The sequence below is a fragment of the Mycobacterium uberis genome (genome assembly GCF_003408705.1).
Taxonomy (GTDB): Bacteria; Actinomycetota; Actinomycetes; order Mycobacteriales; family Mycobacteriaceae; genus Mycobacterium; species Mycobacterium uberis.
This window is the reverse complement of sequence record NZ_QAYL01000014.1, coordinates 1-57671: the sequence shown is the minus strand read 5'-3', so window position 1 is coordinate 57671 and position 57671 is coordinate 1. Positions and strand designations below refer to the sequence as shown.

Genomic DNA, 57671 nt, shown 5'->3' with positions numbered 1-57671 from the left:
GTGGCACAAGTACCGTTCCACGGCATCCTCGGCGTCGATGACACGGCCGATCGCCGCGCCAGCCGGGCGCAACCCGGGCCCACCGGCAACTAGGTCTTCGATCTGGTCCTCGGTGTCGTTGTCCAATTTGTGGCCACCCGGTCCAAAAATCTTGATGCCGTTGTAGGGCATCGGGTTGTGGGACGCCGAGATCATAACCCCGAAGTTGGCGTCGTAGGCGCCGGTCAGATACGCCACTGCAGGTGTCGGGAGCACTCCGACCCGCAGTACGTCAATACCCTCACTGGTCAGGCCGGCGATAACAGCAGCCTCGAGCATCTCGCCACTGGCTCGCGGGTCGCGACCAATCACGGCAATCCGCCGCCCCGGTTCGCCCGAACTGGCCAAGCGTCGTACCGCCGCCGCGCCTAGCGCCAGTGCCAGCTCAGGGGTCAACTCACGATTGGCCACTCCACGAACACCGTCGGTGCCGAATAGTCGACCCATGCGGACAAACCTCTCACAGTTAACGGCTCTGAAGCTCTACGTACTCATGTCTTTCTGGCCGAAACCGTGTACGCTCAGCCGTCAACACGCCGGCAACGGCAAACAACGATGCACAGTTGCAACCGAACTTGGGGTCTTCCGCTAGCGGAGGACTCCAAGTCGCGGCCAGGAAAGTACTCACCAATCAGCGCTTGCTGTACTGCGGCGCCTTACGAGCCTTCTTCAAGCCGTACTTCTTGCGCTCGGTGGCGCGTGAATCACGGGTGAGGAAACCGGCTTTCTTCAAGGTGGGCCGGTCCTCCGGTGACGCCATAATCAACGCCCGGGCGATGCCCAAGCGCAACGCCCCGGCCTGACCCGATGGGCCACCGCCGTGCAGGAGAGCGAAGATGTCGAAGCTCACTGTCCGCTCGACGGTCACCAACGGCGCCTTTATGAGCTGCTGGTGCACCTTGTTCGGGAAGTAGTCCTCCAGGCTGCGACCGTTGAGATCGAACTTGCCAGTGCCAGGCACCAGCCGCACCCGCACGACAGCCTCTTTGCGGCGGCCGACAGTCTGGATGGGTCGCTCAAACACGAACGATTCACTGTGCTTGGCAGCTGAAGTCTCCATCGCAATCTCCGCGGCTTTACTAGGCTCGGTCACTGCGCCACCTGCTTAATCTCGAATGGGACCGGTTGTTGAGCGGCATGCGGATGCTCTGGCCCGGCATAGACGCGAAGCTTTCGCTGGACCTGGCGGCTGAGCTTGTTCTTGGGCAACATGCCGACGATAGCTTTCTCTACGACACGGTCGGGGTGCTTTTGCATCAACTCACCAATGGGGCGTTTGCGCAAGCCACCGGGATACCCTGAGTGGAAGTAAGCCATCTTATGCTGCAGTTTGTCGCCGCTGATGGCGACCTTGTCAGCATTGATAATGATGACGAAGTCACCGCCATCGACATTGGGAGCGAACGTAGGTTTATGCTTGCCACGCAACAGGTTGGCCGCTACAACAGCAAGGCGGCCAAGCACCACGTCCGTGGCATCGATAATATACCACGACCGCGTGCTGTCACCCGCCTTGGGCGCGTATGTAGACACAGCGCTTACCCCTCTCGTTTCAGGTTTAACCCGGTTCCTAGATCCCGGTATGACCCGGGTGCCGATCCGACGGCCCTGGTTGGTCCAACGCGGGGTTGGTCTCGGCGACCGACATTGACCTGAGATCCCCGTGTACCCGCACGCCAAGGGCGGAGTTTACCGACGTGCATCCCCGCAGGTCAAAATGACTGCGTGGCCCCGACGGCTCTGTCTCTGTCGAGACCACACAGATCTGTTGGGCGTAGCTACCTTACCCAGACGCCGACAGCCCGACGGTCAATGTTGGCCATATCATCGGCGCCGTCGCGTACTGCATTAGCCAAGTCAGCCAGGATCTCATTGAGCTTGAGCGCGGTGGCCGCCTGATGCCACTTGAGCCGCTCAACCTGGCAAGTAGCCGCCGCTGCATGAGTCCACCATCGCCGCAACGGGCGCGATTTGTGGTCTCAAGTGTTCCAGCACGGCGGTGAAGCGGGCCGACGTGTGTGGATTTTCCGGCGAATGGCGTATTCATGTCGCCGAAACTATTCGGACCACACCGGATCCACGGGCGATCCCCTCCCAATCATAAGGTTTCCGCAGGCTACGGCAATGTGGCGGGCATGGCTCCACACAGCCTCATTATACCGAATGGTTTATAGCGATGGTGCACAAGACACGCTAAAACCGCAGCGAATCGGTGTTCCAGCGATCCTCCACATCGCTGAAGCGTACGACCACAAATCCACCCTACACCGACGACATACTGCTCATCCGACCAAATATAAAATTTACAGCATTACCCGGATTTCTTCACTTCGGCTGTCTGTTGTGACTGCAGCTAAGCACATAGAATCAAAATCTATGCTCAATGTGTTCGCACTCACCTAATTACCTTCCGGTCGCTATGTTGATACTAAAATATGACCACGTCGACACCCAATTCGTTTCCATCCGATTTCACGGTTTGGCTTATCTCACCGCGTAAGCGGACTGCACCGCCTGGTCACGCCCCTCGGACAGGTCGTCCTGTTCTCTGTGCCGGCTCTATGGTATCTGATGTTGATCCGGACTGCTCCATAAAGCAATAGCAATAGAGTCTGACGATAGCGACCGCAGTAACACCGGCGATGGAGGAATCGCGATATCCACCATCGCGAACGTCGCTGGCAACTCGTTAGTCATATCTAACCTACCACCGTGGAACGGCGATAATCAGCACAACAACCGGAGGCACCTCGCCTCTGAACAACAGGATACCCAAAGATCGGAAACGGGTTACGGTGCCGTCAATCCGAGTTCGAAAAGGGCACTGTTATCCGCATCCGATCCAGAGCCTGTACTGCATCTCAGGTCAGTACGACACCGCCGTCATCGACTATGACTCTGCCTGCCGTGGCGCCCGTAGTGACGCTGATATCAACGATCGTCGCTATCTTGGAGGAGCGCAACCCGAGAAGTCCAGCGGTCTGATGGCTATGCGGGCTATGCGCTACCAGCCGTCTCAACGTGGCGCCTCTGTTGCGGCTGCATCGACGACGTTGACGGAGAACGGTATCCGAGGTAACGCGGATTCTGGTGTTGAACCAATCCTGCTCGGATGACGCATCATCTTCTCCCAAATCCGTTCCGGCCGCGTTGGACCTCACGGTAGGTTGCAAACCAACGTTGCTGCGTCATCCATCCACAGCCGCAATGTTTGTTCCAGTCTGGTTACGGGTAAAATTTCGGCGTGTATGATCGTCATATACAGTGCTGGATCGGCTTGGGCATCACCCGCTCTAGTCGCTACTGCCATATCGTCCATCACCCGGCGCACGGTCCCGGTGGCCTGCGTAGACGACTGCCCAGCCGCCGAGTGCGGTCTTTGCCTGCGGTATTAGGCATCGGCCAGGTCGACGAAATATTCGTCGACTCGCTGCGCGAGCAAACCAGTTATGAACATCCGGGTGTACGCGGTGAACTATGCCGCCAGCCGCTTGTAACTGCATACCGATAACGGCACCAACGACATAATTTAACACGTCAAATCCATGGTGTCATCATGCCTCAATACCCGGTTTGGTGCCGGACGGCTATTCATTAGAGTGCAGATATGATCGACTTTGTCAGCAGGGTTCCGATTGGCGGCATCAACTGGGGAAGGACTTTACCAGCCCAATACGCTGACAAAGTGGCGACGGTCGCCGTTTTCGGCAATGTGGCCGACCGTGCTGACAGATCGCTGCCGAGGCGATCGACTTATGTAATCCCAACGACCCGATGTGCCATGCCAGTCCGGGCAACGAGTTGGCACGGACACACCGAGGGCTACGTCCCCGTGTACACACCACCCAGGCAGCGGCTTTTGTTGAGTCCAGGTTGCTGGCCGAATACGGCCATCCAAGTGCCCGGTGTGGGCCGCAGCTGCTAATGCCTAGTCCCTCCGGAAAACCGAAGCGATGCAGGTGCACCGACCAGCCAGGCCGCAAGTTTCGTCGCCCATAAGATCTAGCTCGACGAGCGCAGGTCCCGGGTAATCAGCGCCCGCGCAGCCAGTTCATCGTCGGGTGGATAGTCGACACGGATCAATGTCAATCCGTGCGGCGGCGCTGCCACGAAGTCGCTGGACCGGCTTGCCGCGGTGAGCAATTCACCGCACCAGCCGGTGGTCCGCCGGTGGTCGCCAACAGCCAGCAACGCTCCTACCAGTGACCTTACCATCGACCAGCAAAATGCATCAGCGGTGACATGCGCGGTGATCAAGTAACCATCCCGCGACCAGTCCAACCGCTGCAGTTCACGTATGGCGGTGGCGCCGTCGCGATGACGGCAGAACGCCGCAAAGTCATGCAACCCCAGCAAATCTCGCGATGCAGCTGACATTGCAGCCAGGTCCAGGTCACGCGGCCAGGCAGTTACGTAGCGCGCCTGGTGTGGTTGCACACCGTACGGCGCTGTCGACAGTCGATACCGGTAGTGACGCCGCAAAGCTGAGAACCTGGCATCGAAACCTACTGGTGTACGGGAGATATCGAGGACTCGTACATCAGCGGGCAGGAACCGACCTAGGCGCCGTAGCAGCGGCAGGAATTCCGGATCACCGGCGCGTGGTGAACGTGGATAGACCTTCGACAAGGCGGCGCAGGAAATATCGACGTGGGCCACCTGCCCGGTGGCATGTACACCGGCGTCGGTACGCCCAGCGGCGCGCAGCCGCACCGGCGTGCGGAAAATAGTCGTCAACGCTTCATCAAGTACGCCAGCGACCGTGCGCTGTCCAGTCTGGACCGCCCAGCCTGCGAAATCGGTTCCTTCGTAGGCAATGTCGAGCCTAAGACGGACATCCTCACTAATTTTCGGCGACCTCGTTAGGCTCACTGGCGGGGCCCTCCTCGGTCGACGCCGCTTCAGTCACCTCCGTCTGGTCCAGCTTCTCTTGGGCCTGCGTGGTTTTGGCCGAAGTGACGGCCATCCGACGGGCCCGGCCAGCCTCGGATGTTACTGTCTTCTCCCGCACCAGTTCGATCACAGCCATCGGAGCGTTGTCCCCCTTGCGCGCCTCGATTTTGATGATACGAGTGTACCCGCCCTCGCGGTCGGCGAAAAAAGGCCCAATCTCCGCGAACAAGGCGTGCACCACGTCTTTATCGCGAATCTTCTTCAGGACCTCTCGACGGTTGTGCAGCGTGCCCTTTTTCGCATGCGTGATCAGTTTCTCCGCGTACGGTCGCAGCGCCCGAGCCTTCGACTCTGTCGTCTTGATCCGGCCATGCTCGAACAGCGACGTGGCCAGGTTAGCCAGAAGGGCCTTCTGGTGCGAAGACGATCCGCCGAGGCGAGAGCCCTTGGTGGGTTTGGGCATTGCTGGCGCTCCTGTCTAGATACGAAAGGCTTTAGAGCTGTTCGGTCTCGGCGTAATCCTGGTCGTCGTAGGCGCCGTCGGTGGACCAGGTACCGGTGGTAACGTCGTATCCGGCAACCTCGGATGGGTCAAAACTCGCCGGGCTGTCCTTGAGCGACAAACCAAGCTGGTGCAGTTTGACCTTAACCTCGTCGATAGATTTCTGCCCAAAGTTGCGGATATCGAGCAGGTCGGACTCGGTGCGGCTCACCAACTCACCAACGGTATGCACACCTTCGCGTTTGAGACAGTTGTAGGACCGTACAGTGAGATCCAGGTCGTCAATCGGCAGCGCGAACGACGCGATGTGGTCAGCCTCAGCCGGTGACGGCCCGATCTCAATTCCTTCGGCCTCGACATTGAGCTCACGCGCCAGACCGAACAATTCGACCAGCGTCTTACCCGCCGACGCCAACGCATCACGGGGGGTGATCGAACTCTTGGTCTCCACATCGAGGATCAGCTTGTCGAAGTCGGTCCGCTGCTCGACCCGGGTGGCATCCACCTTGTATGTTACCTTCAGCACAGGTGAATAGATGGAATCGACTGGAATGCGGCCAATTTCGGCGCCCGAAGCCCGATTGTGCACCGCCGGCACGTAGCCACGGCCACGTTCGACTACGAGCTCCACTTCGAGCTTACCTTTGTCGTTCAGCGTCGCGATGCGCATATCAGGATTGTGCACAGTGACGCTGGCCGGCGGCACAATGTCACCGGCAGTGACCTCACCCGGCCCCTGCTTACGCAGATACATCATGACCGGTTCGTCCTCCTCCGAGGACACCACCAAACCCTTGAGGTTCAAGATGATCTCAGTAACGTCCTCTTTGACCCCCGGCACCGTGGTGAACTCGTGCAAAACGCCGTCAATACGAATGCTCGTGACAGCCACGCCGGGAATCGACGACAGCAGCGTACGCCGCAGAGAGTTGCCCAAAGTGTAACCGAATCCCGGCTCCAACGGTTCGATTACGAACTGGGACCGGTTATCAGTAAGAATGTCCTCGGACAGTGTGGGTCGCTGTGAGATCAGCATCGGTGTTACTTCTCCTTCTCGGCACCCACTATTTGATGCCGCTAGGTTTCATACCGGTGCGAATGCGGCGGTATGAAGTCTGCATTTTACTTCGAGTAGTACTCGACAATCAGCTGCTCAGTGAGCGGCACATCGATCTGCGCACGCTCAGGTAATTGGTGAATCAGGACACGCTGACATTCGCCGACGACCTGGAGCCAACTCGGGATCGGTCGGTCACCCGCCGTCTCCCGCGCGATCTGGAACGGCACCGTGTTGAACGACTTACCCCGCACATCGATTATGTCGTATTGTGAGACCCGGTAGCTGGGGACGTTGACATGCATACCATTGACACTGAAGTGCCCGTGGTTGACCAGCTGACGAGCCATCCGGCGGGTACGTGCCAGCCCAGCGCGATAGATCACGTTGTCGAGCCGGCTTTCCAGGATCTTCAGCAGTTCCTCACCCGTCTTACCGGGCTGCCGCACAGCCTCTTCGTAGTAGCGACGGAACTGCTTTTCCATGACGCCGTAGGTGAAGCGAGCCTTCTGTTTCTCCTGTAGCTGCAGGAGGTATTCACTTTCCTTGATCCGCGCACGGCCATGTTGGCCAGGCGGGTAGGGACGCTTCTCGAACGCCTGGTCGCCGCCGACGAGGTCGATGCGAAACCGGCGTGATTTGCGAGTGATGGGTCCAGTGTAACGAGCCATGATTATCTCCTAGACCCTTCTACGCTTGGGCGGACGGCAGCCATTGTGCGGCTGGGGAGTGACGTCGGCAATCGCGCCGACCTCCAGACCAGCGGCCTGGAGCGACCGGATCGCGGTCTCCCGACCCGAACCCGGGCCCTTCACGAAGACATCAACCTTGCGCACTCCGTGCTCCTGAGCTTTGCGTGCAGCGTTCTCGGCGGCCAACTGCGCAGCGAACGGGGTTGATTTCCGTGAGCCCTTGAAACCAACATGGCCCGATGACGCCCAAGCAATGACGTTGCCCTGCGGGTCAGTGATGGTCACGATTGTGTTGTTGAAGGTGCTCTTGATATGCGCTGCACCGTGCGGGATGTTCTTCTTTTCCCGCTTACGGGTCTTCTGTCCCTTCTTAGGACTCGCCCCGCTTACCTTCTTCGGTGACATGGGTTATCTGGCTTTCTTCTTGCCTGCGATGGTGCGCTTAGGGCCTTTGCGGGTCCGCGCATTGGTCTTGGTCCGCTGGCCGCGCACCGGCAGGCCGTGGCGGTGCCGCAGACCTTGATAGCAGCCGATCTCCATCTTGCGGCGGATGTCGGCCTGCACTTCGCGACGCAAGTCACCTTCCACCTTGAAGTTGGCTTCGATGTAGTCGCGCAGATGAGTCAGCTGGTCATCGGTGAGATCCCTGGTCCGTAGGTTCCGGTCAATGCCGGCGGCCTCCAAGATTTCGTTGGAGCGGGTGCGGCCAATGCCATAGATGTAGGTCAGGGCGACCTCCATCCGCTTGTCGCGCGGCAAGTCGACGCCGACTAGTCGAGCCATGGGTGGCGTTTCCTCATTTATCTATCTCAAGCGGAGGTTTGGTCCCAGTCCGTTCCCTGCGCCCAAAATTTAAAGACTTTGGGTGCGGGCCCCGGCCTCCGTCCGGGCATGGCTGAGCGGCCCATCTGATTGATACCAGCCGCGCAATGGCATTGGGAGGTCTGCATTCAGTTGCTTGCGCCAGAGCTACCCTTGCCGCTGCTTATGACGTGGATCCGCGCAGATCACCATGACCCGCCCGTGCCGACGGATCACCCGGCACTTGTCACACATGGGCTTTACGCTCGGGTTCACCTTCACCGCAGTCTCGATCCTGTTCTCTGGTCTGGGCGTTCTCGTTACTTGTACCGGTACACAATGCGTCCCCGAGACAGATCATAGGGCGACAACTCCACCACTACCCGGTCCTCGGGCAGGATGCGGATGTAATGCTGCCGCATCTTGCCACTGATGTGGGCGAGGACCTTGTGACCGTTCTCCAGCTCAATACGAAACATCGCATTGGGCAGGGGTTCGACCACGCGACCCTCGACCTCGATGGCGCCGTCCCTCTTGGCCATTACTTACCGGCTGTCCTTGTCTTCCCGCTCGTTCCACTCTAAGTGCCCGGACCGGCGCAGCATTCACACCAACTTCAAACGCGGGCCGGTAGCAGGAAAATTCCAGGACTGAACACGCAAAAAGCAGGGGCAATGAAGCACCGTTGCCCTACTTTACTCCATCATTCGGCTTCACCAAAATTGCCGCTGAATGCATGACACCAGGCGAGTTAATCTTGAAGTTCAAGTATAGCACGCCACCAGTTTGGTGACACCATGACCGACTCTGAGACCAATGCGCATGCCAGTGCGAAAGCCGAGAAGCCCCATCTAGGCCGGTTCGGATCGTTTGGACGCGGGGTGGTAATACCCAAGAATATCGAGTCGTTAGGCTGCGGAGCCGTCTGAGTAGTATGACTCACCGCCCGCCGAGCTGGCTTGGGTCGAACCAATCCTCGAGGCAACGACCACGCTGCAAGTGGTCACTGACATTATCAACATTTACCTGGGTCGACACCCGCCAAGCCAGTGGCCGAGTAGTTTCATCGGATTGATTAAGGCCTACCTGGATCGTTACTCCCGCGGTATCGGTGTCGGCCATCCATAGGCGACTCACGAATACTGCAGTGCGGCGGTAGCATGCCGGGACAAATGCAACGACTTTTGCGTGCCCGCCAAAGACCGGGTGGTCACGGCGTTGGGTCCTCGTGCTTCACGGCGCAAACGCAGCGCCAAGATGCACCCGTAACCTCACCAAGCCAGAACCACCGCATAAGCCGGTAAACTCGTCGGCCGGCGTTCGTGACGCCTGAACACTAAAGTGGTACTGACCACCAACCAAACCCACGCGGTGGGTCGTAAGGCGCTTGACATGTAGGTCCCTGGCTATCTACCACAAAAATCTGAAAGCGGCTAGGCCTTTCCGACAAAGAAGTCACCCGGTCGGACAACGATCAGGTGACCGGCGCTGATCATATCCCGGTTCAAATCCTCACCACGGATGACAACACTGGCCGGGTCGCTTGAACCGATTCGTGACCGGACCTTGACTTGGCTAGGGCTCCGCTAGGGTTTGACCATGCGACTATTAGTCACAGGCGGCGCCGGCTTCATCGGTGCCAACTTTGTGCACAACGCGGTATGCGAGCATCCTGACGACACAGTCACAGTGCTCGACGCCCTGACCTACGCGGGCAGACGTGAGTCGCTGGCCAACGTCGACCATGCCATCAGGCTGGTACAGGGCGATATCGCCGACACTGAGCTGGTTTCCCAGCTGGTCGCCGAGTCCGATGTGGTCGTGCATTTTGCCGCCGAAACCCATGTGGACAATGCGCTCGACGACCCAGAGCCTTTCCTGCATACCAATGTCATCGGGACGTTCACCATCTTGGAGGCAGTGCGGTGCCATAGCGTGCGACTACACCACGTCTCGACCGACGAAGTCTACGGCGACCTGGAACTCGACAAATCGACGAGGTTCACCGAGTCAACGCCCTACAGCCCGTCGAGTCCATACTCAGCGACCAAAGCCGCCGGCGACATGTTGGTCCGGGCCTGGGTGCGTTCCTACGGCGTGCGTGCAACGATCTCCAACTGTTCCAACAACTACGGCCCATACCAGCACGTCGAGAAATTCATCCCGCGCCAAATCACTAATGTGCTCACCGGCCGCCGGCCCAAGTTGTACGGCACCGGCGCTAACGTCCGCGACTGGATCCACGTCGACGACCACAACAGCGCCGTCTGGCGCATCCTTGAGAAAGGCCAGATCGGCTGCACCTACCTTATCGGTACCGAGGGCGAGCGTAGCAACCTGACCGTACTGCGCACGCTGCTGCAGATGATGGGAAAAGACCCCAACGATTTCGACCACGTCACCGACCGCGTCGGCCACGATTTGCGGTACGCAATCGACCCGACCCCGCTGTATGACCAATTGTGCTGGGCTCCAAAGCACACCGACTTTGACGAAGGATTGCGCGCCACCATTGACTGGTATCGCGACAACGAATCATGGTGGCGACCGTTGAAGGACGCTGCAGAAGCGCGCTACGAAGAACGAGGTCAGTGACATGGACGTCCGCGAACTGGACATTCCGGGTGCCTGGGAGATCACTCCTATCATTCATGGCGATTCCCGCGGAATGTTCTTTGAATGGCTCACAGACCGTGAGTTCAGTGGATTCGCCGGTCACCGCTTAGACGTCCGGCAAGCCAACTGCTCAGTATCCTCGGCCGGTGTGCTGCGTGGCCTGCATTTCGCGCAAGTGCCACCGAGCCAGGCCAAGTATGTGACCTGCGTGTCCGGTTCGGTTTTTGATGTTGTCGCCGATATTCGTTTGGGTTCACCAACATTCGGCCATTGGACCTCCGTTATGCTAAACGGCTCCAACCGGAAGACCATCTACATCTCCGAGGGTCTAGCACATGGATTCCTTGCATTGCAAGATAATTCGACAGTGATGTACCTATGCTCCGCGGAATACAACCCAACGCGCGAGCACACCGTCTGCGCTACAGATCCGACCCTGGCAATCGATTGGCCGGTGGTCCACGGCGTTGACCCGCATTTATCCGAGCGCGATGCCACGGCCCCCAACCTTGACGACGTATGCACATCTGGCCTACTACCGACCTGGGAAGAGACGCAGAGATTTATCGTCGAGCTCGGCCGCAAACAGCGGACGCAGCCATCGCGAATTACCACTGAAAAAGAAGAATCCTGGTGAGGCCTGGGTTGTTAGTCGCCGTTGGCAGCGTCACGATCATTGTCGGCGTGGCGGGCTGCGGTGGGGGCACCCAGAATCCCGCCCCATCGTCAAGTGCTACCACAGCGTCGAGCGTCACAACAGGACCCAGCCCTACCGCTGTGTCGAGCAGCACTCCCGCCACAACAACTGGAGAAACAAAGGTCACCATCGGCAGCCAGCTACAAAACATCAGTGGTCCAGTCGTGTGCTCGACGATAAACGGCAAATTCTCTATCGCGATCGGCGACATGATCACTGGCGTCATTGTTGGTTTAGAACCGGACGCATCGGTAGTCCACAACGCCGGCCTCGGCGCCATCGACGGTGTGGTCATGGCCTTCGCCGAGGGCATCCCCGGCGAAAACGCCAGTGCCACCAAGAACGGCAACACATACCAAATCACCGGGACAGCCAGTGGTTTGGACAACGCCGGTCAGCAGATCCATAAGCCTTTCGAAATCGAAGCTACCTGCCGCTAACACCACCACTGAGCAAATCCGCCCGGCGCGAAGGCGACTCCCGGTACACTTCGAAGAACCTCCTCGGATCAAACCCGCAAAATGCCCGAACGGTTCGGCCGTGGCAACCGACGCCTCATGTGGGTCCACCTCACGAACAGTGGCGCAAGTCGTACGTTGAGCTGATTATACCACCGGCCAACACAGCAGTAGAAGGCGACTATTTTGCACTAGGCAGTGATGTATTCATCTTCTTGATACATCCGGTACGACGTATGACGGATATCGTGATATTAGGATTGCGACAACACCTCGACCGCTACACCACCAAGTTATCTTCACAGTAATTATCCGTTTCGGAAGCATGCCGCTGACCGCTATCATGAATTTTAGCAGCAGAAACTACTCTTCCGAGGGTTTTGACGCCGATTTGTGCTATTTCCGCACCGTGTTAGAACATATTGGACTAAGTACGGTATCGACCACCGTAACGATTGTTCCCTGACTATGCCACCACGTCATCGATACCAGCGACATCAGTGCGACGATGCGTTCCCGTACCCTGATTGGCTCACTAATATCGAAAAAGTACTGGAATAGCCCAAGTTTCAGTATCGATTCGGTGATTCGTGTGGTCGACACAACCACCAGCATGACTGCTCGTTCGCCTTATCAGCACCGCAAACATCACCACCACTGTGTGCGACACTGAGATTTCTGAGTATATCCACCTCCTTCGTAGGCACTGGGATACACACCCAAGATGCTATCGCTACGTCGAAACAACAGTTTGCTGGGCAAGAGTTCTACACATCAAACTCGTATAGGGAAGTCTGGCTTAGACTCAACGTTGGATTGCCCAAACCCATTGACGGGAGCTGCGATATCACACGCTGTTGTTATCGGAGCAGGACCGGTTGGAGCACTGTCGACACTGCTACCAGCCAAGAGTGACATCGACGTTACCCTCGTGTAGGGTAGTGACAATGTGGTTCACCGCATTCCCGCCGCCCACCCCTGATCCGTCCACGTTGGGTCTCCTTCGAACGCTCGCCATCAAGCTAGCTTCCAACCCCGAGGACGTCGCCGTAACCTCGGTACAGTAGTGCTATATACCGCGGAGACATTCGCGCAAAGCTTAATTTCCGGTTCCTCACCAGCTTCACTAAAATCATCTTTTCCTAATTCATCTCGATCAACAGACCCTATCTGATACCGGAGGCCCAGCTAATTGGGGCCGAGGCCGCGATCGAACTTCGTACCAGGATAGCAGCGATCGACCCCAACCCGACCCGACGTCACCACCTCAACGAATGATGTCGAACTCCAAATCCCTGCAAGCTACATGCTAATTGGGTGCGCTGTATCGCAGTGTGAATAACTTAGACACACAAGCAATCCATGCTCAACTACGTGATTCCGTGTAGCGCACTCGGGGTTCACGTATTACAAGACAACGACCTTCGTCGCTTTACTGCGTATCTGGGTGACGTCGCATCGCTTATCAGTAACTACTATGTAACATAGTAGTTACTGATCAACACTTCTCTCCTAGACACCCACTGCACTATCTGCCCAACGAAACATCTAAATATCGAATCCTACAGGTAGGAATGCGATTAATGTCTAGTTGCATAAAACTATCGTTGCCGGGCATTGATATGACTGGTACCAGCATCTGTCATCAACCCTGGTACCGAAGTGGTTTATCTACACGTTGCCACACCGCACATATTCAACCGATATCCCGTACACACACGTATATATACGGTGTAATCGCACTCCGCTTTAATCAGGCCTTCACCGACAACGACGGCGTAAGCCGAGCATGAGGGATACAACGCCTGGGTGATAGCCGCAGACCGAAACCCGATCCTATTCACAACACCCAGCATGACAACCATCCCATTCCTGAGCCTTGGCATAACCACATCCAATTACTTTACTCGATTTGTTATTAATTGGAATAGTCTCCGACCTGCGTAAGCTACTAAACGAGAATGCACGATGTTCCCGAGCCGACAATCTGCTAACAAGTTACGAACTAATACTGAACAGAATTACTGCGACCACGTTAGCCATAAACGACAACACGGAACAGTTTCTAAATGAGTTCACCGTCATGACCATGTATACATTTTCTGGGGGTGCTCCAGTCTTCATATCTGCGACAGGATTTGCCGTCGAAACTGTTTGGCAATACCTAATTCGCAAAGTTTTCAACTTGCCACTACTGGACCTTCTTAGGTTGCTATTGAAGTCGACCGAAACCAAGGTGTGGTTCCGCGCGGCGCACTGCACCGCGCAACCATACACTGGATATTAGTTCGCACGTCCCGATACGGAAGTCTTGGCGCATATCGATTTGGTATTTACCTCGAATCACATCGAACTAAGGGACCCCGCATGAGTAGTTCGTCCACCCATGGGAAAGCACGGTCAGTGGCAGCCAATCCGTATCGGCCTCTTCGGCTGCTGCGTACGCCGGCCCTGCGTCGCCTCACCGCCGAGGTGCATCTGACTTCGACCGCGCTTATCCAGCCAATCTTTGTTTGGGATGACACCGACCACCCGCACGAGGTCCGAATCAAGGTCGGAGATGTTACAGCATCCAGTGGGATTTTCCGTGCAAGCCGCTGTCACCGCAGCAGCCGCCGGAGTTGACTGCGTCATTTTCCTTGACATTCTGCCGATCAAGGACGAAATTGGCATGAAAGCTCTCTGATCCCGAGGGGATCAGAGAGCGAGTGCCCAAAACCATGATACGTGAGGTGAGCGATAACTTAATGGTGCTATACGACTCTCATTGCACACAGTTATGTGACATGTACAATTAGGTTAAATCCACGCAGACTACCGTAGTCGAACGTAAAAACTGCATATAAAAAATCCCGTTTGCAATCAAACCAAAAAACAATGAAGTTCGCAGCGTTGAATGTTCTCTTCGAAATTCCAGAACCTCAATCGAGTGTCGCGATCTAAAGCGCAAAATCTTTTGTGTAACTGTAGTTTAAATTCACAAAATACCTCATCGAACGCATTGCTGATCGTGTACCATCGAGAACACCTGATGTTAATAAACACCTGATATTTTCATCGAAACAGGGAACCCAAGAAAATTCCTGTCTCGGCGACGACATCGGCGACCGATTCACTCAGCCGCGACAGCTTAATAATTTGTCGCCGAAAAAATTCTCCGGAGTCTGCGACCTGATAATCGCTTTGCTCAAATCTAACAACGAATTCGCCTTGTCGGGCCGATACCATCGTAGCGAATGTCAATGCCGTGGTTCACACTACAACAGTCGTCGCCGCTGTTGCATCAATGTTGGTAGCCGACCCCTCAAGCTGGAGCACACGTCCCGCGACGACCAGATGGACCTCGTCGCAGACAGCCGCCACGCGCTGGTTGATCGCGCAGAGTAGATCGCGAAACAGCACACCCGAACGATGGGCAGACACCATCCCAAGGCAGAACTGATTCGTCACCACGATCACATCGAGCAGTCCGATCAACACCCCACACCGTCCGTCGAGTTGTGCCTGCACCGCAGCGTGGACATCAGCGATCAGAATATCCCACAACACGATCCATGAAAGCAGTCAACCAACTACCCAGACAGTCAACCATGATAGGACACCGCTATTCAGGCAAAACCGGTGCGAAATAAACGTTTTCCACCGTCATCTAGGTCGTTAAGCGACGAGCTCGGTGCAACGTGACGAGGAAGTCCCAGTCGGAATCACTACGGTCGGCGAGGCGGCCAGGAACCGACGCGGACAACGTCTACAGTATTAGCCGGCGTGTGTGTACTTTTTTGAGCGGACACCGCCAGTAACCAAAATCCGCACTGCGTTATGGTAAACAGCACATTCTCTTGCACCGGCTTCTCAAGACGCTCCGGGCGGGAAAGAGAAGCAAAGCTTGCAGGCAACCGTACCTAGCCAGGTTCAGCAACGCATAGACGTCAAGATATCCGGTCGACTAGATCGCCGAGCAAGTCGAAGCGGCGCTCACGTGCGGCTGGAAAACACGCGCCCCACCCAGCGAGCCCAAGTGTCTCGTGCAGGAAAGCCACGCACAGCACGTCACCTTCCAACAAACCGTGCCAACACCCATCCGTTACGCGCGCCGCCCAGGAACTTCTCGGCGGCGTCACCGCGGGTAATTCTGCCGTGGTGAATTTCGTACCCCAAAGCAGGAACTCCTAATCCCTGACCTCGCGGCCACCTCAGCCACCGACCCTTCGATTCTATTCGATTCTAAAATCACCTCACCCAGCATCTGCAATCCACTGAACTTGCCCACCGCAGCCTGCACCAGCACCGTACGATCAAGGCCTCGCACCCGAAGCCACGCCAAATCGACGACCGTTACACGGGTTCCTGACAGCACGATCCGGTCGGCACCACCCAGTGCGCAGGAGTTAAAGGCGAACACGGTATCCCAGTCAGATCCGAATCAGATTCGAACCCCAGCGCATCCACGTCGGTGAAGTTGCTGATCCGGGAAAGTCCGCACGACGGCCAACCAGCAGGCCCCAGCACGCCGGCACGCCAAATCAAGGACATCCTATGCGTCCAGCCAAAGATCAGGATGCCGCAGCAAGGTGCCGTACACGCTTTGCACGGTGCGCCTTTCCAGGTCACCCAGACCTGACCACCAGCAGGTCGAGGTCGCCACGGAACTTAATTGACCACAAATCCCAGAACCAACATCTGGTCCTCGACAGACAGCACCGCGACGGTGCTCAGAAACGTAGCGAACACCCCGCCGCGGTCGATGCCCCCAACAACACACTGGTAGGAAACCCGCATGACAGGCAAGCCCTATATTGACATAATCACCAGCGCGCAAGTTGATTTCAGCTAGGCTGTCGACTCCCTCCCTCCGGGATAATAACGCCGTAGCGGGCCGCAAGATCGTCAACGGTCTGGTTTACCGCCTCAACGAGAGCCTGCCGCCCCTCCAGTCGTCAGTTCGACGACGCCACCTCACCCCACAGGACCTGCCCATCAACACCACGTTGCTATAGTGGTCACTGTCCGGCTTGAGCAAGACCGGATTCATGGCCGGCTCGGTCGTCACTCTGGCCATGAGTGCCTACACCCATTGCGCCCGAACGCTTTCCACGCACACGCTGTCCAGGTCAACGCAGACCATCGAGTTTTTGGACATGTTCTGCACCTTATAAGGCGCCACCCGCACGCCACGTCGGGCCAATTCGCGGCACAGCCTCGCGGTCACTACGCTCTTACCAGTGGCACTCACCGTACCGGCCATCAGCAGACCCGACATCAGCCGTGTCTTAACGAGACGTTGGGTCAGTATCCCAGGTTCCCGGCAACATAGGCACACGTGGGCTGTCGTCGAACGTGTCGCTAGGCATCGTTACTAATCCTACGGCTGGTCCGAGACCTGCCTTGTGGACGGTCCCGACTAACCCCAGGGTTGCTACTCCTTGATCCGACGCCATCGCCGTGGCGGAGTGCAAATCCATGTATCCGTAACCACGGTCGAGCTGTATGGACTTCGCCCGGCGCCGCCGTGATTGCACTTGTTCCTGGGGTGTCGCCGCGACCGCTGGAGCCTCGGTGCCCTCGGGTACCGGCGCCTGCTGTCGGGCATTGGTGCCCACCGGCTTCCTAACGGTCGACTGCAGGCCACCCACCAGGTACCCGAAGCTGTCCATGTCTGCACCAGTCACCGGCGGTGGTGCGGTGGCCGGCGGAGGTAGTGGGCCAGGTGTGACGACCGGCGCGGCCACGGGAGCTGGCGCCGGGGTCGGAGTCGGGGTCGGGACTACAGTGGGCGCCGGAGGCAGGACGGTCGGAGCTACCGCTGCGATGGGCGGGGCGACCGGTAGCACGGGTGGTACCACGCCAACCAAGCCCACCAACCCCGACACGCCCGCAAAGCTGCCCACTACACCCGCGGTGGCAACTGCCAATGAGGCAGCCAACAGCGGAAACACGGCCAAGATCAGCGCAAAAGACTGTTCAATCAGAGTCTTAACCAACGCGATGGTATCAGTGATGATGGTGCCAATGGCTTCAATGGTGGTGAACAGCAGGGTAAAACCTATAGTCACGGGATTACCCGAAGCGAACGCTGCTACAAGATCGGCTCCGATAAAAGCGAAGGTCTGCGACAGATAGCCGATGTATGAAACTATGTCCATCGGGGTGCCGAGGGCAAACGCGATGTTGAATGGACTGAGGAAGCTCAGCGGATTACCGAGTGAGGGTAGCCAAGGATCAAATCCGGAGAACATCGCTTGGAAGAACGGATTGTTGGTCAGCGAGGTGACTAGCGGCTGAACCGCATTATTGTAGAGGTCGGTGTAGCCGATCCGCTGCAACCATTGCAACCATTGTTGAACCTGGGGAGGCTGGCTGGGAACTACCGGCGACGGCTGGTCGGAACCGGTCTGTAGCGCGTCGATTCCCATGATCTGTGGAGCGGCAACGATCTCCGGTGCGAAGTTCACCACCACCGTCGAGACCTCCTGATAGGTGCCCATCACGGTGGCAGCCTCGATCCACATCCGCACGTATTCGGCTTCGTTATGCGCGATCGGGATGGTGTTACTGCCGAAGAAATTCGTGGCCACCAACACTGTGTGAGCAGTGCGGTTGGCGGTAAGCTCAGCCAAGGTTGGCATTAACGCCTGAGCAGCGGTGTAGGCGGTGGCCGCCATTTCGTGTTGGATAGCTCGCGTGACGCTGTCTGCGCTGGCTTGCCTCAGCCACCTCAGGTACGGCAGATAGGCGATCGCGTACGCCTCAGCGGTCGCACCACCCCAAGCGCCAACCCGGACTACCACCAACAATGCGACCAGCTCGTCGGCCGTCTCAGTATACACAATGCTTAACGAGCGCCACGCTTCGGCCGCTACTAGCAGCGGACCGGGCCCCGGACCGCTGCTGAGCTGCGCCGAGTGCGCCTCCGGAGGTAATGCCATCCAAATCGGCGTGCTCATTGCAAGCCAATCGTGATCAGGTCTGAGTCAACGCTCTTGGTGGCGACCGAGCCGCCGGATGATAGTTGCATCATATTTGGAGAGGCAGCTCTCTCGGGGTGTAGCACCCCGGATTGGCGGGATGTGATGACAGAAGTCGCCTGGCTCTCGGATCGTCGCTCGCCTCGCCTTCCAGCCGATGGCCTACGAAGGCCGCTCTCCAATCACAGCGGTGGCACCATGCCGAATGTACACCGGCTTCCTGTACCCTCATCGCCTTTACGAGCAATAGCGTCGCATATCAACAACGGCACTGAGGCAATCCGCTCAGCACGCACAGTCTAGTACACTAGGACGCCACAAACACGATGGAGTGCAATTGATCCGGGTGTCCTATCTCCTTGGTGGCCCTGACCGTAATAACTAGCCTGACACTCGCTCTGGCTGCTATCACTCGTTTGGCGTTTAGCCCGCCTAGACACCAGCGTCGCGCCAGATGCCGGCTGCATAATTGACTTCTCCCTAGATAAGTTGACAGTCACCAACGCCGCGAATTTCGCCATCAGTTACCAAATCCTGACGGTCGAACACCCGTATCCGGATGGTACGCCCGAGTCTTCTGTGTCTGGTGGCGCTGTAGTGCTCCGGTCCCGGAGCTAACACGCGACCTGGCGCGTACGCAATAGATCACGGTACCGGTCACAAGTCTGTATTCGACGTCAATGCCAGCCATTTGGGTACGATCGCCGAGCTAGCGCAGAGCGACGTGCTTGCCGGTGTCACCAATACCCCACAACATCGTCAGCTCACTGACTAACCAATGCGTAACCGTCGGGAAAATTACCGAGTACGCGCCGGATCAGCAGGTCAACACTGCGTGACGCCAGTGTCGACGTGGTCGCCGACGCTGAATGGCTAGAGGCCACACCGTTAGACCACGCGGAATTGAGTGCAGATGTTCGCCACGTTGACCGGCACCAAGAAGAAAGCCGCCGAACTCCACTAAACAACTGCGGGACAACTACCACACGATGGCCAACAAAACCACCAAAGTACAGCCCACCCAAGTGTTGCCCAGAACCCGTAACAAGGCACCTGGCCAGTGCCGGCGGACGAGTAGCTATGCCAGCCGGCTGCTCGTCGACGCTGGTAGCCGACAACCGCTACGGTAAGCTGGCTGCGGTGTGCAAGGGCCAAGTCTGATCAGCGACCAAGGCAATCGGCACCGGCGGCGGTAATGGATTATTGGGAGCACGGTGTGGCGTGCCCTGATCTGTTGCTCGGAGATCTGGTGGCCATCCTGCATCCCGAATTCGCCGCCAACCACCACAGTTCGAGTTCTACCGGCAGATGCTCCGCCGGTGATCACGACCGCACCGGCGACAGCCATGCCACTCCAGCTGAGCCGGGCAACAGCGGTGCTGACGCTGTTGGCGACAATTGTGGTGCTACTGATGACCATGCACTTGGGCCGGCGCAGGTAACGCTGCCCGACACGATCCGGGTTCTAGTCGGCGCGCAACCGTCCGACCCAGACTGACAGGTCATCGTGGCCAGCTTGTGCCTGCCGCAGGTGTTGACCGCAATCACTGCCAGAAGCACCCTCGGGATGGCGAAGCTACAAACCCAGACGTTGTTCCGCAACCCCCTGGCGGACCCATATTATGCTAGACGTGTGTTCCGGGCATGTGCCTGGGCGTCACCGGAAGCACTGGCTTCATCGTGGGTCTGGGCCGAGCCGGTCAGGCCGGCACAGTGGTAGCGACGGTATTAAGGGCGGCACTGGTGCTGGCGGTTGTCCTGACACTTGCTCACTGGGTGCGTTCGGCAGCAACGTTGCTGATCGGCGTAATGGCTGGCACAGCCGGTGCCACGGCCACCAGCGTGCTGGTCGTCTACGACGATCTGCGGTTACTGTCCCTAAACGTGTCAAGGCTAGGAACAGCAATGCTGGCTCTCCGCGCTCTCAACGCCCTGTTGCTCGACAAGGGATATTTTGCACGATAGGCACATCGATAGTGCTGCGGGCCCGAGCGGTTACCGTAACTTCAGGATTGCTGTTGATCAGTGTGACAACCGCTTTTTGCGGACCAATTGCGTTTGTCTAGCTCGTCGTACTGTATGTGTTACGGATCACATTGGACACTTCCGATCGTCATATCGTGCTTCCCGGAGTAACACGAATGGGTGCGACCGTAGCGTTGGGCTGCGCGATCGTCACCCAAACTTCTGGGAAGCTTGCGGTAATGCCTGTTAACGCGATTCCCGCGCTGATCAGGGCACCAATCGTCGGTGGCTGTGCTGATGGGCAGCCGCCGCAGCTAGGGAATGCAACTACGAGCACCATGATGACCGGTCAAGTTGCGTAGCCCGACGATCGGATACCGCAGGCGCTGACACGGCACCACCGTTGTCACCGTGGGCCTGCATGCATTCGCGTACCGCGGCAAGCTCAGCGCGTGCCCAACAAACTGGCTCGACGAGTGGCGGTCGTACTCACCTACTGGATTGACCCCGGCCTGCTCTCGGCGTGTGAACTTGTGGGCCTGGGACACATGCCACACCTGGGCTATCGCGCCCGACTAACTTTGGCCGATCACGCCGTCGTCGACTGGACGCTAAGCACGGTGAAGACCCAACACCTGGCCGCGCAGCCCGCCGCAGCACTCTCCAACGGAGAACTTCAGCGTTTGCTCACTAGCCGCGCTCTCGCGCAGCAGCTCTGTTTGCTGGTGCTCGACGAGCCGACGGCCTTCCTGAACATGTCATCCTGCGTCGGCTTGGTCGAGATGTTGCACGCCTTAGCCCGCGAACATGATCTTGAGATCATCATGTCAGCGCACGGACTTAAACGCACGCTGCACGTCGCCGACCGGGTGTGGTTACTCGGTGTTGATGGCGGGCTACGCGACGCTTTACTCGATGAACTCACCTTCGCTGGACCGTTAGTATTCGGTTCAACCGCAATACGCTGCGCTTCTACCCGGGCGTCGGAGCGTTCGTGTCTCAGGGCTTGAACGGGAGAAACGCACGCATCAAGGCAGCTGACCCGCTACACGCAGCGCTGCAACGTGTGCCTTCTCGAGAAAGCTGGAGCATCTGCGATGCCTGGTCAAGATCATGCTCACCGCAACTGACTCCGACACGATCACACTGCATACCAACGCCCACCACGTGACACCGGTTACACCGAGTACCCTGCCGACGCTGCTGCGCAGCCTGACATACAGCAATTGCATACCAACGGCGGATATCGCCGCGATGCTGTGTGAATGATCTTGCGTGGGAATATTTTTCGCTATGCGGACCAGATAGATCGCGCAGGATGGCTAGCGACCTGCGCAACAGCTCTACACCGACACGGCACCACTGGACGGCATCGTCGCCGGTGCACAGGCCCAGATCGACGGCCCCATACCGTCGGGTCGCGGTCTCGACTTTACTTTCTGGACTTCGTTGCACGACTCTGATAGGCTGACTCTGGAACTCTAGTCGGGTAACAACTTGTGCCGAACATGGCTTCCGCCCAGCTAATGTTTCGGTAGGTTGACGGTCAGACCCTACGGCACGTCGAGCACTCGGCCGCTTGGTAAGGCGACAGCCTGGAATCGGTACTGGTCGACGCGGTCCTCGAGTCGCATATCGTGCACCGCGATGGTGCGTCGGCTGGGGACGATCTCCGAAAGACTGCAGCGCAGCAATGCGGCGTCCGCCCTGCTGGACACTGCCCGAGTGTTCGATCGCCAGCACGGCGATGTCACGCCCAACCCTGGCAGCAGCTGATTAGCAGATTGTGCAGGACCTACAAACGGCTAACAAAAACAATAGAATTCGTAGATTACGAGACCAACTACCACCGTGTCAGCTGCTGTCTCTACTACCGTAGATCAGACGGCGGCCTCTGCAGCGACTGCGTTTTCTTGGTACGAACGTGCTGCCAACTTCACGTTCGCCAGTACGCCGTGAACAAATAGATTAAGGATAGTGATAGCAGACTCGATGTTCGACTTCACCGAGGTGGTTGTTGAGCGGGATAAGGTGCCGCACAGCGGGAAAAACGCAGGTCGTAGGTATGCAGCACTGTCTCAACCCGGTCCAGGCAAGATCTGATGGGGACGCATTACCGCGACCATGCTCAACGCCACATCTCCCAATCCGGCAGCCTCCCAATTGTCCCGCACTGCGGCGATCGGGTCACGTTTCTGCCGATGCACACCCGTTTCCTTTTTCTTTGTGCGGTTTTGCGGCAGTCACGCCTTTTCTTACCGCACGTACGGCTGAAAAATACACCCGGCTTCGCCGCGCTTGCGATTGCCCCTAGGGCATCCATATCGAGATAACAGACAGGCCATTGTTATGGCAATACTCGATAATTGTTTTGAGGTTTTTCGTTTCTAGCAGGTACCTCGCGCCAAACATGCTCCGGAAGTCGCCGACCCAGATAGTACGTTCAGGCAATGCTACCTCAGGGTGCGGGTTGTGGTCGTAGAACGGGTGGTGGCAATTGATCCACAGAACAAACGAACCGGACTCACCAAAAACTAACTGGGCGTTGATGACATGCATCAAGTAGATCATCCACAGGTGTTTGCCTGGTACCACCCACAGTGGTAGTTGACGGTGTGGGCCTATGAGTTGACGACGGTGCGGGTTTAGATCTTGGTCTCCGAACCAAACCGAATCGTGAACCAGCCACAATCTCGGTTCATCGGTGAGGGTGAAACCACCTAAACTACTTAGGTCAACTCCTCGAGGTTGCGGATGTCAGCCGAGTAGTCAAACAACTCGTCGGGCGGACAGTCTATGTAGTCGTTGACGGTGCTGTACTCACCAAATGTCTGATTGTGCGGGCAAACCGACCACATCATCAATCTCATGATGATAATCAACGTGACCTTTCCCGGGGTGGATCTCGATACAGGTTACTCCGTCGATTTTTCTGGAGATAGTCAAGCGCTGGCAGCGATATGGGTTCTGTTCTACTTTGCTGTTGTAATATTTTCTTTAGCAGTATTTTTTGCTTACTTACCGACGAGAAATAAGGATAGCAAAGGGATACCGTCGGCAGTGCACTCAACGCTAACCACTGTAGGGCAACCCATATCAAGCGCCGAGCGCACAGCAGCGGCAAACCCATCAAGGTCGCTAACGCCAACGAGCATCAGTCCCGGGAAAATCGCTGTCAGAACAGCGCCCAACCTGCTGGATAGGGAATCGATTGTAGCTTTAGAGACCTATATAGAATAGCTGCTCGCAAATAACTCACAATGGCGTAAACGGTACTGTTGAATAACATAAAAATCATCGAAAGACATTAGTAGACAGCGGTGTAGACTCCCATGCCGTGCATAAAAAACGTACCTACCCCGGCAATCACCACTGTGCGTTCGCTGTTGGCACGCCTGAACGCCATCCCTATCCTGGCATCGAAACTGTAACTCATACCTTCCCATACCGAGTGCAACGGTAAATCTGTCGCCGTGCCGCACCGGCAGATAATGGACCACCGATGCGCCAGTACCTCCAGCGTCGACCACAATGTTTCGCCCCGTTGGATCGGTTGCCGTCCTAGCACCGCCATGGCGTCGCGGTGCCACACACCCGACGCTAAGCAGGACGAGGGACGTCAGTTCGGTGCGCCGCACCAGTATCGGACACTCGTAAGCTCGTCGGGCGTCCATGGCCGGCCAACGCTTGGGTTAGCATACGCAGCGAGACACGCAGATCGTCAGTATGAACGCAAGTACACGGAACATTAGGGCGACGATGTAAGCGAGATCGTTGGCACCACAGCCAGCATATCGTCGATGCCGGCGCACGCGGTCACCAATAGTCGAGTACCGACCACGAGACATACGGCGCTGGCTGCCGCAACTTCGCCCCCGGGAGACCCATCACGCCGGTTACCCCGAGTACGTACGATGACCCGAAATCGGATGTTCCCGCGACGTCCTTGGCGTCGGGGACGGTGGCCACCCGAGCATGTAGCACTTCGAGCTTGGCTCGAGCATTGTCGCTGTCCACCTGCTCGCCCACGACGATGGCAACTTTGCGCAGCACCGCAGGGATGCGTTCGAGTCGACTGCGATCAGAGAAGAGTTTTCGATGAGTCGATAGCGTATCGCAACCCCATGATGTCAGCCATCGACCCGAACGTATCCCTGCGGAATATCCTTGGGAAACACCAACACGACCGATATACCGGTACACGTAGTGGCGATGACTCGAGGCAGCGCCACAACGATGCCAGCCGTCGTAAACACTCGCTAGCACCACATTGAGACCACTTAAAACACCGCCGCGGCGTTCAGCGATCCGTTGTTGCCACTGGTGTCCTGAAAGCTATCCAGGTCATCCATCGTGCTGGGAGTTTGGCCGACCAAAGTCAACAAGGACACCTTGGTTACCAGCGATTCCCGCAGGCCTGCAACAAGATTCATTTGCACAACCACCACCCGAAATCGCTACTACCATACCCAGGATGCACCCGTCGGCCATCGTGGCGGCGAAGAACTTATGCTTAGCCAGCACCAGGGTAATTTCGAGGTGGAAATGCGCCGCGCCTTACAAAAGGCTAAACATTGTAGCCGGTCACACCGAAAATATGGCTAACGCCGATGGCTGCAAGATGTTCGACAATGTGGTCAACTAGCCGATACTTCCTGAGTATGCCTGTAACACGACAGGCGAGTGACTTCCTTTTACTCGCCTGGGCGGAATTAGAGCGAACGCTGCAGCAGGACCTGGCCGCTATCAGCAGCAACCACTTGGATGGCGGCGATCTGTTCAAGCGGCATCGAGATGCTCCCAGCAGGTGTCGCAGTGTGGCCAGGTTCGGCCACCCAGGTCGCCAACCGAGTTTGGCTGCTGTTGCGGCCCACCACCACCAGCGCCAGTGTGTCGTGGTGCGCATGGGGCGAAGCCAGGCACACGCAGCGTAGGTTGATGAACGTCCCCCAATTTTGGCTGTTCAGCGACACCGTGGAGACCAATAGATTCGTCCCGACTTGCGCCATCGGTTTCGCAGACGCCATCACTTGCTGCGATGCTGTCACGGAATGCCCCTGAACACCTAAGAACACACTACCCCCGAGTGCGACAGCCGCCGCGGTCGATACCACCCAGGTCGTTAGGCGGGTGCGGCGGCGGCGCCAACGCACCGTGGCCAACAACGAGGACAATAACTCCGGCGACATCTCAGCGGTAGCCTGCGCAGCACCAGTGTTGCTGCTTGACTCCCCGATCGCTGCCACATCGTCGCGGTTGAACTGCGAAAGTAGGGCCGGCATTCCACTGAGCTCGGTGACCGCTTGCCGACATGCGGGACAGTCGACCAGGTGTGACTCGAATTCGCTGCGGTCGGTCGCAGAAAGCGATCCCAACACATAGGCGGCATCCCACATTGCGTAGTGGTGACTGTCATCCATCGTCAAATTAGATAGCTTGGTGTTGCCCGGTGGACCGACGCTACGTAGCGGCTCCTTCATATCATCCAGTTCCTGTCATCCTCAAGTATCCGGAGCTGATGACCACCCGGATGAGACTCGAAATAAATCCCTGCGGCGTCATCATGTAACTCCAAGTTCCTGCAGAGTGAGCCGCAAGGCCCGCACTGCATAGTGTAATCGCGACTTAACTGTTCCTTCGGCAATCCCGAGGTCTGTAGCTATCTGCGCGGTGGTCCATCCACGGTAGTAGGACCGCTCGATGACAGCCCGATGCTCGACGGACAATTGGGCCAGCGCATCACCGATCAGCAGCCGTTCCAGCGCCACATCCACCTCGTCTGGCGAAGACTGTTCAAGCACACCTAGCTCGTCAATCGAACCGACAATGTTGCGGAAACGAGCACTGCGTCGGTCGTCGATGATCATGTGGCGAGCAACAGTGAACATCCACGCCCGCGCCGAACGCTCTGTGTCACCGATCACTTCGGGATGTTGCCAGGCTCGCAACAGTGTCTCTTGGACCACGTCCTCGGCTTGGCTCGCATCCCCTGTCAACCGCATCGCATAGCGCCATAATACAGCGGCATGCTCATCGTAGAGCGCCTTCATTAGAGCAGCTTCTGCAGCCGCGGTGTCGGCAATGCGAGTCACTCAATCCCCTCCGCCTACTGACACGAGTCAAGTAGGTGTTTAGTTCACGGCCCCTCAGGGAAGATTCACCAGAGTACGTGTGCGCCGCACTCAGTCATGCCAGAGTCAGAATGCGAGGTCCATCCTCAGTGACGGCGACAGTGTGCTCCCAATGAGCCGCTCGCGAACCGTCGGCAGTGGTTACAGTCCACCCGTCGTCGAGCACGATCGTTTCGCCGGCGCCAAGCGTCAACATCGGTTCGATGGCCAATACCGAGCCAGGCGCCAACAGCGGGCCGCGCCCAGGAGCGCCTTCGTTGGGCAGAAGCGGATCCATATGCATGTGTCGGCCGATGCCATGGCCGCCGTACCCTTGCACGATCCCAAACGCAAGTCGATATCGGATTTCGGCCGCACGGGCACTCATTTCGATGGCATGCGCCACGTCGGTCAAACGATTGCCGACAATCATCGCTGCGATGCCAATGTCCAGCGATTCTCTGGTAGCTTGCGACAGGGCTTCATCGACGGCAGTGAGAGTACCCACCCCAAAGGTGATCGCCGCATCACCGTGCCAACCTTCCAGTACCGCACCGCAGTCGATCGACACTAAGTCACCGGGTGCGAGAATCTCAGTAGCAGAGGGAATTCCATGGACCACCCGATCATTGATCGATGCGCAGATCGTAGCGGGGTAGCCATGGTAACCGAGGAAGGATGGGGTAGCACCAGCTTCGCGAATCACCGACTCGGCGATTTCGTCTAGACTCAGACTCGACATCCCAGGGCCTGCGGTGGCCTGGACCGCCTGCAATGCGGCCGCTACCACTGCACCGGCTGCGGCCATCGCGTCAAGTTCGCCGGCACTGCGCTGCGGCACGATTCTACGACTGCGCAGCCACGTTAACGCACCCACAGACGCTTTCCTACTTTCCCAGAGCATGCAGCGCGCGGGCGAACACTTCATCCATGGTGCCGATGGCGTCAACAGTCTTTAATGCGCTGCTGTAGTACTCCAGCAGCGGCGCAGTCTCGTCACGGTAGACATTCATCCGATTGATGATGATGTCGTCGGTGTCATCGGCGCGACCCCGTCCTTTGAGCCGCTCCAGCAATACCTCCTGCGACACGCGAAACTCCAGCACAGCATCAATATCGGCACCCCGGTGTGCTAGCATCTCATGCAGCGCCTCAGCTTGCTCGAGCGAACGCGGAAACCCGTCCAAGATAAAGCCGTCGGCCGCGTCCGGTTTGCTCAGCCGGTTGCCCACCAGTTGATTGGTCAGATCGGAGGGCACCAAGTCGCCGACGTCCAAGTAGCGCTTGACCTCGCACCCAAGTTTGGTGCCTTCCTCGATGTTGCGCCGGAACAATTCACCGGTGGAAATCTGCGGGATACCAAGCTTTTCTGCGAGCCGTTGGGCTTGCGTGCCCTTGCCTGCCCCCGGCGGTCCCAGCAAAACAACTCTCACTTCAGGAACCCTTCATAGTTGCGCTGCATCAGCTGACTCTCGATCTGCTTGACCGTATCCAATCCGACCCCGATCATGATCAGCACTGCCGTACCCCCGAACGGTAAATTCTGGACTGCGCTGCCATCACCGATCTGCAGAAATAGGTTGGGCAACACAGCGATCGCACCAAGATAAATCGAGCCCGGCAGCGTAATTCGGCTAAGTACATAACGCAAATGGTCGGCCGTCGGCCGCCCCGGTCGAACACCAGGAACGAAGCCGCCGAACTTCTTCATTTCATCGGCACGTTCGTCGGGATTGAATGTCACTGATACATAGAAATAGGTAAAGAAGATAATGAGCCCGAAGTAGATACTGATATAAACAGGATCGGCCGGGTCCGATAGGTACGTACCGACGAATTTGTCCCACCAGCTGTTACCTACACCACCACTGCCGCTACGGACCAGCTGGGTGATCAGATGCGGAATGTAGATCAACGAGGACGCGAAAATGACCGGAATAACGCCGGCCTGGTTGACCTTAAGCGGCAGGTACGTCGAGGTCCCACCGTACATCCGCCGACCTACCATACGCTTGGCATATTGCACCGGGATCCGGCGCTGACCCTGTTCAACGAAAACCACACCGACGATGATGGTCAAAGCAGCCAGGCAGACAGAGGCGAAGATGACCCCGCCCCGGCTATCGAGGATCTGTTTACCCTCAGCGGGAATGCGGGCAGCGATACCGACGAAGATCAACAGCGACATGCCATTGCCGATACCACGTTCAGTAATCAGCTCCCCCATCCACATCACTAGCGCCGCACCGCCCGTCATCACCAGCACGATGACGACTAGACTGAAGATGCTCTGGTCGGAGATGATGTCCTCCTGGCAGCCCTGCAGCAGCCCGCCATTGGCCGCCAGCGCCACGATGCTGGTAGCTTGCAGGAGGGCCAGTGCGATGGCCAGGTAACGGGTGTACTGCGTCATTTTCGCTTGACCCGCTTGACCTTCCTTGCGCAGTTGTTCAAAGCGTGGGATTACCACGGTCAGCAGCTGCACGATGATACTGGCGGTGATATAGGGCATCACCCCCACCGCGAACACCGTGAGTTTCAGCAACGCCCCGCCGGAGAACAGGTTGATCAGCGAGTAAATTCGCCCAGCTTCGCCACCAGTGGCCTCTTTGATGCACTGCTGCACATGCTGGTAATTGACGCCCGGGGATGGCAGTGCCGCACCAACGCGATAAAGCACGACGATGACCAGCGTGAAAAGGATCTTCCGCCTTAGATCGACTGTCCGCAGCGACGAGATGAAAGCCGAGAACACTCTAACCCTCCTGCGCAGCCGAACTCTTTTCGCGGCATGTCAACCGGGCTGGTCCGGTTGACATCGATTTCCTGGGGCTATCCTGCGTCTCGCGTCCCATACCCACAGGCAGGACATACGGCGTCGCCCGTCAAATCGTGTACGAGACTAACAGCTTATCTACACAAGCCCCTTTGCGGGCCGCCGGGAAACCCCGCGAACCAAGCTTGTAAGGCCACCAAATGTTCCAAGATCACTTCGCAGCACCCTGCCAGTCAACAGGCGTAAAATCTTAGCTATATAATTATACGTAAAATCTTAGCTATATAATTATATTAGCTATAATATAAAGCTGGCGAACATTAGTTTTAGTGAACGTATCACCGACCTCGTCACCTAACGACTGCCATCGATCGACAGCAACGACCCGTTCGGTAACGTGAACTATATATGCGCTGAGCTGAACCAGGAGCACCACGACATGTACTGGGCAGGGCAGCCTGGGATCTAGCCTCGAGCGTCGACGCTACGGCGCCGATGGTCGCGGCTACCCATGCGCTGGCTAGCGCAGAACTCGACCCGATCATTAATGATCCGTTGGCGGCGCCATTGGTGCGTCCGGTCGACCCCAGTTTTTTCACTCGTATGGTTGACGGTGACATCCGCCCACAAAGCGGTTCAGAAATCAGGCAGCGAGGTTGACAAGTGCAGTGAGCGAGGCCTGCGGATGGAAACCGATTCAATCGCGGTGCGCATCCACTTCTTTGACTATTCTTCCTCGACGCCGCCCGCGACGGTATCCACCAGTCGGTGACGCTAGCCGCAAGCCTCGGCTCCTGACCTTATCGACTACCATGACCATAAGGCACTGTGGTCTATTAAAGTGGATCAACCCCAGGTTATCGAATTTAAGAGTGCCAGGTTGTCAGCGCTCGCTGTTGCACCGGCCGCCTGCCGGCGAACAGCCAGCGTCGATCTGCGAGAAGACCGGCGAACATCGTTGCACCGCAGTGGATTCCACGATACGAAGCCAACATCGTAGAGCGCGGAAAGCTTGCTTATGTATCTTCCACCGGAAGCTCAGAACCAGCTCTTCGACAACATCATCGCACTCAACGCGCCCGGGGACATGCTGGCCACTGAATACCATCCGGATTTGGGTGCGACGCTGTCACAGTGCGCGCAGTAATTCAACCAGCTGTGGGTCAAGTTGGGCTGCAACATCGACCTATCCTGACTATGTCTTTGACGGGAAGCACAGCAATGTCGTTGATTACCTCGCCAATCGAAGCTGGCGGGTGATTGTCAGGCTAGGGTGGGATCTACTCACCGATTGCGGCCGCATCTTCTCTGACGACGATGAGATGACCCGGTTCCGCAATGTTGTCAGGGTTGCTTGCAACGCTGAGATAGGAACAGAAGATCGGCGTTAGCTAACAGGAAACCGGCTCTTAGTCGGCCGTGACCCGGCTATGCGGGTCAGCGGCGGGCGCACGGACAATCATCGGCACGACAGAGAAGCAGTACGCCATCTCCGACCGCGACTTACGCAGCACGGCAGTGCCGTAACTCTTCTTTCGATGATCGGGGTGAATCCAAACCCGTATATCCACCTAGCCATTGACAAGCCCACCGAACACCATCCCAACCTTCGCGCCTGAGTCGACCATCACGAACCACGCGCCCTCTTCGTCGTGGACACGGGCCAACGCCACCCGGATCTCGTCATCGATGCTGCCGGCCCACCAGACCCGTCGCCGGCGGCACCAATTTCTGCATTGCAGGCAGCGAAGATATCGTGGTCCTCGTCACCGGAAAAGTGTCAAAACTGAAGACTTGAACCCAGGCTTACCGGACACTTCTGGACAGCAGAGCTCAGCTGTTTGTTCCAATCTTCCAACTCGGCAAGGATATTTTTGCGGGAATCTTTGGTAAGCTGGTCGAACGACATGCTCATTATCGTTTCGACGGCGAGGTGCGATGTGTCGAGCAACTGGGCGATTGCCTTGACTGCGGTGGGCTTATTGTCGGCCTCCACCACAGCGTCGGCAACCTCGTGGCGACGTTCCAACGCCTTCAACAGAGCGTCAGCGATCTCTCGGCGAACAGCGGTCTGATTATAGTCGGTCATGACGTAAGCCATGAATGCTGCTTCAGGTGTCGCACTAGGTCTCCTGGGTTAGATGCGACAAGAAGGCCGGTTCGCTAGCTCGAGGAACCGTCGGCAGCGGTCCTCGACCGCGCCTTCCCATGCTGGATGGAGCTCAACGATGCTTTCGGTTGAAACCAACTTGGGTGGCATCAATGATCAAGAATTCCAGACCAGCTGCCACGAACGTAGCCCTCAACGCCATTCCCTCGGCCACTCCGGACACCTGCATGGGTCGACCGATCGCGTCGGCAATGGCTTGCATCCAAGGCCACACCCCAGCACAGCCGCCGGCAGCCACGATGCGCGACACCGACACCTCACTCAGTTCGATGAGCTAGCGGACGACGAAGCCCGATGCCTAACATGAAGTCCGATGCCTAGCATATATGGCCCGGCACACCGCTGCGGCGTTGTGCTCGAGATCGAAGTCGTCGAGCGCGGCACGGTGGTCCGGATCATGTAACCACGTAAGTTCACCGCGCACATAGGGGCGACCAGGCCGGTATCCGACGCGAATCGGCTTGTTCAAAGTCGCCAATCGGATCACCCAATCCGACAAGCCGATCCACCCAGCTAAGGAATAACCGGCCGGCATTGCTAGCTCCGCCGATCCGGGTTTTCCCAGCGGTTGTGTGCGGGATGGTCCACAGGCCGGGCGCACATTGTGACTCCGGGGTGGTTGTCCACACGATCAAAGCTGGTGCCACACTGCATCAGCACGCCGCCATCGCGGTTCGCTCCGGCCACGATCTGTTCGCACAGAGTGCCGACGCTGCCGCTCGCCAACACGGCACTACTCCCGTACACCTGACCGGAAGTTGCTCCGATCGCCTCCATCCATAGCATACAGTCGACGGTCACGCCGTAGTCGGCACATACTGTCAGGCCCTATCCCGCCCCATCGGAAAGGGAGCAGAGCCGTGACGGCAGAGGCTAGATCGCAGCCTGGCCGGCCAGCACGTAGTTGGTCACCGTTGATACGGTCCAATAACCGAACCGCTTCGGGGCAGCAGCAGCCGTCCAGTGTACAAACTTAGGCGGCCTAACCCACCAACGGAAGCGGTTGCGCTGGCCAGGCTAAGTCGGTGGACACCCGACCCCGGCCTATCACCCGTACAGCAGTCCCAGCATGATAGGCCTGTCCACGGAATCAACGGCGGTCAATGTGGGCACCATGGCCGCCGACGGCCACCGCCTTGATGTCAGGCCGAATCAGTCAGCTTAGGACCACTAACGGGTCCTGCCGTTATACCTGATCGGCGATGTATTCAAGCCGGTCGGGACCAGCACCTGCAGCTGGTGGCAATCTGCTGCCGCACCGTCACGTGACCGTCCTCGTCAGCAACCACCTACTTTGACCGCGATGCTACCGACATCAATGTCGATGGTGACGCCTTTAAGCGACACGGGTGTCGCCTTACGCTAGCATTGGCTTTCATGACATCTCGACCACGTGTTCTGGTAACAGCTCCGGCTGCGTGAGTCGAGCTTCGCCAAGCTTCGAGAGCTGGCAGACCAGATCGCTGACGAAGCCGCCTAACCTCCCTGAAAGCAACACAACTAACGCACGAGGGGCAACAGTAGTTACGAATCAGAGGAACAACGAACAAAAAAGATGGACATATGAACGAACCGCTACCGCCAGAGATCGACTCTAATCAAATTATGTATACCGGCCCAGGTTTTGATTTGATACTCGCCAACACCACGAAGTGGGAGGACGTGGTTAGGGAGATGTTTTCCGCAGTTATTGTGCCGTTCACGCAAGTAGGTCAAAGGGCTGCAACCACACTTGTCAGACCTGTTAGCGATACAGGTGGCTGTGACAGCCGCCCGGTTTCAGCGGTAGCTGATTGCGCTCTCTTATCAGCTTACTGATACTCATCACCAGACCATGCTTCGCTGTAAAGCCTATATCCATGCGTGTCGTGCGATGGCGCTTCTGCAGGAGATCGCCGACAACCGCACTCGGACATCGGATTTAGCGTTGGACAACGCACTCGGGCAACATAATAAGGATATCACAAACTTCGATCAGCAATACTAAGGATACTGGGACAAGGACGGTAAAGCGATGGAGTTCTATAGCGTTCGTGTGTTGCAAACGTTGTCGAACGTTAACTCCATGACAACAACCGAAGCCGATCACTGACAAAACGAGGCTAGTCCAGCAAGTGCTACTTCGTACATATGTCGTGATCGACAAATCACCGTGATGACGGTGGGCAGATACAGTTTCTGGTGACACGTGCGTCTCACGCACCGACGGATCGACCGGTAAGCACTGCGAAGCATTGTCTTTCCTCCTGTTACTCTGTGCTGGAACAGATTCCGAGTCAATATCAGATCCCCAAAGTCTTCATGTATGCTTCATCAACTGGTTGTCACATGAGCCAAGTTTCCTAGAAGATCGCAAAGAACGAATCACGATAGGCTGCAATAAGCCTCAGCTACAAATCACTATTGGTCAGAAAGCACGGCACGACGTGCTACAGCAGCTCGGTGACATCCGGGCCGACCAATGTGACGCCGAACAGATGACCCTGATTGATATCGACCATCATGCACGCTTGACCCCTGTATCCGTCGATGAACAGCCTGGCCTCAATAACGACAGGAACGATTTCCACATCTATCGTCTTGATCCGGTGACCTGCCTCTTCAACCGTCCGTTCTACTGCGGCGGCTTAGGAGTCCGTAAAGAAGGCCTGTGGTACCGCGTGATGGTCGATAGTAGTCACGTGCACGCCCCGCGGTACGGTATCCAGCCGACGTCTGGCAACGCGAGCCGATGGCAACACTGGCGATCCAGGCTTGATATTTGCTCAGATAGGTCGGCAGCGTCCGATGATTGACGTCGCCGACTATATAAAGCCAGCCATGTTAGACGGCCTACACTCGGCAAGCATCATCGATGTGGAGCCAACCATCCGAGTGCAGCCCTACTGTCTCAAAGCCGATATCGTCGGCGCCCTACCTGTAACGAAAAGTACTTCTTCAAAATCTAATTCGTTGTCATCGTCCAATTCAAGAACCACCTGACCGACCGGAGTCGGGACGACGTAACGTCCGAACCGATCTACCCAGGCACGCAGCCACGCCCACAGTGATAAGTCCGCGACCAACGAGTTCTCCTGCAAAAGGTTCTACCCACGGCAGCAAGCGAGGTCCTCGAACCTGTAAGACCACGGACGAATCTAATTCTCGTCGGGACGTTACCATTTCAACGGCTATGCCGCGTCAACGGTTATGCCGCGGGCACCGACAATGGCAAGCCGGTCTGAGACGGCGCTGCTGTCGGTGGCTTCCCTGCTAATTCAAGGTCGAGCTTCGACAACACCAGGCAAGTCAGGGAGTGTGGACCGGCGTCCAGTGCAGACTATAACCGCATGCCGGGCGGTGAACATCACTTGCCCTCCACCAGGTGTGGTGACCGCGACACGTCGTGAACCGTCCAATCGCCCGTGGCCACGGACCAGGTTGTATCAGTTTCCCTCACTCAGTCCACCTGGCCGGTATCGTTCTAGTTACTGACACAATGGTCACGGCGGCCAAAGGCCCTAGCTACATCGATCGATCCGTTAACTTCCTCGCCTGTCTCGGCGACCCGGCAAGTATCGAGGACGGTAATCATCGTACACGGCAAAGCTTTACTGGGCACACAGGACCGGTAGGAACATTCGTCTCAAACAAGTCCGCGCTTAACGAGCGCAACATGCAAGCACACGACCTGGGCCCGATCGGCGGCATTCTGTCCAACCGGCCCGGCACCAAGTACCAGGACGTAGTAGTCGTTGTCGGTTGGCATCACCATTGATTGCCCTTTCCATTCCGCTCTCTGAGTAACACTATGCTCGGTGGTGTCGGCTATCCTTGGCCTCGTAGAGCATGATCACGGTCGCACACAGCGCGTATATCAGCCCGTACAACATTACGTTTATGAACAAAATGATTTGCGATGTAGTTATTTCCGATATTGACGTAACCTTTACGATTGGCAGTCATCCTTATGACGCAGTGCACTAGCTAGTTGACCTCCACACTCAGCACACCCTTGATCACACCAGCATCGATGACATGACCACGAGGGTACACAAAATGCCAGTTGCACCGGCACATCGCTATATAGAAACGCGCGCTTGCGAAATCTCTAGGCCGCTGGTCTTGAGGGCCAAGCGAAAGAAAAACCCGGACTCCGGCGCACCTGCAAAAATCGTAATCACGCTCAGCATGTAGGGGCTAACGTGGTGAATCCGCCTGAGCAGTAATGACGCTAAGCTACGCCTAATCGAGTACGGTGCATCTGGTCACCTCGACCGGCTTGGCCAGCAATCCACTAAACTACCCTCAGTAGGGTGCTTAATGTTTTGAGGTACGATGCCCTTCGAGTGTGCCACAGCTGCGATAGCGTTCGAGCAGTGCCAAATCATCCCCGTCAACGGCCACGTAAAACACCACCCGTCTTCGGCGTGCTTTGGTCTGGCCATCCCTTCGAGGAGAGCGCGCAACGCCGTCCCGGATTCAAGCAGGAGCGTGAACCGAGCTCTGACCGCGATCGATGGCGGCATAGATGGCATCCCTGCATCGTCTGCGCATGAGTGAACCGCGAAACGAGCAGCCACCGTTGAAGTCTTATACTAAGGCCTTCAATACGTATCATGGTATTCATCAGTCTGAGGCCGCTCCACTAATGAGACCTAAGATTCTGATAGCAGACGGCAAGCAGTTATGCTTCGGATATCGCGCGTCAGCATGCCCGCAAGTACCCAGCTAGTCGAAGCGCTCAAGGCGGCAACCGTCCAACAGCGCCTACCTCCGCGGCGGGCTTCTGCCCAGCAAGCGGGAGTTGATCGAGCGGTCCGGTTTGAACCGGGTGACCGCGCGTGCGGCAATGGGACTCCTCAAACGCCAAGGATGGCTGATTCATCGACAAGGTCTGGGCATGTTCGTCGCCAACCCGATGAAACAGAAACTGGGTTCCGGTTTGCGCACGCTCCCTGAGGCGTTGTCGAACTCTGGCATTACTCTAGAGGAAGATGTGCTACCCCATCGCATAGATCAAGCGCCGCAACGGATCGACGAAAACTGTTCCTGGTCAACATCTTATGCATTCACCGGCACTATCGAGACGGAGACCAATCTCTAGCCCTGGTTACCTTCTATCTTCCGCCGGGGCTGAGTGAAGCTGTCGAGCCGTTGGTGTCGACTGCACCCGATGCGGTAACCACGAACGCGACGGAAACCAGCTACACGATGTGGGAGAAACGCCTAGGAGTCCACATTGCCCGAGCCAACCATGATATCCATGCCGCCGGCGCATCCCTGGACGGGGCCGCCGCATTGGATTTGCCGTTGGGATCACCCGTGTTGGTGCTCGAGCGCATCAGCTACACCGCTGACAACCAGCCCCTTTAGTTGGTGGAGTTCCACTACCGTTCCGAGTTTTACCGATTTTCTGTCACATTACTCCGAACAATGTACGAGCTAGGCACTGGAATTACCGAAAGGCGAGATTGCACATGAACGTTGCTGTGGACCACTATCAACGAGCCCTCACATTGAGCTCATATTGGCGCTAACAACCAATGGTCTGACGGTAAGCACCTATCCCAATATAGTTCGAGTCTAGCAAATGACGGAAATACAGATTTCATTCCGTTTGGGTGTGTGACCAGTTCCTCACGTTAAGTCCGAACGAATACGTGAAGGACACCGACATAACTGTCAACCTGGATAAAGTGAATAATCATTTACGCCCTAGTTAACTGCACCTATTAGAAAGCTAGACGACGCTGAACACACTGGCCAGCGACACCACTTGACTGTATCTCGGCACCAGCGTGCTGCGTAATTCTTACCGACCTCCTTCGATATTCGCCAAGACGGCCACTACGTTGGACGTGATTTCCAAGAGCTTGGCTAGATCTGAGATTAAGTGCCGGCTGGTTTAAGCGCGAATTCGCTACCTACAGTATTCCGTTTCCCCGGGTACACAACTGAGTTTCCACGCCCGACGAGTCGCTACAGATGATTTGGGTGGTATGAACCAGCCATACCCCACCTATATCGGTCGGTTCATACTCGTGTGCGAACCGCTGCCGGTCCAGCGGTCGCATCCTCAGTTGTAGATCGGCGAAGAAGACGACCTTTGTATCCAACACATCGCCGCCCAGTCCACACAAGGCGTGAATGTGCGATGGTAGTAGCCACAGCAAAGGTAATCCAACGTCGAAACCGTCGCACCTGAACATGCGAATCAGTCAGGCGCTACCTGGACATCCTGCGTTTGTCTATGACGATCCTGCGTTACACCCACCAAATCTGTCAAGCAGCAAGACCGAATTTATACAGAACTCTGTCTATGCTCCAAGCGGGGATAATCACCGAATCACCCAACAGTTGCGTGAAGTGCATACACGGATACCAAGACTGCGGAATCGACCATTTCCTCTGCACGATTCTGCACGTATCCTAATCCGAATCTCTAGATATCGTCAGTCGTGACATCAATTTCACGCAACAAAACAAAATGAAATCGTTCCTGACACACGACAGAGATCGCTATCTGACGCCCACCAACTATTTCGATGTCGACCATCTATTCGTTCGCACGACCACAGCAGCCTTGGTGTAGGACGCGGTGTCGGAGACCGATCGGATCAAAAGCATATACGTACGACATTCGCGACTTTCCCTACGATATCCTCACGTCATTTCGTTCCCTCACCCAGGGCATTATTGCCGGGCGAGCAACATGATCGAGCACAAGGTCATCTTTTGCAAGGGTAAAGTAACCTCGTTTGTCGCGCTGTCCCACGACGCCGGTGTTCCCGCCCACATCGCCTTCTAGACGCTGCACTCTCCCGTCCTTCCCCGGAGTTCAAGGCCCTTTGGGGAGACAAACCTAGCCGGCCGTTACCCGTGGCACTCGCTGGACGAGGTCTATCTGGGTAAGCGCTGGGTGAAGCTGTACACCACCATTGAACGCACCAACCGCCGCGTGCCTTGGCAAGCCAGACCGACAGGAATTCGACAGGATCACCGATGTCCCGACAGTCAAAGGATCGATTATATGCGAAAATGGCAGCTACACCGACTACCCCGTCGAACTGGCGCAGTGGTATGAGCAAGTCACTCAATCAGTCATAGAGGCGTTGGAGTGTAACGATAGTGGCGCGAATGTAGCCGACGACAATGCATTGTGGGCAAGCCCGCTCTTCGAATTAGTGACCCACGCTTGGGTAATGTGAGTGCACATAGACCAGCAGATTATCAACAAATTCCTCGATACCCCGCCTCGGCTCCTAAGGATCCGCCAATATAAGTATAACTCCCATGAGTGAGTCAGTGTGTGATCCGCTGTCCGCTGAGCTGATCGAGCACTACCTACGCACCCGCGGGCGGCGGTATTTTCGCGACCAGCACGATGGCGAATTCTTCATTGTCGCCAATGCCTATCCCTGGCGACTGCATATGCACCTCGGGATCTCTCGCTGGCACAGCGACATATTCACAATTCGGGTTTCCCGGCATGTGTCTTTCCCACCGCCAATGGCATCCGACTAACGCAGTTCGCCGATATGTGAAATCAACACAACCGCGAAGTCACCGCAATCGCGTGCAGTTCCCAGCGGATCCGAGATCACATCCGGTTCGAGGACTTCGCTTCCTTCCCCAATAGCACCTTGGCGGCCACAATCGATTTCTTCACTGTGTTGACGACGGTTGCCGAGTTACCGCGCGACGACGCAGCCGCCGCTCCGTGACGCCGGCTGATTTTAACTCACGCAGCCAGCACGGCATCCAAGACTGAATAGAATAGGCCGAGCCCGTCATCGGAGGGGCCGGTCAGCGCTTCGATAGCGTGCTCAGGATGCGGCATCAATCCGACAACCCGGCCACTGGCTGAACTAACGCCGGCGATGTCGCGCAGCGACCCGTTGATGTTGTTGTGGTATCGGAACACCACCTGGCCCTCGCCGTCTAGCTCGTCAAGCACCTTCTCAGATGCCACGTAGCGTCCTTCGCCGGACTTCAGCGGCACCAGCAGATCAGCGTCGGACTTGAAACGTGATGTCCACGCCGTCGAGTTCGACGTCACCCGCATCCACACATCACGACAGATGAAATGCAAACCCACGTTGCGCGTAAGAGCTCCCGGCAGCAGGCCCGTCTCACAGAGCACCTGAAAACCATTACAGATTCCTAATACCGGCATGCCGTGCCGCGCGGCAGTGATAACCTCAGTCATTACCGGGGCAAATCTAGCGATCGCACCGGCCCGCAGGTAATCACCGTAGGAAAACCCGCCGGGTATCACCACGGCGTCGACACCCTTGAGGTCGGCGTCGGCATGCCACAGGCCGACCGGCTCGGCGCCGACATGACATGCCGCGCGTGCGGCATCCACGTCGTCAAGTGTCCCCGGAAAAGTGATCACACCGATCCGCACGGTCACTACGACTCCCGGGCTATCGTCCAGTCTTCAATCACGGTGTTCGTAAACAACGACTCCGCGATCTCGGCGAGCTCGGAGTCATCAACTGTATCATCGACTTCTAGCTCAAACCTCTTTCCCTGACGGACATCTGAGATACCAGTATGGCCGAGCCGCCCCAGTGCACCGACAATAGCTTGACCCTGCGGGTCGAGAATTTTCGCTTTAGGCATCACATGCACGACCACTCGGGCCACGGACGCTCCTCTTCAGATCAAATCAATCGACGCCAACTCTACCGGCAAACCGTACGGCGCTACCTGCGTGGGTAGCACCGCTACACCCGCCGGCGTTACGCCACCAATCACCAGGATCACGACCAAGATCACCCGCATCGCCACCATCCATAGGCAAAATCGTTGACATGCAACTAACGCATTTCGGCCATTCCTGCTTGCTCGCCGAGTTCGACCACACAACCGTCCTCTTTGATCCCGGCACGTTCTCGCACGGTTTCGAGGGAATAACCGGGTTGTCCGTGATCCTGATTACCCATCAACATCCCGACCACATCGACGTCACCCGGCTGCCATCGCTGCTCGAAGCCAACCCGGATGCGCTGCTGTACGCAGACCCGCAGACCAGCAGGCAGCTAGGTGCACCGTGTCAGACAATGCACGTCAGCGACAAACTGTCGATTGGCGAACTAACCGTCCGGGCTGTCGGCGGACAGCACGCGGTTATCCATCCGGAAGTTCCAGTAATAGAAAACCTCTCGTATCTTATCGGCGACAGCGACCACCCTGCCAGGTTGATGCATCCCGGTGACGCACTGTTCGTTCCTGACGAACCGGTGGACATATTAGCCAATCCGACAGCGGCCCCGTGGATGAAAATTGCCGAAGCGATCGACTATCTGCGGGCGGTGGCACCGGCACGCGCAGTGCCCATCCATCAGGGAATCATCACTCCCGATGCGAGAGACATTTACTATAGCCGGTTTGCCGAGATGACTAGCACCGATTTTCAGATACTGCCCGAAGAACGCGCGGTCATCCTCTAGCTGTGACTACGTGATGTCGTTGAAGGGCCCGCAACCGACGGATACCCTGGTGGCGTTATTCTGGACTGTCGACGAAGAACGAGTCGCCAAGTGAGCAAATACCTAACCATCCATATCGGCACTGTTATCCTAGCCGAAGATGAGCACCCGTAGCCCGCAATTCACCAGTTCTCAGACGGTTGCCAGGTCAGCGAGTCCGACACCGACAACAATGACGTTAACTGTCAACCTTGCCGACTTAGCTGAAAAATCACTAATATCGGTACAGGGTAGCGGCCCTTCTATCAAGCGGCGTCGAGGACGATTTTATGTGGCTGTCATTTACACACCGTCGCCTTAAAACGGTGCATTGAAGCCAGGAGGCCGACGGCGTCCAATATAAACCGCCGCGGAGTGCGATCCACTCAGCCAACAGCACAACGACTCCTCCAGAAGCCTTCTCCGATATCCAACACGCGAGCGCAGACAGTCTTATGCCGTGCCAGGCCTGCGACACCATGAAAGATCAGCCAACAATCGGAAATGATTCCACAACAAAATCTTAACAACGCCGGAAGACACCAGTCAGCCCGGTGTCACAAATAGCCATGTACGGAAACCGAAGTGCTCTAGCACCCGGTAAGCAGTTATCAACCGCAGGTTAATCCCATGCGCATGTAGCACTGCGAACTCGCCACGCCGCTTCTTGATGGCCGCATCGTCATAACCGTGCAGCACGATAACGTCGCCACCGGACCGTGGGGCAGTCAACCACTCGACGGTGTGCGGATCTCAGGCTAACCGGTAGGCACCGCTGAGTCGGGGAGCAACCAGCAACAACACCAAGCTGGCATCTATCTACGTGCAGAATGTGTCGACGTCGGCCAAGGCGCGATCCCCAAGACCGACATGATCAGTTTTCCGGACACACCCCTGACACGCCGAGACGGTGAAGCACACCTAGAAAGCAAGTATACATCCAACTCTGTTACAGCACCGAGGTATCGTTTCGGCACAAGGACGCTTAGCCGAGCATGGATATCGGCACTAACGGACAACCAGATTCACGGCTGGTCAGCAAGTGCCTACCAGCGTCGGTACTGACAACCGGTACCGATATACCCGGCAATGCCATGCACGAAACACATCCCGCATCGACCGACACTCCGCAATCCACCACTACGCAAGTGGTGGGGGCCGGCGGCGGCCACTATCCAGACAATCAGGATGCCGGGCTCCTCCAAATCTCGGACATCTGTGTGCTGCCCTCAGACATGGTGATGCTGAGCATCAGCGTCGCGCAACGCGCTTTATTATAGTCCATTCCGATCTTACCCAAGCCATCGTCGCATGGGCCATGGCCGGCTACATGGCTAACGATGCCACTTGCCGAACGCTTCATGGCCAAAATGGAGACCAGACAAGAGCGTGTTGTTAGATCTCACGCTGATACTTTGGAAGTTTAGGCACATTCACCTTCGGTGTCGCAAGGAAGACTAACTATACTCCTACACTGCTGGTCGAGCAGACACTAATAAACATGGGCTGCGCTATGATGCCACTACCCGGGTCGTCTGTCCAGGAGCTCACGCCACACCAGATCGCCCACAGCACGACGCTGATTAGCGTCACCAAGCAAGTGAGCGGCTCGATAGGAACCGCGTTGATATCGGTAGCGCTGACTAATCAGTTCAACTGAATCGAAAACCTCACAGCAGAAAATAATCTCAAGATCGCTGAACACAATAGCGCCAGATGCAGGGTTCCGATTAACTCCCATCAGCAATTCCAGGACAGACTCTCACATTCGATTTCTCGAGCATTGTACTGCAACACCTGTAACACGCCTACGCCTCAATGTTGGCTCTAGTGATCGCGTTGGTACCGTCCACCATCATTACAGCTACGTTTCTTATGAATGAAGTCCCCTAACCAAACACTAACGCCTACCGATTAATTCTGCTTACTCTTCGCATAACATCGTCGCGATCAGCGTGACGGCGTCCATCGGATCCATCCATCTTACTTGAGTATTTATTGTTGCTTTTAGTCACAACATCGAAAAACCTTGTACCAGAGATCAAGAAGCTAGCTGAACGTCAGCGGTATCAGCGTATGCGTTGCAGTCCCGCAGCATCGCTACTCAGTGAGACAGTCCGGCTCCGTCAGCAGTTTCGGAGACAAGTTCGTCGCTTAAGACATCGAGTAGGGATCTGTTGAACATCACCGGGTAGTGGCCAGAATACTCGATAGCAAACCGCACATGAGCCTCGGCAATATCGACCAACTGTAGTCTATCAGCTACGAACGTCTTGACGAGTAGCTGAAATCCCTGCGTCGCGAGTGCGGTGAAGAGACCTCAACGATCGGTGAAATGATGCGCAGGCTCAACATATGACACGCCTGCATCCCGGACTAATTCACGCAACGAGACCGATAGGCACCATACTTTGCCGCCAGGGCGGTTTCGGTCAGAAAAACAGCTCGGAAATCGCCATCACGATAGACCGAACTGTTAATATAATTATAGTATAGCGCGTGAATTTGATAGTGACTAGATAGATGTGAGTTGAATGATGAGATGGCTCCATTGGTCACCCTGCTAGTGGGCAACATTGCCATCAGAACCGCCGGCTGGCTAGGCGTGGATGTTTGTCAACAACTGGACAGCGGCGCTGACCGTGGGTTTGGTAGCTATGTTTTTGCTAATTGGAATGGCGCACTTCGCATAACCGATGCAAACACGGTCTGATCGCGATCGTGCCGCCCGCGTTGCCCGTATCCTGTTCTGCTGATCGACATCACCGAGGTGCTCGAACTACTGGGCGCTACCGGCTTGTTACTTCCTGTTACCTGGATAGCGTCGGCCGTGTGCTTGCTGGTGCTGATATTGGCCATGTTTCCGGCCAAACGCCTACGCCGCATGAATGTCTGATCCACCTAAGTAAGATAGCAACGCGGCTACTTCTGTGCACCGTCACCGAAGTCGTATACTTCGCTGCTACGGTAGCGGTTGCTGTCGGCGGTAGCTAGCAGCCATGAATATTGAAACGCAGTTTCCTGCCACGCCTTGTAGCGTCCGCTAACACCAGCGTGTCCCGCAACCATCTGGGTTTTCAACAACACCGGATTTCCTTTGCTCTTCGTGTGCCGCAGCGCCGCAATCCACTTCGCTGATTCCACGTAGTAGACCCTGGTGTCGTGTAGTGACGCCATAGCCAAGATAGCAGGGTACTGTTTAGCTTCGACGTTCTCATAAGGCGAATAAGATTTGATATATGAATAGACATCGCTGTCACTCAGTGGATTTCCCCATTCATCCCACTCCGTCACGGTCAGCGGCAGCGAAGGATCAAGAATCGTGGTCAGTGGATCGACGAAAGGCACTTGTGCGATGATTCCGGCGAAAAGATCCGGTGCTATATTGGCCACCACTCCCATCAACAAACCGCCAGCGCTGCCGCCCAATGCTACTAACTCTTGCGGTCGAGTCTGTCCAGATTCCACCAGATATGTTGCCACCGCTACAAAGTCGGTGAACGTATTCTTCTTCTCCAAGAGCTTGCCATGCTCGTACCACAGCCGTCCCATTTCACCGCCACCCCGAACATGGGCTATGGCAAAAATCATTCCCCGATCCAGCAACGACAGCCGCGGTATAGAAAAGCACGGATCCGTGCAAATCTCATATGCACCGTAGCCGTAAAGTAGTGCTGGAGAAGGGAACTGGATGTCAGCACGATGAACGATCGATACCGGAATCCGGGTACCATCATCCGCCTGTGCCCATTCGCGTCGCTCAACATAGTCCTCATGCCGGTAGCCGCCAAGAACAGGCTGCTCACGTAGCAATGTTCGCTCACCCGTAACCCAATCCATATCATAGACACGCACCGGCATTACAAACGATCCTGCTCGTATCCGTAGTTTGGGTGAAAGCCAGTTCGGATTGTCTCCCAGGCTGACCCACATCAGCTCAGAGTCGATCGAAACCTCATGGGGTTCCCCGTAGTTCCCATCAGAGTTTACAGGCCACAACTGAATTCGGGGCAACGCCTCACGCCGATAACTGACCACTAGATGGCCGGCAAAGGCATCGGCACCGTACAGTCGAACATCGTCGCGATGCGGGATCAGGGTGTGCTGCTGTTTTGGATCGCTAACCGGGACCTCTACCAGCGTGAAGTTCACCGCACCGTCATTATGCAAAATCAAAAACCGGTCTTGTCCCCCGACGAGACTGCTAGGGGCATGCTCCACCGAATACTCGATGCCATCACGCCGCGGTAGCACAACGGTGAACTGCGCGTCCGGATTAGTCGAATCCGCGTAGCGCCACTCGGATGTGATGGCCGACCCGGCTGCTATAAATACGTAAGCCTCACTTCGGCTGAGTCCCACCGCGAGCCAGAACCGCTCATCAGCCTCGTGATAAACTTGCTCCGACCGTTCGCCAAAGCCAAGCCTATACCGCCACACTGTATCAGGACGCTGGGCCTCACCCAAGGTCAGGTAGTATACAGTGCGGTTGTCAGCAGCCCAAATCGCTCCGGCGCCAATATCTGCGATCTCGTCAGGGTACTGCTCTCCAGTGCGTAGATCTTTGAATCGCAGCGTATATCGCTCGTCTCCAACAAAATCCACAGAATACGCTAGTAGATTGGAATCCAGGCTGACTACGAAGGTACCCAGCGCAAAGAAGTCGTGACCCTCAGCCTCGATATTTGAATCGAGCAAAACCTGTTCGCCGGGTATTTCGGTATTCTCATCTAGAGCTGGCGGAGTCCAGCCATCGGGATCGGTCACCGGGCAGCGGCACTGTACACGATACTGCTTACCCTCGAAGGTGCGTGCGTAGTACCACCAGTTGGCTTGGCGAATTGGCACCGACAAGTCGGTTTCTTTAGTACGTGCCTTTATCTCATTGAAAATACTCTGCTGCAACGGCTTAAGGTGAGCAGTCATCTGATCAACATAGTCGTTTTCAGCCTCGAGGTAGGCGACAACTTCAGGATTATTCTTGTCACGCAACCATTCGTATGGGTCGAAAAAAACGTCGCCGTGATGCTCACGACGAGTTTCCATACGCTTGGCAATCGGCGGTATGGGTATGCCCATAGAAGTCTTTTTCATGCTCTTGAACCGATCCAATTGTCGAAGTTCATACCTGAAATCCGTTCATAGATATTGATATAGCGTCGGCGGGTAGCATCGATAACATCATTCGGGAGTGGCGGCGGAGGCAATGCGCCAGCACGGTCCCAGCACGACTCAGCGCTAGTGAGCCAGTTGCGGACGAACTGCTTGTCGAAACTGGTCTGGACCAGACCGACCCGATAGTCTTCAGCCGACCAGTATCGCGAGGAGTCCGGCGTAAAGATCTCATCGGCCAGTAGGAGATTACCATCCCGATCGATACCAAATTCAAACTTGGTGTCAGCGATGATGATTCCATGCTTGAGTGCGTGATCAGCGACCCGAAGGTAAATCTGCAACGTGCGGTCACGCAGCTGGCTAGCCCGCACCACGTTCACCATCTCGATCATCTGAGCAAAAGAAATATTCTCGTCGTGATATCCCAGAGTAGCTTTCGTTGCCGGGGTAAACAGTGGAGCAACGAACCTGCTGGCCTCGACCAGCCCCGGTGGCAACGGGATGCCGCACACCTTCCCGGTCGTCTGATAATCTAATAGCCCAGAGCCGGTCAGGTAACCGCGAGCTACACATTCCACTGGCAACATGTCCAACTGCCGAACCACCAGAGCGCGGCCAAGCACCTCCTCGGGGATGCGTGGGTCGTCGGGCGGCCCGGCTAGGTGGTTGGGGGTGTCTACGAAGCTGAAAAAAAACACGCTCATCGCGGTCAGGATACGACCCTTGTCCGGAATCGTGCTGTCCAGAACGTAGTCGAACGCCGATATCCGATCCGACGCAACCATTAAGAGGTGCTGGTCGTCGATGCGGTACATCTCGCGGACCTTACCGCTGGTCAGATGTCGGTAGTCAGACAATACGGGGCGCATCAGACTAGCTTATCCGGCACCCCGAAACGGGCTTTCAGATCGGTTCTGTGCTGGGATCGGAGCTATGACTTCGCGTTTTGTGCCTTACGCTACTACCCCCGGCCGGCTGACGGCCCAGCTGCTCAGCGACATCACCGTCGTCGTATGGACAGCGATCTGGACTCTAGTCAGTGCAGCGGTGTACAACGCCATCTCGGCAATCGCCGATGCTGGCGCGCAAGTCGAGAGCGGCGCGCACGGGATCGCCGGCAATCTGGCATCAGCAAGTCATGGCATGCAACTCATCCCGGTTCTGGGCAATGCTGTGAGCAAACCCCTGACGTTGGCCAGTACGGCCGCGCTCAACATCGCAGATGCCGTGCATAGCCTAGATACCACAGCGAGCTGGCTCGCCGTGTTGCTCGCGCTGGCGGTCACCACGTTGCCGATCTTAGCAGCGGTGGTGCCGTGGCTGTGCCTGCGGCTCCGGTTTTTCCGGCACAAATGGACAGTGACCGCCCTGGCCGCGACCCCAGCCGGAGAACAACTTCTAGCGCTACGCGCATTGACGCGTCGGTCGCCAAGCAAGCTAGCCGCCGTAAGCGTGGATCCTGTCGGCGGGTGGCGCCGTGAAGACCCCGGCACCATCCGCGGTCTGGCGGCACTCGAACTGCGATCGGCCGGTACCACACTATCACTCACTAACTGGACTCAGCCACAATAAATTGATCAGCCTACGCCACAACTGCAGCAACCTGGCGGCGGCCACAATAGAACCACGCCACCAACTCGACATCGGCAAACTTGATCGCCACTGCCCCTCAAGCAGTTCCACAACCAAGTTCCGGATACCAATATGTCAGCTGCTTGTGCGTCCATTCGACCGACCGTACAACCCGCACCGTGTAGAAGCACGATAGCAGCTCCGTCGAACAGCACCCAACAGTTTCAACCGGACCAGATTGGTGTCCAGGCAATAGTGCACACCCTGGCTGAAGACCAAGTGCGGATTAGGTTTCTGGTCAATGTCTAACGCATCGGCATGATCAAACACACTGTCATTACGGCTAGCAGAACCCTCTCAGATCTGTTATTTTCTGTTCGGCCTTGATCAACTGTCGGCCCAGTGTGACGTCGCACGCAGATGTGTTTCGCTTGGAGAGCGACGTCTATCGCGCTATCTCCTCGATCGTCGCCGGCAACATACCCAGACACTTACGTAGCGAATGTACTTGCTCGGGGTAGTCGGCCAGCAATCCCCCCGCGATCGCGTTACGCATCGTTTTGCCACCGGCGCTAAACAACAGGCTCAAGAACAAATACAGCCCGAGATCCGACTAGGCCGGCATCACTGGGTCACGTAACGTCACGTTCACGACTACCAACAACACGTCATCAGTCAGCTAAGTACGCTTCGACGCGATCAACTCCTGGCCGTAGACGTACATCCGCAACCAGGACTCCACGTCACTTTCCGAGACAGATATCCGTAACAGAGACGCCTTGCGCGAGCCGCCGAAGTGAAACTGAGAATCGATCACCTCGAAAAATCAGTGTTGTTCAAAATCTCCCTATTCCCAGCAGAATACAGATCATCTGCATTGGCAGTTCGGTGGCAATGGCAACCAGAAAGTCGAACAATTCACCGGGCACTACTATGTCCAGTAGCCGGGACTCACAGACCTGCAGATCACCCTCGACACGGCGGATCATCGGCGGTGTCAGCCCAGAGCTCACAAGTAACCGAATTTTCGAACGCCACGAGACATCCATCATATTGAGCACCTGGCCCGCAATCGTCAGATCTTTCAACAGCTTCCCGCCAAACGTTCACTGACCACAAGCCACCAACGAAAGTATCACCGGGTCCTTTAGCGCCACAAGCTTTTCCGCATAGGTATTGTCGTTGTCGGTCGGCTCGTACCACGTAAACCAGCGCTGCTCGCCGATGAATAGCAAACAGCTCATGCGGGAAACCATGCGCAAAGTTATCCAAATCGGTGAAGTCGATCCCCGGAAGCATACCGGTTAGCGTCACAGGATCGCTCCTGGCGTGTACTTGGCCGCGTCCGGGTAGCGGTCCACCAGTTTGTCGACCATCGCGGCCACCTCGTCGACTTGGTCTGCCGCGGCCCCGGTGAACGCCTTCTTATCGGCCAGTGCGGCGTCTAGTGCCGCTCGGTCCAGCGGCAACCGTGTATCGGCAGCCAACCGGTCCAGCAAGTCGGGGTCGGCACCGCGCTCTCGCATAGCCAGCACCGTGGCCATCGAGTGTTCCCGGATCACATGGTGAGCGGCCTCGCGACCCATACCAGCGCGCACAGCCGCGACCAATACCTTGGTGGTGGCCAGGAACGGCAAATAGCGGTCCAGCTCACGACTGATCACCGTCGGGTAGGCGTCGAACTCGTCAAGCACCGTCAAAAATGTCTCCATCTGCCCGTCTACAGCAAAGAAGCTGTCCGGCAACGCAACTCGACGTACTACTGAGCAGAAGACATCGCCCTCACTCCACTGTGCACCGGCTAGTTCGGCTGCCATTGCAGCGTAGCCGCGCAACACCACTTGCAGCCCGTTGACCCGTTCACAGCTTCGGGTGTTTATCTTGTGCGGCATCGCCGACGAGCCAACTTGTCCCGGCGTGAAGCCCTCGGTGACGAGTTCATGCCCGGCCATCAACCGAATGGTGTGCGCTAACGAGGAAGGTCCGGCTCCAAGCTGCACCAACGCTGAGATCACATCGTGGTCGAGCGAACGTGGATATATTTGCCCAACACTGGTGAAAACAGTTGTGAAACCCAGAAATTCAGCTATTTTTCGCTCGAGTTCGGCAAGTGCCGCAGTGTCACCGCCAAGCAAGTCGAGCATGTCTTGCCCGGTACCCATCGGACCTTTGATCCCGCGCAGTGGGTAACGGTCGATCAACTCGCGCAGTCTAGTCAACGCGATCAGCGTTTCCTGCGCCGCGGACGCAAAGCGCTTACCCAATGTCGTGAACTGCGCAGCGACGTTATGGCTGCGTCCGACCATCACTAGGTCGCGATAAGCCACCGCGCGTTCGGCCAGCCGCGCCACTACGGCCACACCGCGGCAAAAGACCAATTCCAACGACCGCCGGACCTGTAGCTGCTCAACGTTCTCGGTCAGGTCACGGCTGGTCATCCCCTGATGTACCTGCTCATGACCGGCCAGTGCATTGAATTCCTCGATACGGGCCTTGACGTCGTGACGCAGCACACGTTCGCGAGCAGCGATCGAAGTCAAATCCACCTGACTGAGCACCCGCTCGTAGTCGGCGATCGCTTCAACTGGTACCGGAACACCCAGTTCCGCCTGCGCTCGTAGCACTGCCAGCCACAACTGCCGCTCTGCGATGACCTTGGCTTTCGGCGACCAGATCGCAACTAACTCAACGCTGGCATATCGGCCAGCCAAAACGTTCGGAATACTCACAAAAGCACAGCTTACGGTCGAGGTTCGCGCTACATAGCGGGAGCAGCATCCACGCAAGATCACCATACCTTCTAGACCTACTGTACTTTGCGAGCGCGGACCTCACCTGTGCAGATCACAGCCTAACCTGTGTCGCGATACTCGATCGCGACAGTTGTTTGGTGCATATCGGCGCAGTCCGCAACAACTCCGAGGTACTGGCCGCCTTATAGCCCTACGTAACTGTCGATTGCTTGGTCGTTTTCAACGCGTCGCTGGTAGGTAACCAACCAAACCAACCAGTAATCAGCGGAGACCGCACCCAACCGTGACTGCCACTGGTTCGACGCCGGCGCGCACCCTGCTAACAGCCGCAAACCCGAGTTCGCTGATTTACCACACGAGGTGAGGCCGACTCAAGCCCTGGACCTTGACATGAACCCTTGGTCACCTGCTGTGCGGCGCACAACCGAAGCCGACTCCTATCCGACAACAGTGGCATTGTTCCAGCTACCATGCACATTAAAATGCAAGCCTAAACCCGATCGCAGCCTGTACCAGCTCGAGTCGGAGTTGTTGATGATGGACAGCATCGAAGACCTTGGCCACGCAGTAGTGCCATTGTGCATTGCCGGTCATCGAGCTGGTTACGACACATTAGGTCAAGCTGAGCCGGCAGGTGGCGAGCGCGTAGCGCAAGAGCGAGCTGCGCCGCGCCAAGAATCTGATGGACATCGTCGTTTGCACCTACGTGACGCTATATTACCCACACAGTGTGACGATCTACGCTACGGCGACTTCGCTACCGACTACATCGTGACGCCTTCGCTGCTCGTAGACTTTGCTCCTGTAAACTGACCTTGGTGGTGAGCAGCTCGTCCGGCAGATCTTGCTGATCGACCCCGCTTTCTACTTGTCCCACAATTGCTTTAGCTTCCGCTACGATGCTTTGACAATAAATGCCCACGGTCCGAATACAATTCGGGGAACCAGCTGGATCAGATGCTTGCCAGTTTGCTGGTCGATGGGTTGCGAGCATGCCGATAAGGTCGGTCACAGTAACCAGCGCAACAGCACGCGGATCCTGCCCTTCCATCAGCGCCGAGACCACCGCACCATCGACCGCGCAGATTAGTGCGCACACTAGCCCGATAGGCCCGGAACAGTTCGATCGCTCGATAGTTCCGGCCACAACTTCGGCGCGCTACCACGGGTTACGGCACACGGCTTCCCACAACGCAGGTAGATAAACAATACTCGCAGGTAGATAAACAATACTGCGAATTCCATCACGAGATCAGTTGCTCGGCAAGCCTCGAATCCGACGCTTCCCCCATCAGCCAGATCAACCAATACCTCAGCGGTAGTCTCAGTCTCCTGACGCCGTGACAAGGCACTGACCTGGGCACGCAGCTAGGCAATCTCGATCATCCCGATATGTTGTTCAACCGTTCGCGCAATCAAAATCGTCGAGAGACAAGAATATAGTCTAAGTCATCGACATCAACGCCAGGCCAGTCCGTCGCGCGACCGCTCGGTGTCACACCACTTCGAACCCGCTCTCGCCGAGTAGCTCAGCAGCAACGCTAACCAGCGCATACCGTCACCGTTCTCCTTTTGGAGCAACTGCTGCCATCATGGCTACCGACGCTGCTAGTCAGCGCCACATTGCATTGCCATTTTAGTCAAACACCCATGGCATGATAGCCCGCATGACCAATTTGAGCCGCTGCGCCGTACTCGGTCTGAGTGCCAACATGGCCGCCGGGGCTATCGGCTCAATACACACTTGACATAATTGTTCCAGCCCCGAACATCACAAGCAATGCTGGTATCAGCAGCGGGCACCCAGGTGCCAATGGCGCCGGCCCCACCACTCGGGATGACCACACACACCCACTATAGTAACTAGCTTGTTCGCGTCGTCAGCATGTGAAGGGGGTAACGACCAGCTAGACGATCGCCCGCCCGACCGGCCAGGCCACAACGTTGCGACCAATGATCACACTACACAACTTGGGCTACAACGTGCCCAGCGTGATAGCTGGCGACGTCGAGCAGGGCTTGGCGCAAGCCGTCGACGCGACGTTACCACCGTTTGTGGTGTTCTCTGTCGACGGAGGTGGCAACTAGTGGCACAAAAGAGCTTCTGCTTCTGGCGAGGACTGCAGAGCCATGGTGCCGAACGAGCTCATCCCACTGCTGGAAACGCAGCATCTCGATACCTCCCAGGTAAGCTTTTTTAGACTGGTCGATGGGCGACTACGGGATACTGCTGCTCGGCAACCGACTGGTACCCGCACGTACCGCGACGATCTGCGCGGTGAGCCCAGCACTGTGGCTGTCCCCCGGAGCAGCCGCATCCGGTTCATTCGACGGGGCCAACGATTGGTTGGCGAACTCTGTGTTCAGACTGCCCTCACTGACGTACATCCCGATCCGAGTCGATTGCGACGGCAACTATCTATATTTACCCGGCAACCAAACAGTTCACAGTTCAATTGCCCGACCCGCCTGGCTGCGATTTCTCGCTCGGCTGGCATAATGGGGATTTCTGGAGCTCGCAGCTGCCGACTGAACTGACCTGGCTAACACCGCTGTTGAAGGCTTAAGGCACTGTCGCGGCTGTACCTTCAACACTGCGGCGGAGTTAGTGTGCCATTTGGGAAGTTGATATCACCCGCAATCTCAACTTACCAGCCAGACGAGCCTCTCTTTTCAGGACACCTGGTGTTTGGGACGCTATAAACAAGCATACAGCGATGAGCACGCCCTTCAGCTGGGCCTTTCCGGACGCCTTGCCGCGAAACCCGAACTCTTAGAGATAAGCGTTGTTTGCACGTCTCAACCACTAGCCGCCCAAGCAAATCTTCGGATGCTCGCCGAGGGCGGCAGCACTGTCGATGCAACCGCCGCCACTGCTATCACCCTAACCTGTGGTGTAACCGACGTTTAATGGCATCGGCTCTGACGCCTTCGCCATCGTTTGGGAAGGCCAAATCACTGCATGAACTCAACGCGTCGGGTCGCTCGCCTGTGGCATGGACGCTAGCGCATTTCGGCAACAACGGCGTTCACGAGCTCGGCTAGAATTCGGCTATAGCGCCTAGAGCCATGTCAGCGTGGGTTGATGTGCACACCAAGTTTAGCAAGCTGCCGTTTGAGAAACTTTTTGAAGCATCGATCTATCACAGCCGCAACAGTTTTCTGGCCTCGTCAACGATCCTGGAGCAGCGGGCAGCACAGGGGCCACTGTTAGTGGCCCAGCCAAGATTCGCTGAAGCGTTCCTGCCGGCTGGGCAGGTGTCGAAGTCCAGCAAGCTGTTCTCTTTCCCCCCGCAAGCAGGCCACCCTCAAGCTGATCACCATAGCTAACGGTGAAGCGTTCTAACGCGGAGAACCAGTGGACAAGCCAGAAGCGCATACAACGGCCAATCGCGGCGTCATACGTGCCAGTGACCTTGCCGCTCATCGCTCCTACTCGGTTGACACACCAAGCCAAATTTAGCACGGATACACTATCCACGAAATACCAGATCATGGCATTGATCACACTGGGAATCTTGGAATACTTCGATATATCTTCGTGTCCAGCTGATTCAGCGTGCATCTGCATATCGAAACAGTCAAACAGACTTTCGCTCACGCACAGGCCTATATCGTCTATATCAACCACATGTCTCTTCGCCCGGAACACCTGCTGAACAATGAGTATCTGAAACAGCGTGCGACACTGATCGACCGCAAGCAAGCGAAACCAGCATCCGCCGGCACTCCGAATATAGGGTACCGCATATCTGACCAACGCCGACTCAGCCGGAATAATGGTGTCAATGATCCAGTCGAACTACATGGGCTTTGGCTCCGGTGTGGTGGTACCAGGAACTGAAATTTCATTGCACAATCGTAGTTCTAATTTTGTTGTTAATAAAGGACATCCGAACCACCTTGGGCCTAGCAAACATTCTTCCTACACAATCATCCCGGACTTTGTGAGCAAAGACGGCTTGCCGGTAATGAGCTTCGAGGTGATGGGCGGCACGATACAACCTAAAGGTCACGCGCAAGGCCTAGTGCGCATAGCCGAACAAGGCCAAAATCCTCAGAAAGCCTGCGAAAAACAAGACTACTCTAGATACCTGTCCTCCAGATCAGTTGCGAGCAAGGTTTTCCGCAGGCAACACTGGATGAGTTCTGGCGGCGTGGACATGATACAGTGGCCGCGGGTAGCTATTCTATGTTCAGCAGCTGTCAGGCGATTTGGCGCTTCGAATACGGTTACCGAGCAGCCACCAACCCCCGCCGGGGTGGCCAAGCCGCAGCTTTCTAGGTTTTTCCCGTTATTCCATCGAAAAAATTTCAGTGCAATATTTTTCGCTTCTTCTCTCAAGTCTAACTACTAGATAAGGATCTTTCCCTCTGCCGCCGACAGACCGATGTCCTTGCGGAAATGGCTACCAAGCAACCGAATTGAGCTAACGATACGGTACGCGTGTGCACGCGCCGCGGACAAGTCATTCCCGGTCGCCACCACCGATAGCACCCGACCACCCGACGAAACAATCGTGCCATCATCGCGTCGAGTGGTTCCTGCGTGCAATACCCCCTCAGCTTCAGAGCCGAAGACGACATCTCCGACTCGGGGACGTCCAGGATAGTTTTCGGCCGCCAACACCACAGTAACGGAAGCTCCTGAACGCCAACGTAACTCACCGAAGTCGGCTAACGTACCAATGCATGCCGAGTAGAGGAGTTGCCCAAGTGGTGAATCCAGCAGGGCTAGCACGGCTTGAGTTTCCGGATCGCCAAAGCGGCAGTTGAATTCAACGACCGCTGGCCCGCTGGCAGTTATAACGATACCAGTATACAGTAGTCCGCAGAATGGATTTCCACGCTGAACAAGTTCGTCCACAACAGGTTCGACTATACGGGTGACCGCCTGTTGAAAAACTTCGTCGGAAAGCCATGGCAGTGGCGCATAGGCGCCCATACCACCAGTGTTAGGTCCGGTGTCGCCTTCACCCACCCGCTTGAAGTCTTGAGCCGGCAGCAGTGGCACCACAGTTCGACCGTCAACAACACAGAATAGTGATACTTCGGGACCGTCAAGATAGGACTCCAACAGGACAGGGTGTCCGGCTTCCAGCAATACCGCAGCGTGGGTGCGTGCAACATCGCGATCCGGTGTCACCACCACGCCCTTGCCGGCCGCTAGGCAATCGTCTTTCACCACCCAGGCTGGATCGCCAACGGGTGGTCCAAACCGGCCTAAAGCTACATCCAAATGCGCTGGATTGTCGATGATTTCACTTCGGGCAGTGTGCACACCAGTCGCTGCCATGATCTCCTTGGCGAAGGCTTTTGAGCCTTCGATGCGAGCCGCTTCCTTACTAGGCCCGAAGCAGATGAAACCCGCAGCACGCACCACGTCGGCCACTCCAAGCACCAGTGGTACTTCGGGACCGATGATCACCATGTCCGCTCGGACATCGCGAGCCAGAGCAACGATCTCTTCTCCGGAGCTAATGTCGACATCGTGTTGCTCGGCTAGCCGGGCGGTGCCAGCATTGCCGGGAGCAATGATTAACCCCGTGACCTGGGGGTCTCTGCTAAACGCCAGCAACAGTGCATGTTCACGGGCACCAGAGCCGATCACCAGGATGCGCACGACACGTCAGATTAGCTGGCAATCACCCGACCTCCGCACCGGGGGCCACTCAACAAACCCGGCCTCATAGACGATCGAGGACGGCACCCACGAAGACAAGTGTGACAACACATGTCCATGCTCCTGGTATTAGGAATCCATCACACTGGCATCCTGGTTCCAGTACTTCATAGCTATTGCTGCTCAAGGCCGCGATCTGCACAGTGTGTTGCCCGACTTGGTTGGTCGTGGCCAGCTTGCCCCACTCAGCACAGTTATCAACGGTATCCTGCGGGAACAACATCATCTGACGCACACAGTGATAAGCGGCCGCAACACACATGACCGCGCTGGCGATTTTAGCAATCTGCACAGTACAGTCAAACAACCACTCCTGAAACGACGTCGCCTACTCGACCATCTGCTTCGCCGACTGATCTGACTGCCCTTGTCGCAGCCTTTCGAGTGTTTACTCAAACGATGCGCGCACGCTTCGCATGCTACGCACCATGCCTTCCCATTTCGCGACAGCAGCAACAGTGAGTCATCACCTGGTACGACATGTACATGCTTGTAGTTGACTGCAGATCGTAGATTTCTGAAACCCATCTCTTTGTTCGTTGTTCCTTCAGCTTGTAACAACCTTTCCATCGACGTCAACTGATATCATTTCGACCAAATCAGTCTAAGGATTGCGATGTCAGAACCGCCGCATAAGGAATAGGCAACGACTGTCGCTACTCCAGTTATGCGACGAGCAGGCAAGAGTAACTACACACACCATTACATTCCACGGTGATGAGACCACCTGTATTTAAGTCGACCGAATGTTATGCACACTTCATTGAGGATGATCGGCGGCTCGAGCCGTGCATAAGTACCGCAGCCAAGATCAGTACTTCTCCGAACTGCTTTGTAGCATGCTTGTAATACAGCACGCTAATTATGACTTGCGCTGTCGAACCGGCGACCTTGGCATGCTCGGTAGTCGACTGTATGGCGCAGCGCGCTAGTCCGTTAGCCTTCGCAATGTACCTACACGAGGTGTGCAACCCGTATGAACCAGTTCATCGGTTCCGGTCAGTAACGCCACAGCACGTACCCGAGATGGGTGTTAAAGACAAAACAGCTACTGTCCTGCCAACCTACCGTCGCGCTATTCGTCACGTGGCCAACATGGTTTACTGCGGCCTTGTTGCTGGCTCACGAAACTCCTGCTTCAGCCTTAAGTCACACAAGTGGGTACACTCAATCAGGGTTTCCTACATACGTTCCGGCACCGCAAACTCAAAAAGACTGCAACACTTGGCCGCACTCAACGCTAAATCCATGGTCCAGTCCAGGGATGTGGTGTATGAGGTCATCGCATGATTCTTCGACTTCGTGGTTCAGGCGGTTAGTGCGGCCGGAGCAATCTTCTGTTTTGTCGC

At 56.5% G+C, this 57671-nt stretch carries 49 protein-coding genes, 15 pseudogenes and 1 riboswitch (1 of these 65 running past the window's edge); of the genes and pseudogenes, 24 read left to right on the top strand and 40 right to left on the bottom strand.

Annotation, left to right across the window (positions count from 1 at the left end):
• The 4 genes and pseudogenes from glmM to MUBE_RS08920 form a co-directional block, all read right to left on the bottom strand.
• A protein-coding gene (gene glmM, locus MUBE_RS08935; protein WP_116540255.1) for a phosphoglucosamine mutase crosses the window boundary here: on the bottom strand, nucleotides 1–486 show its 5' portion. Its footprint begins 852 nt before the window's first position; the window shows 486 of its 1338 coding nt (coding positions 1–486); it begins with the start codon at nucleotides 484–486; its stop codon lies off the left edge, out of view.
• 184 nt (nucleotides 487–670) lie between these two features.
• Nucleotides 671–1099: a 30S ribosomal protein S9 gene (gene rpsI / locus MUBE_RS08930; RefSeq protein ID WP_116540275.1), complete on the bottom strand. Its 429-nt coding sequence runs from the start codon at nucleotides 1097–1099 to the stop codon at nucleotides 671–673.
• 29 nt (nucleotides 1100–1128) lie between these two features.
• A complete protein-coding gene (gene rplM / locus MUBE_RS08925; RefSeq protein ID WP_116540254.1) occupies nucleotides 1129–1572 on the bottom strand; it encodes a 50S ribosomal protein L13 in 444 nt (147 codons plus the stop codon).
• Between the two features lie 245 nt (nucleotides 1573–1817).
• Nucleotides 1818–2075: pseudogene (locus MUBE_RS08920) on the bottom strand (WXG100 family type VII secretion target).
• Between the two features lie 759 nt (nucleotides 2076–2834).
• On the opposite strand from MUBE_RS08920, the gene MUBE_RS08910 reads away from it, so the two are divergent.
• The gene (locus MUBE_RS08910) at nucleotides 2835–3155 is read left to right on the top strand and encodes a hypothetical protein (RefSeq protein WP_116540253.1); all 321 of its coding nucleotides are present in this window, start codon (nucleotides 2835–2837) and stop codon (nucleotides 3153–3155) included.
• 128 nt (nucleotides 3156–3283) lie between these two features.
• Entirely contained in the window at nucleotides 3284–3550 is a 267-nt protein-coding gene (locus MUBE_RS20255) for a hypothetical protein (RefSeq protein WP_133297090.1), read from the top strand.
• Between the two features lie 491 nt (nucleotides 3551–4041).
• Here MUBE_RS20255 and truA read toward each other — a convergent pair whose 3' ends face one another.
• The 8 genes from truA to infA form a co-directional block, all read right to left on the bottom strand.
• Nucleotides 4042–4911: a tRNA pseudouridine(38-40) synthase TruA gene (gene truA, locus MUBE_RS08905; RefSeq protein WP_243632959.1), complete on the bottom strand. Its 870-nt coding sequence runs from the start codon at nucleotides 4909–4911 to the stop codon at nucleotides 4042–4044.
• Complete coding sequence (rplQ, locus tag MUBE_RS08900; protein WP_116540251.1) at nucleotides 4883–5395, bottom strand: 50S ribosomal protein L17; 513 nt, start codon at nucleotides 5393–5395, stop codon at nucleotides 4883–4885. The genes truA and rplQ overlap by 29 nt, the downstream gene beginning before the upstream one ends.
• 31 nt (nucleotides 5396–5426) lie before the next feature.
• The gene (locus MUBE_RS08895) at nucleotides 5427–6470 is read right to left on the bottom strand and encodes a DNA-directed RNA polymerase subunit alpha (protein WP_116540250.1); all 1044 of its coding nucleotides are present in this window, start codon (nucleotides 6468–6470) and stop codon (nucleotides 5427–5429) included.
• Between the two features lie 86 nt (nucleotides 6471–6556).
• Nucleotides 6557–7162, bottom strand: coding sequence for a 30S ribosomal protein S4 (rpsD, locus tag MUBE_RS08890; RefSeq protein ID WP_116540249.1), 606 nt, complete (start codon nucleotides 7160–7162; stop codon nucleotides 6557–6559).
• A 9-nt stretch (nucleotides 7163–7171) separates the two neighbouring features.
• Entirely contained in the window at nucleotides 7172–7588 is a 417-nt protein-coding gene (gene rpsK, locus MUBE_RS08885; RefSeq protein ID WP_116540248.1) for a 30S ribosomal protein S11, read from the bottom strand.
• Between the two features lie 3 nt (nucleotides 7589–7591).
• Nucleotides 7592–7966 (bottom strand): 30S ribosomal protein S13, encoded by a 375-nt coding sequence (gene rpsM / locus MUBE_RS08880; protein WP_116540247.1) that lies wholly within the window; start codon nucleotides 7964–7966, stop codon nucleotides 7592–7594.
• 186 nt (nucleotides 7967–8152) lie between these two features.
• Nucleotides 8153–8266 (bottom strand): 50S ribosomal protein L36, encoded by a 114-nt coding sequence (rpmJ, locus tag MUBE_RS08875; RefSeq protein WP_116540246.1) that lies wholly within the window; start codon nucleotides 8264–8266, stop codon nucleotides 8153–8155.
• Between the two features lie 38 nt (nucleotides 8267–8304).
• The gene (infA, locus tag MUBE_RS08870) at nucleotides 8305–8526 is read right to left on the bottom strand and encodes a translation initiation factor IF-1 (RefSeq protein WP_116540245.1); all 222 of its coding nucleotides are present in this window, start codon (nucleotides 8524–8526) and stop codon (nucleotides 8305–8307) included.
• A 255-nt stretch (nucleotides 8527–8781) separates the two neighbouring features.
• Between infA and MUBE_RS20250 the strand changes: the two are divergent.
• From MUBE_RS20250 to MUBE_RS19010, 5 genes and pseudogenes are all read left to right on the top strand, one after another.
• Nucleotides 8782–9531 (top strand): annotated as a pseudogene (locus MUBE_RS20250) (LLM class F420-dependent oxidoreductase).
• A gap of 52 nt (nucleotides 9532–9583) precedes the next feature.
• On the top strand, nucleotides 9584–10579 hold the full coding sequence (gene rfbB / locus MUBE_RS08860) for a dTDP-glucose 4,6-dehydratase (protein ID WP_116540244.1): 996 nt from the start codon (nucleotides 9584–9586) through the stop codon (nucleotides 10577–10579).
• Nucleotide 10580: 1 nt separating this feature from the next.
• Nucleotides 10581–11237 carry a dTDP-4-dehydrorhamnose 3,5-epimerase gene (gene rfbC, locus MUBE_RS08855; RefSeq protein WP_116540243.1) on the top strand — a complete coding sequence of 219 codons (657 nt, stop codon included), beginning with the start codon at nucleotides 10581–10583 and terminating at the stop codon, nucleotides 11235–11237.
• Nucleotides 11234–11737, top strand: a complete 504-nt coding sequence (locus tag MUBE_RS08850) for a lipoprotein LpqH (protein ID WP_116540242.1) — start codon at nucleotides 11234–11236, stop codon at nucleotides 11735–11737. The genes rfbC and MUBE_RS08850 overlap by 4 nt, the downstream gene beginning before the upstream one ends.
• A gap of 2578 nt (nucleotides 11738–14315) precedes the next feature.
• Nucleotides 14316–14441 carry a hypothetical protein gene (locus tag MUBE_RS19010; RefSeq protein ID WP_279386704.1) on the top strand — a complete coding sequence of 42 codons (126 nt, stop codon included), beginning with the start codon at nucleotides 14316–14318 and terminating at the stop codon, nucleotides 14439–14441.
• A gap of 566 nt (nucleotides 14442–15007) precedes the next feature.
• Here MUBE_RS19010 and MUBE_RS19445 read toward each other — a convergent pair.
• The 3 genes and pseudogenes from MUBE_RS19445 to MUBE_RS08825 all read right to left on the bottom strand — a co-directional run bounded on the left by MUBE_RS19445 (nucleotide 15008) and on the right by MUBE_RS08825 (nucleotide 18699).
• A pseudogene (locus tag MUBE_RS19445) lies at nucleotides 15008–15568 on the bottom strand (bifunctional adenosylcobinamide kinase/adenosylcobinamide-phosphate guanylyltransferase).
• A gap of 4 nt (nucleotides 15569–15572) precedes the next feature.
• Nucleotides 15573–17015, bottom strand: a pseudogene (locus MUBE_RS08830) (cobyric acid synthase).
• Between the two features lie 10 nt (nucleotides 17016–17025).
• A complete protein-coding gene (locus tag MUBE_RS08825; protein WP_116540239.1) occupies nucleotides 17026–18699 on the bottom strand; it encodes a PPE family protein in 1674 nt (557 codons plus the stop codon).
• 111 nt (nucleotides 18700–18810) lie between these two features.
• A riboswitch (cobalamin riboswitch) is annotated at nucleotides 18811–18999 on the bottom strand.
• Between the two features lie 916 nt (nucleotides 19000–19915).
• Between MUBE_RS08825 and MUBE_RS17895 the strand changes: the two genes are divergently transcribed.
• The 5 genes from MUBE_RS17895 (at nucleotide 19916) to MUBE_RS08810 (ending at nucleotide 21695) form a co-directional block, all read left to right on the top strand.
• On the top strand, nucleotides 19916–20218 hold the full coding sequence (locus MUBE_RS17895; protein ID WP_243632957.1) for a hypothetical protein: 303 nt from the start codon (nucleotides 19916–19918) through the stop codon (nucleotides 20216–20218).
• Between the two features lie 9 nt (nucleotides 20219–20227).
• A complete protein-coding gene (locus tag MUBE_RS19440; RefSeq protein ID WP_341537703.1) occupies nucleotides 20228–20440 on the top strand; it encodes a hypothetical protein in 213 nt (70 codons plus the stop codon).
• Nucleotides 20365–20685, top strand: coding sequence for a hypothetical protein (locus tag MUBE_RS17890; RefSeq protein ID WP_243632956.1), 321 nt, complete (start codon nucleotides 20365–20367; stop codon nucleotides 20683–20685). Before MUBE_RS19440 ends, MUBE_RS17890 begins: the two co-directional genes overlap by 76 nt.
• Before the next feature lie 176 nt (nucleotides 20686–20861).
• A complete protein-coding gene (locus tag MUBE_RS17885) occupies nucleotides 20862–21047 on the top strand; it encodes a hypothetical protein (RefSeq protein ID WP_243632955.1) in 186 nt (61 codons plus the stop codon).
• A 90-nt stretch (nucleotides 21048–21137) separates the two neighbouring features.
• Nucleotides 21138–21695 (top strand): ATP-binding cassette domain-containing protein, encoded by a 558-nt coding sequence (locus MUBE_RS08810; protein WP_116540237.1) that lies wholly within the window; start codon nucleotides 21138–21140, stop codon nucleotides 21693–21695.
• Between the two features lie 543 nt (nucleotides 21696–22238).
• On the opposite strand, the gene MUBE_RS15840 is transcribed toward MUBE_RS08810, so the two are convergent.
• Nucleotides 22239–22403 (bottom strand): hypothetical protein, encoded by a 165-nt coding sequence (locus MUBE_RS15840; RefSeq protein WP_165849786.1) that lies wholly within the window; start codon nucleotides 22401–22403, stop codon nucleotides 22239–22241.
• 66 nt (nucleotides 22404–22469) lie between these two features.
• On the opposite strand from MUBE_RS15840, the gene MUBE_RS20245 reads away from it, so the two are divergent.
• Nucleotides 22470–22652, top strand: coding sequence for a (2Fe-2S)-binding protein (locus MUBE_RS20245; RefSeq protein WP_165849785.1), 183 nt, complete (start codon nucleotides 22470–22472; stop codon nucleotides 22650–22652).
• A gap of 111 nt (nucleotides 22653–22763) precedes the next feature.
• Here the strand turns inward: MUBE_RS20245 and MUBE_RS08795 are convergent, their stop codons facing one another.
• The 10 genes and pseudogenes from MUBE_RS08795 to secY all read right to left on the bottom strand — a co-directional run bounded on the left by MUBE_RS08795 (nucleotide 22764) and on the right by secY (nucleotide 29550).
• Nucleotides 22764–22892: a hypothetical protein gene (locus MUBE_RS08795; RefSeq protein WP_424399066.1), complete on the bottom strand. Its 129-nt coding sequence runs from the start codon at nucleotides 22890–22892 to the stop codon at nucleotides 22764–22766.
• A 103-nt stretch (nucleotides 22893–22995) separates the two neighbouring features.
• A pseudogene (locus tag MUBE_RS08790) lies at nucleotides 22996–23647 on the bottom strand (SRPBCC family protein).
• Nucleotides 23648–23992: 345 nt separating this feature from the next.
• Nucleotides 23993–24259 carry a hypothetical protein gene (locus MUBE_RS08785; protein ID WP_133297088.1) on the bottom strand — a complete coding sequence of 89 codons (267 nt, stop codon included), beginning with the start codon at nucleotides 24257–24259 and terminating at the stop codon, nucleotides 23993–23995.
• 242 nt (nucleotides 24260–24501) lie between these two features.
• The gene (locus MUBE_RS08780) at nucleotides 24502–24738 is read right to left on the bottom strand and encodes a hypothetical protein (protein ID WP_116540233.1); all 237 of its coding nucleotides are present in this window, start codon (nucleotides 24736–24738) and stop codon (nucleotides 24502–24504) included.
• Nucleotides 24739–24965: 227 nt separating this feature from the next.
• Nucleotides 24966–25118 (bottom strand): hypothetical protein, encoded by a 153-nt coding sequence (locus tag MUBE_RS15830; protein ID WP_165849784.1) that lies wholly within the window; start codon nucleotides 25116–25118, stop codon nucleotides 24966–24968.
• 279 nt (nucleotides 25119–25397) lie between these two features.
• Nucleotides 25398–26165: an anti-sigma factor family protein gene (locus MUBE_RS08775; protein WP_116540232.1), complete on the bottom strand. Its 768-nt coding sequence runs from the start codon at nucleotides 26163–26165 to the stop codon at nucleotides 25398–25400.
• An 81-nt stretch (nucleotides 26166–26246) separates the two neighbouring features.
• Entirely contained in the window at nucleotides 26247–26777 is a 531-nt protein-coding gene (locus MUBE_RS08770) for a sigma-70 family RNA polymerase sigma factor (RefSeq protein ID WP_116540231.1), read from the bottom strand.
• A gap of 94 nt (nucleotides 26778–26871) precedes the next feature.
• Nucleotides 26872–27699 (bottom strand): type I methionyl aminopeptidase, encoded by an 828-nt coding sequence (gene map / locus MUBE_RS08765; RefSeq protein WP_116540230.1) that lies wholly within the window; start codon nucleotides 27697–27699, stop codon nucleotides 26872–26874.
• Nucleotides 27683–28228 (bottom strand): adenylate kinase, encoded by a 546-nt coding sequence (locus tag MUBE_RS08760; protein WP_116540229.1) that lies wholly within the window; start codon nucleotides 28226–28228, stop codon nucleotides 27683–27685. Before MUBE_RS08760 ends, map begins: the two co-directional genes overlap by 17 nt.
• Nucleotides 28225–29550 (bottom strand): preprotein translocase subunit SecY, encoded by a 1326-nt coding sequence (secY, locus tag MUBE_RS08755; protein ID WP_116540228.1) that lies wholly within the window; start codon nucleotides 29548–29550, stop codon nucleotides 28225–28227. The genes MUBE_RS08760 and secY overlap by 4 nt, the downstream gene beginning before the upstream one ends.
• A 516-nt stretch (nucleotides 29551–30066) precedes the next feature.
• Between secY and MUBE_RS17880 the strand changes: the two genes are divergently transcribed.
• From MUBE_RS17880 to MUBE_RS19005, 3 genes are all read left to right on the top strand, one after another.
• Complete coding sequence (locus MUBE_RS17880; RefSeq protein ID WP_243632954.1) at nucleotides 30067–30231, top strand: class I SAM-dependent methyltransferase; 165 nt, start codon at nucleotides 30067–30069, stop codon at nucleotides 30229–30231.
• Nucleotides 30232–30412: 181 nt separating this feature from the next.
• Nucleotides 30413–30571, top strand: coding sequence for a class I SAM-dependent methyltransferase (locus tag MUBE_RS17875; RefSeq protein WP_243632953.1), 159 nt, complete (start codon nucleotides 30413–30415; stop codon nucleotides 30569–30571).
• Nucleotides 30572–30589: 18 nt separating this feature from the next.
• Nucleotides 30590–30718 carry a hypothetical protein gene (locus MUBE_RS19005; RefSeq protein WP_279386702.1) on the top strand — a complete coding sequence of 43 codons (129 nt, stop codon included), beginning with the start codon at nucleotides 30590–30592 and terminating at the stop codon, nucleotides 30716–30718.
• Nucleotides 30719–30980: 262 nt separating this feature from the next.
• On the opposite strand, the pseudogene MUBE_RS08745 reads toward MUBE_RS19005, so the two are convergent.
• Both MUBE_RS08745 and MUBE_RS08740 read right to left on the bottom strand, forming a co-directional pair.
• A pseudogene (locus MUBE_RS08745) lies at nucleotides 30981–31660 on the bottom strand (GNAT family N-acetyltransferase).
• Nucleotides 31661–31708: 48 nt separating this feature from the next.
• A pseudogene (locus tag MUBE_RS08740) lies at nucleotides 31709–33088 on the bottom strand (FGGY-family carbohydrate kinase).
• 442 nt (nucleotides 33089–33530) lie between these two features.
• On the opposite strand from MUBE_RS08740, the gene MUBE_RS20240 reads away from it, so the two are divergent.
• Nucleotides 33531–33728, top strand: coding sequence for a PPE domain-containing protein (locus MUBE_RS20240; protein ID WP_424399067.1), 198 nt, complete (start codon nucleotides 33531–33533; stop codon nucleotides 33726–33728).
• A 403-nt stretch (nucleotides 33729–34131) separates the two neighbouring features.
• Here MUBE_RS20240 and MUBE_RS08725 read toward each other — a convergent pair.
• A pseudogene (locus MUBE_RS08725) lies at nucleotides 34132–35495 on the bottom strand (FAD-dependent oxidoreductase).
• A gap of 914 nt (nucleotides 35496–36409) precedes the next feature.
• On the opposite strand from MUBE_RS08725, the pseudogene MUBE_RS08720 reads away from it, so the two are divergent.
• Both MUBE_RS08720 and MUBE_RS17870 read left to right on the top strand, forming a co-directional pair.
• Nucleotides 36410–37204, top strand: a pseudogene (locus MUBE_RS08720) (GntR family transcriptional regulator).
• 1812 nt (nucleotides 37205–39016) lie between these two features.
• Entirely contained in the window at nucleotides 39017–39247 is a 231-nt protein-coding gene (locus MUBE_RS17870) for a hypothetical protein (RefSeq protein ID WP_243632952.1), read from the top strand.
• 217 nt (nucleotides 39248–39464) lie between these two features.
• On the opposite strand, the gene purQ is transcribed toward MUBE_RS17870, so the two are convergent.
• Genes purQ through MUBE_RS19000 form a run of 3 tightly spaced genes read right to left on the bottom strand, consistent with a single transcriptional unit; the run spans nucleotide 39465 to nucleotide 40513 of the window.
• Nucleotides 39465–40139 (bottom strand): phosphoribosylformylglycinamidine synthase subunit PurQ, encoded by a 675-nt coding sequence (purQ, locus tag MUBE_RS08700; RefSeq protein ID WP_116540225.1) that lies wholly within the window; start codon nucleotides 40137–40139, stop codon nucleotides 39465–39467.
• A complete protein-coding gene (gene purS, locus MUBE_RS08695) occupies nucleotides 40139–40375 on the bottom strand; it encodes a phosphoribosylformylglycinamidine synthase subunit PurS (protein WP_116540224.1) in 237 nt (78 codons plus the stop codon). The genes purQ and purS overlap by 1 nt, the downstream gene beginning before the upstream one ends.
• Nucleotides 40376–40387: 12 nt before the next feature.
• Nucleotides 40388–40513 carry a hypothetical protein gene (locus tag MUBE_RS19000; RefSeq protein WP_279386701.1) on the bottom strand — a complete coding sequence of 42 codons (126 nt, stop codon included), beginning with the start codon at nucleotides 40511–40513 and terminating at the stop codon, nucleotides 40388–40390.
• A 29-nt stretch (nucleotides 40514–40542) separates the two neighbouring features.
• Between MUBE_RS19000 and MUBE_RS08690 the strand changes: the two genes are divergently transcribed.
• On the top strand, nucleotides 40543–41181 hold the full coding sequence (locus MUBE_RS08690; RefSeq protein ID WP_116540223.1) for an MBL fold metallo-hydrolase: 639 nt from the start codon (nucleotides 40543–40545) through the stop codon (nucleotides 41179–41181).
• 379 nt (nucleotides 41182–41560) lie between these two features.
• Here the strand turns inward: MUBE_RS08690 and MUBE_RS17865 are convergent.
• A pseudogene (locus tag MUBE_RS17865) lies at nucleotides 41561–42120 on the bottom strand (DUF2334 domain-containing protein); the annotation flags it as partial.
• 74 nt (nucleotides 42121–42194) lie between these two features.
• On the opposite strand from MUBE_RS17865, the gene MUBE_RS08680 reads away from it, so the two are divergent.
• The gene (locus tag MUBE_RS08680; protein ID WP_116540222.1) at nucleotides 42195–42479 is read left to right on the top strand and encodes a hypothetical protein; all 285 of its coding nucleotides are present in this window, start codon (nucleotides 42195–42197) and stop codon (nucleotides 42477–42479) included.
• 1642 nt (nucleotides 42480–44121) lie between these two features.
• Here the strand turns inward: MUBE_RS08680 and MUBE_RS08660 are convergent.
• Both MUBE_RS08660 and MUBE_RS08655 read right to left on the bottom strand, forming a co-directional pair.
• On the bottom strand, nucleotides 44122–46293 hold the full coding sequence (locus MUBE_RS08660) for a S9 family peptidase (protein ID WP_116540220.1): 2172 nt from the start codon (nucleotides 46291–46293) through the stop codon (nucleotides 44122–44124).
• On the bottom strand, nucleotides 46290–47183 hold the full coding sequence (locus MUBE_RS08655; protein ID WP_116540219.1) for a phosphoribosylaminoimidazolesuccinocarboxamide synthase: 894 nt from the start codon (nucleotides 47181–47183) through the stop codon (nucleotides 46290–46292). The genes MUBE_RS08660 and MUBE_RS08655 overlap by 4 nt, the downstream gene beginning before the upstream one ends.
• Before the next feature lie 64 nt (nucleotides 47184–47247).
• Here MUBE_RS08655 and MUBE_RS08650 point away from each other — a divergent pair, with 64 nt between their 5' ends.
• Complete coding sequence (locus MUBE_RS08650; protein WP_116540218.1) at nucleotides 47248–47886, top strand: hypothetical protein; 639 nt, start codon at nucleotides 47248–47250, stop codon at nucleotides 47884–47886.
• Between the two features lie 90 nt (nucleotides 47887–47976).
• On the opposite strand, the pseudogene MUBE_RS08645 reads toward MUBE_RS08650, so the two are convergent.
• From MUBE_RS08645 to MUBE_RS08630, 3 genes and pseudogenes are all read right to left on the bottom strand, one after another.
• Nucleotides 47977–49200: pseudogene (locus MUBE_RS08645) on the bottom strand (cytochrome P450 family protein); the annotation flags it as partial.
• Nucleotides 49197–50615, bottom strand: coding sequence for an adenylosuccinate lyase (gene purB / locus MUBE_RS08640; RefSeq protein ID WP_116540217.1), 1419 nt, complete (start codon nucleotides 50613–50615; stop codon nucleotides 49197–49199). The gene purB and the pseudogene MUBE_RS08645, both read right to left, overlap by 4 nt.
• 1009 nt (nucleotides 50616–51624) lie before the next feature.
• Nucleotides 51625–52188, bottom strand: a pseudogene (locus MUBE_RS08630) (TetR/AcrR family transcriptional regulator); the annotation flags it as partial.
• Between the two features lie 106 nt (nucleotides 52189–52294).
• Here MUBE_RS08630 and MUBE_RS08625 point away from each other — a divergent pair.
• A pseudogene (locus MUBE_RS08625) lies at nucleotides 52295–53206 on the top strand (alpha/beta hydrolase).
• Between the two features lie 150 nt (nucleotides 53207–53356).
• A pseudogene (locus MUBE_RS08620) lies at nucleotides 53357–54924 on the top strand (gamma-glutamyltransferase family protein).
• 69 nt (nucleotides 54925–54993) lie between these two features.
• Here the strand turns inward: MUBE_RS08620 and purD are convergent.
• Both purD and MUBE_RS20235 read right to left on the bottom strand, forming a co-directional pair.
• The gene (gene purD, locus MUBE_RS08615; protein ID WP_116540216.1) at nucleotides 54994–56262 is read right to left on the bottom strand and encodes a phosphoribosylamine--glycine ligase; all 1269 of its coding nucleotides are present in this window, start codon (nucleotides 56260–56262) and stop codon (nucleotides 54994–54996) included.
• 64 nt (nucleotides 56263–56326) lie between these two features.
• Nucleotides 56327–56635: pseudogene (locus MUBE_RS20235) on the bottom strand (PPE domain-containing protein); the annotation flags it as partial.
• Nucleotides 56636–57671 lie beyond the last annotated feature (1036 nt).

Bases quoted from the DNA above. Each gene is read 5' to 3' on its own strand.
- MUBE_RS19005 (WP_279386702.1), top strand. From the start codon at position 30,590: ATGTATCTTCCACCGGAAGCTCAGAACCAGCTCTTCGACAACATCATC.
- MUBE_RS19000 (WP_279386701.1), bottom strand. From the start codon at position 40,513: ATGCGGGTGATCTTGGTCGTGATCCTGGTGATTGGTGGCGTAACGCCG.
- MUBE_RS19010 (WP_279386704.1), top strand. From the start codon at position 14,316: ATGTTACAGCATCCAGTGGGATTTTCCGTGCAAGCCGCTGTCACCGCA.
- MUBE_RS17895 (WP_243632957.1), top strand. From the start codon at position 19,916: ATGGATTATTGGGAGCACGGTGTGGCGTGCCCTGATCTGTTGCTCGGA.
- MUBE_RS08660 (WP_116540220.1), bottom strand. From the start codon at position 46,293: ATGAAAAAGACTTCTATGGGCATACCCATACCGCCGATTGCCAAGCGT.
- rpsD (WP_116540249.1), bottom strand. From the start codon at position 7,162: ATGGCTCGTTACACTGGACCCATCACTCGCAAATCACGCCGGTTTCGC.
- MUBE_RS08650 (WP_116540218.1), top strand. From the start codon at position 47,248: ATGACTTCGCGTTTTGTGCCTTACGCTACTACCCCCGGCCGGCTGACG.
- rpsK (WP_116540248.1), bottom strand. From the start codon at position 7,588: ATGTCACCGAAGAAGGTAAGCGGGGCGAGTCCTAAGAAGGGACAGAAG.
- MUBE_RS17885 (WP_243632955.1), top strand. From the start codon at position 20,862: ATGGGTGCGACCGTAGCGTTGGGCTGCGCGATCGTCACCCAAACTTCT.
- MUBE_RS08690 (WP_116540223.1), top strand. From the start codon at position 40,543: ATGCAACTAACGCATTTCGGCCATTCCTGCTTGCTCGCCGAGTTCGAC.
- MUBE_RS17870 (WP_243632952.1), top strand. From the start codon at position 39,017: ATGAGTGAGTCAGTGTGTGATCCGCTGTCCGCTGAGCTGATCGAGCAC.
- MUBE_RS08785 (WP_133297088.1), bottom strand. From the start codon at position 24,259: ATGGCGGTGCTAGGACGGCAACCGATCCAACGGGGCGAAACATTGTGG.
- rplQ (WP_116540251.1), bottom strand. From the start codon at position 5,395: ATGCCCAAACCCACCAAGGGCTCTCGCCTCGGCGGATCGTCTTCGCAC.
- MUBE_RS17890 (WP_243632956.1), top strand. From the start codon at position 20,365: ATGTGCCTGGGCGTCACCGGAAGCACTGGCTTCATCGTGGGTCTGGGC.
- MUBE_RS08680 (WP_116540222.1), top strand. From the start codon at position 42,195: ATGGATATCGGCACTAACGGACAACCAGATTCACGGCTGGTCAGCAAG.
- MUBE_RS15830 (WP_165849784.1), bottom strand. From the start codon at position 25,118: ATGAATCTTGTTGCAGGCCTGCGGGAATCGCTGGTAACCAAGGTGTCC.
- rfbC (WP_116540243.1), top strand. From the start codon at position 10,581: ATGGACGTCCGCGAACTGGACATTCCGGGTGCCTGGGAGATCACTCCT.
- MUBE_RS17880 (WP_243632954.1), top strand. From the start codon at position 30,067: ATGGTCGCGGCTACCCATGCGCTGGCTAGCGCAGAACTCGACCCGATC.
- MUBE_RS08825 (WP_116540239.1), bottom strand. From the start codon at position 18,699: ATGAGCACGCCGATTTGGATGGCATTACCTCCGGAGGCGCACTCGGCG.
- MUBE_RS08775 (WP_116540232.1), bottom strand. From the start codon at position 26,165: ATGAAGGAGCCGCTACGTAGCGTCGGTCCACCGGGCAACACCAAGCTA.
- rpsM (WP_116540247.1), bottom strand. From the start codon at position 7,966: ATGGCTCGACTAGTCGGCGTCGACTTGCCGCGCGACAAGCGGATGGAG.
- MUBE_RS08655 (WP_116540219.1), bottom strand. From the start codon at position 47,183: ATGCGCCCCGTATTGTCTGACTACCGACATCTGACCAGCGGTAAGGTC.
- MUBE_RS08895 (WP_116540250.1), bottom strand. From the start codon at position 6,470: ATGCTGATCTCACAGCGACCCACACTGTCCGAGGACATTCTTACTGAT.
- rfbB (WP_116540244.1), top strand. From the start codon at position 9,584: ATGCGACTATTAGTCACAGGCGGCGCCGGCTTCATCGGTGCCAACTTT.
- infA (WP_116540245.1), bottom strand. From the start codon at position 8,526: ATGGCCAAGAGGGACGGCGCCATCGAGGTCGAGGGTCGCGTGGTCGAA.
- map (WP_116540230.1), bottom strand. From the start codon at position 27,699: ATGCTCTGGGAAAGTAGGAAAGCGTCTGTGGGTGCGTTAACGTGGCTG.
- rpsI (WP_116540275.1), bottom strand. From the start codon at position 1,099: ATGGAGACTTCAGCTGCCAAGCACAGTGAATCGTTCGTGTTTGAGCGA.